The organism is Chelatococcus asaccharovorans, from assembly GCF_003201475.1.
GTDB lineage: Bacteria > Pseudomonadota > Alphaproteobacteria > Rhizobiales > Beijerinckiaceae > Chelatococcus > Chelatococcus asaccharovorans.
Map to the genome: position 1 here is coordinate 57,672 of NZ_QJJK01000018.1, position 45,122 is coordinate 102,793.

The window sequence follows — 45,122 nt, forward strand, 5'->3', positions numbered from 1 at the left end:
CGCTCCGTCGCATTGGCTCCGCAATCCGCAGCATCTCATTCAGGCAGGTCTGCGCCATCGCAACGGACCGGCGCCTCCCGCATGCGGGACCCGCGCACAACCATGAATATCGAACTTTCTCATATTTTCAAGTTAGATTGTTTTTTCGAAAATATTGACAAAAGATCAAGGATGCGATTCACATTGAAGAAAATGGGTCGCGCGGCGCCGACAGCGGCGAGCGCGGCACGCCTCAAAAATATCTCTGCACAGGGGGGAAACGCGCGTGTCGTCAGATTTCGATACCGACGTGATCATCGTGGGCAAAGCTGCGCGACGAGGCCGAAACCTGGGTCCGCAAGGCGCTCGGCACCGACCAGATCCCCTTTGAGATCATTTCCGCGCTTCCTTGGCGGCGCAGCCAACTCACGGCCAACAGCTTCGGCCACGGCAGGGTTTTTCTGGCCGGGGACGCCGCCCACACCATGTCGCCGACCGGTGGCCTTGGCATGAACACCGGCATGGGCGATGTCAACAATCTCGGCTGGAAACTGGCGGCGGTCCTTGCGGGCTGGGGCGGCAACGCGCTTCTTGCATCCTACGAAGTGGAACGTCACCCGGTTGCAAACCGCAACTCGTCGGCCTCGACCCACAATTACATGCAGTTGAAATCGGTAACGAATTGCGAAGGGCTTTTCGACGACACGCCCGAGGGCGCGGCGGTGCGCGCGCGGGTTGGCGCCGAAATCACCGCGGCAACGGAGACCGAATGGGAGACGCTCGGCATTCATCTCGGTTATCGCTACGAGAACTCTCCCATTGTCGCAGTTGAGGCTGGCGAGCCGCCGGAGGATCACTGGCGCTGGTATAGGCCCACGGCCCGGCCCGGCCACCGGGCCCCTCACGCCTGGCTCGCCGGTAGCGGTCCAAGCGGTCTTTCGACATTGGATCTCTTCGGAAACGGCTTCGTCCTGCTGAGACTGGGCACCGCCCCCGTGGACGCCAGCGGTCTCTGCGCTGCGGCACGCGCGCGCAATGTACCTCTGCGGGTCGTGGACATCGACAATCCAGAGATTGCCGAGCTCTACCAAGCCCGCCTGACCCTCGTGCGCCCCGATGGGCATGTTGCCTGGCGCGGGGACGCAGAACCAGACGACGCGGACGGGTTGATCGACCGGATCAGTGGCCATCGCGCGTCCGCGGTCGAGCCAGGCGCCGTGCCATCCAAGACCATGTGCCTAAGCGCCTGAGACAGCGGCGCTTCTGCAGTAGAACGCGATCGATGGCGCTGCCATCGATCGCAACGAGCCCTTCGAGCAAACGAGGGCCCACCGAAATAAAGAGGAGGAAACCATGCACGGACTCGCGCGGTTGAGCCGCTGTCTCGGGGGGGCCTTGGCGTTCGCCCTTGCCGCTATTGGCCCAGGCCATGCGACGGACTTTCCGTCGCGTGCGATAACTATAGTTATTCCATTTCCCCCCGGTGGCGGCACTGATCTGATCATGCGTGCGATTGGACAGAAGGCCTCCGAACTGACCGGGCAGTCCTTCATCATCGACAATCGCGGTGGCGCTGGCGGCGCGATTGCCGCCAAGGCTGTAAAAAACGCGCCTCCCGACGGCTATACATTGCTGTTTGGCAATTCCAGCACGCACGCCATCAACAAGTACATCATGAAGATCGCCTATGATCCCGAGCAGGACTTCGTGCCGGTCAGCGAGATCATGGCCTTTCCGCATGTTCTCGTCGTGTCGGGCAATAGCGGGGTCACCAGCGTTGATGAATTGATAAAACTGGCGGACAGCAAGCCCAACGGACTGACTTTCGCGACCCAAGGGCTTGGCTCGGGCGGACAGTTGCTGGGCGAGCAATTACGGCTTGTCTCCGGCAAACGAATGACCAGCATCCCCTATCAGGGCGGCGCGCCGGCCTTGCTCGATACATCGGCAGGGCGCACCGATTTCATGTTCAGCAGCCTCGCCCCCGCCCTGCCCTTCATCAAGCAAGGCACGCTGCGCGTCCTCGCCAGCTCCGGATCGAAGCGCGCCGAATTCCTGCCGGATGTGCCCGCCCTCAAGGAGCTTGGCTATCCCGGTGTCGATCTGGAGTTCTGGTTCGCCGTCTTTGCTCCAGCCGGGACCCCGCAAGATGTCGTGGCTAAACTTCACACCATCTTCGTCAAAGCAATCCAGTCACCGGAAGTCGCACGGATCATGCAGACCAATTCGGCAGCGCTCACTCTCGGCGACGGCGCCGCACTCGGTGAACGGGTGAAACGTGATCTCAAGGTGATGGACGAGCTCACCAAAAAGGCGGGCATAGCTGTCAAGTGACCCCTGCGGACAAGGAAGAGGCAGCCTCCGGAGCGCCTTCCGGAGGAACCTCGTTTTCGAACTTGTATGATCAAGCCTGCTCGACCCGCCGCGAAGGCTGCCCGTTCTGCATAGCGGACGCTAGAACCGATCGGCCGACGGGGCGGTCATGACTCCGGTCGAGAATCACGACCTCATTCCAGGCGCTGACTTTCGAAAAAACATGCACTATTGAAGAAGCGGACTGCCCGCCCTATACTCCAAATCACGGATCCAGTTAGCTCGTCGCTATGGAGATGACTCTGAACTTGGAAGTGAGAAAACAGCGGCGGGTCTCTGCCCGGCCCGATGAAGGTTCGGGCTCATCGGCTGGGCAGGAATTGCTTACGCAATTGCGGCTTGACATTGTCAACAACCTGTTCGCACCGGAGGCGAAGCTTAAGTTCGCGGACCTGACCAAGCGTTACGGGCTCGGAATCGGCACGCTCCGCGAGGCGCTTTCGCATCTCGTGTCCGAAGGTTTTGTGACATTGGATAGCGGTCGCGGTTTTCGCGTCGCCCCGGTATCTGAAGCCGACCTTATCGAGATTACCGAACATTACGTCGATTTCGAAAAGCGCGCGCTGGCCGATGCCATCCGGCATGGCGATGATGAATGGGAAGCTGGAATCGTTGCGAGCTACCACCGGCTCAACATCATTCACGAGCTTCCCTGGGAAGAGCGGATGCTGCGCCACAGCGAGTGGGTGGAGCGGCATCGGGAATTTCACGAGGCGCTGGTCGCGGCCTGCGAAGCACGCTGGCTGCTGCGACTTCGTTCCCTGATGTACTATCAGTCAGAACGCTATCGTTTCCTCTCAAAGATGAGCCGAAACAAGAACGGCAGTCGGAAGGCCATCGAACATCGCGCCATTGTGGAGGCGACGCTCGCGCGCGATACGGACAAGGCGACGCGGCTTCTGGAACGCCATATTCGTGAAACGGCGGAAACCGTTCTTGCCAATTTCGAAAAGCGGTCCAAAGCAAGCTAGTGGTTCGACTCTGACATTTGCATCCGTGCGATACCACCCTCGGAGCAAATGTCAGAGTCAAGAAAACCACTAGCAAGTTATTGGTTCTAGTGGAGCTTTTGAATTTGACATTTGATCTGGAGCTTGATGTCAGGTGGGACTCAAATGTCAAATTCGCTCCACTAGCAGGCTGTTGAAAAACTGTTTCTCGAACCGCTCACGTGTCATCCCCGGCGCGATTGGCGAAGCCAATAGCGGGAAGGGGATCCAAAATCATCAAGGGCGTCATTGTCCTGGATTCCCTTCCCCTCGGGCCTTGCGACCCTCGGCCGGGAATGACACCGTCGCCAAATGACATCGCTCAGGCAAAGGCTGAGTTTTTCAACAGCCTGCTAGATGTCGTTGTCACGGAGGTTGTCCGCGAGTTTTTTACAGCAAATCTTGAATGTCGATTGGTCCTAGAACGCCTCGCAATCCGCGGCGGCCGCGGCGTTCGCCTTTTTTGATGCCGTGGCTATGCCAAGGTACAGGTCATCCTAGCCTTTATTGTGGGCAGGCGCCGATCTGGCTAGTAGTGGGCCCGCCCTTAACATCGAATACTTCTTCTCGTTTTCCGCGCTGACAGCCTGCTTCGAACTCCTTCTGAAAGCATGGTGGTCAGCTCCCCTTTTGGCGAGAGGTGATTGATGAAAGCTCTTGACGGGTGAGGCAATGCCGCCGCGAGACCGCGCCGCCGCCGCGACCGTCGCTCATCGGAGGACTCGTCAAATAGACATCTGGTGTAGGAGTTCGGCGATTGACGGCCGTATCGGCCCTGTCATTCCGCCACCCTCCGGGGCAATACCGCTCGCGGCGATCGCATATATCCGACAGTTCGGATTTCATGGTATTTGCTTCAGTTCGTACCGTTAAATAACGGATTCTCGATATTTTTGCGCAAAATATCTTACCTGTCATATAGTATAGATTTATTTATACTTTGATCCGGTCGCCACCAGCCGCTCTCAATCTAGCGTCCTCCGAGCCGTGATTTGAACGGTATCAATGAGGAAAGTGCCATGAGCCTTGACGTTACTTCACGCTCCGGACGACCGGGGCCCGAAGAGCTGGTCCCGTCGCGCTACGCGGTACGGGTCGGCGAGATTGATGTTCTGGTGGTCAGCGACGGGGTGCTGCCGCTCCCGACCAAGATGCTGGGGCATAACGTCGCCGAGACCGAGCGGGCCAGTTGGCTGAACGAGATGTTCCTGCCGTCCGACGCTTTCGACTGGGCGCTGAACGTCGTCCTGGTGCGCAGCGGCGAGCAGGTGATCCTGATCGACGCCGGGCTGGGTCTTGATCCGGAACTGAACCTGCCGCGGGCCGGACAAGTGGTCAAGCGCCTGGAGGCGGCCGGCATCGATCTCGGCTCCGTCACCGACGTGGTGCTGACCCACATGCATATGGACCATGTCGGCGGTCTCCTCGTCGAGGGGGTGAAGGACCGATTGCGCCCGGACCTGCGGATCCATGTGGCGGCCGCCGAGGTGAAGTTTTGGGAGGCGCCCGACTTCACGCGCGTCAACATGCCGGCGGGCTTCCCGGATGCGCTTCGGTCGGCCGCCAAACGATTTGCGCAAGAGTATCGCAGTCACCTGCGGCTGTTCGACGAGGAGCACGAGGTCGCGCCGGGTGTCATCGTCCGCCGGACGGGCGGCCACACGCCCGGACACAGCGTGGTCCGTCTGTCCTCCGGCGGCGACCGCCTGACATTCGCCGGCGACGCCGTATTCGCTGTCGGGTTCGAACACCCCGACTGGTATAACGGCTTTGAGCACGACCCTGAGGAAGCGGCCCGCGTTCGCCATCGTCTTCTGACGGAGCTGGCGGGGACCGGCGAACAGCTCGTGGCCACCCACCTCCCCTTCCCGTCGGTCGGTCGGGTCGCGGTCGAGGGCGCTGCCTTCCGCTGGGTTCCCGCCTTCTGGGATTATTGAAGACTCGTCTGGCCCACGGCCGAACCTGGCTGCGCAGGTTTCAAAGCCATGCCGGTTCGGCCGACAACCTGACCTCGACGAGGTCGCCCGTCACATCGATCGAACGACGCGCCGCATGGGCGGCTGCGCAGGAGACATCTCATGAAAATCGTCATTATCGGCGGCACCGGACTGATCGGGTCGAAGACCGCGGAGCGCCTGCGCAAGCAGGGGCATGAGGTCATTGCCGCCGCCCCGAATACCGGCGTCAATACGATCACCGGCGAAGGCCTGGCCGCGGTCCTCGAGAATGCCGCGGTGGTGATCGACCTCGCGAACTCGCCTTCCTTCGAGGACAAGGCCGTGCTCGATTTCTTCCAAACGTCCGGCAAGAACCTGACCGCGGCGGAGAAGGTGGCCGGCGTCAAGCATCACGTCGCGCTCTCGATCGTCGGCACGGACCGTTTGCCTGACAGCGGCTATCTTCGCGCCAAGGTCGCCCAGGAGGAGATCATCCGGAGATCCGGCATTCCCTATACGGTCGTGCGGTCCACGCAGTTCATGGAATTCCTCGGCGGCATTGCCCAGGCCGGCACATCCGGCGACACCGCTCGCCTGTCGACAGGCAATCTTCAGCCGATCGCCTCCGACGATGTCGCCGATTTCGTCGCTGAGGCGGCGCTGGCCGCCCCGGCCAACGGCGTCATCGAAATCTCGGGCCCGGAGCGCGCGCGCCTTTGCGATTTCGTCGCCCGCTACCTCAAGGCGATCGGCGATCCCCGCATCGTCGTCGCCGATCCGGATGCCCGGTATTTCGGCACCAAGCTGGAGGCCGGCTCGCTCGTCTCCGACAACAATCCCCGCATCGGCCGGATCGACTTCGATCACTGGTTCGCGACGGCTCCCCGGAAATAATGGCTCGTGGATGAGCAGAATTCGCAGCGGCTCATCCATCTCCATCGTGAAAGGACGATAGACATGACCAAGTCACTGGCATGCGCCTTTGCGCTGACGGCTCTTCTGCCGATTTCGGCATTCGCCCATGACACGCCCGGAGGTGGCGAAGGTGCAAAGGTTACGCTGGTCTACGACCATGAGCTGCCGAACGTGCCAGGCAAGAGCATGAGGGGCGTTCTCGTCGAATATGCTCCGGGTGGCTTCTCGGAGGGCCACACGCACCCCGTCTCGGCCTTCATCTATGCGACCGTGCTCGAAGGGGCGATCCGCAGCCAGGTCAATGACGGCCCTGCCACGGTCTACAAGGCCGGCGAGAGCTTCTCGGAATTCCCGGGCGACCGTCACGGTATCAGCGAAAACGCGAGCAAGACCTCCCCGGCAAAACTGCTCGCCGTGTTCGTCGTCGATACCGCGCAGCAGGAACTGACGTTCCCGCTCAAGAAGTAGATGATCAAGCCGGGCTTCGGCCCGGCACATCCATCCTCCTGCCTGGGGATCGTGATCGGTGCCTCCCTCCCTATTCGGCGATGACCATACCCTCCCGCTTGTTCTGATCAACCTCCTGGGAATAACCGGCATCGTCGTCTGGCACCTTCAGGGCCGCGACCGCCCGACGGGTCGGCTGATCGTCCAGATCCTGTTCTTCATCGGCATGAGCCTCGTGCTCTACATGGGAGGCATCGCGCCGCATCAGGCCGACGACGTCGATGCGGAAACGCTGACCGGGGCTCTTTCCAAATCCGCCAGAATTCTGTGGTGGACCCATCTCGCCTGGACGATCATCGGCCTCATCCACATCTATGTCAGGCTCAATCGCAAGCCGCGGGAAGCACACCTGATCCTGGATATGGCCGTCGCCGGCATCTATCTCGGTGTGGCGCTGTCGGTCATGGGTTTCGTCTTCGGCCTGCCGATCGCCACCCTGGTCACGACCTCGGGCGTCGTTGCCTTGATCCTGGGCCTCGCATTGCAGAACACGCTTGGTGATGTCTTTTCCGGCATCGCGCTCACCCTCGGCAAGGCCTATGCGATCGGCGACTGGGTCCAGTTGAGCGACGGCACGGCGGGCCGCGTCACGGAAACGAACTGGCGTTCGACCAACCTCCTGACCGGGCTGAACAATATCGTCGTGCTGCCGAACAGCATGCTGGCCAAGCAAAGCCTGACCAGCTTGAGCCGCCCTGACGAGTCGCACCTCATGACATTAGGCGTGCGCTTCGCCGCGGGGCAAAAACCGCGCATCGTAGAGGACGCGATGCGGATCGTGCTGGAAACGAGTACCCGCATCGTGAAGGATCCCGCGCCAGCCGTTGCCCTGAAATCCATCGATGCGGCGGCCATCGAGGTCGAGTTGCAGTTCCGTGTCGCGAGCCTCGCAGCGGGGACATCCGCCAAGAACGAGATCATCGACCTGATCCATGACCAATGCAGCTTAAGCGGTCTTTCGCTGGCCGGGCCTGCCTAGATGTCGAAGCTATGAAGGTTGTTCATCCGGGGCCGGGATGTGAGGCTGGGGTTGCGAAGCACCAACCCTAACCGGAGCACCCGGATGAACGTTCATAAGAATGCGCGCCTGACGGTGCATGGTCGAGTCCTTCTCGTGCGGCGTGTCGTGGAAGAAGATTGGACAGTGGTAGCCGCGTCTGAGGCAGCGGGCGAGCGACGGATGTCCCTGCAAGCCACCTGCAAGTCATGGATTTCCATAAGTGCGGTCGAGGCGCTCTGGTGCTAGTGGTTCTGCTCCGACATTTGCATCCGCCTGATACGAGCCTGGGAGCAAATGTCGGAGTCAGGAGAACCACTAGCAAGTTAATGGTTTTAGTGGAGCTTTTGAATTTGACATTTGATCTGGAGCCTCATGTCAGGCGGGGCTCAAATGTCAAATTCGCTCCACTAGTTTCCACCGCGTTTGCCGGCCAGATGCTCGAAGACTGGTGCGAGATAAGGCTGTGACGGCTTTCAGGTAATCCGTCTCCGGAAGGGCACCCGACCATGATTGCAGCGCTGCATCGAACGCCACCGATCCTGGTGTCCCTCGCTCTGGCTGTCGGCCTCCTGGCATATTGGCTGGCCGGGGCCACCATAGGCATGCTGGCGCCGCTCGGTGCGCTCTTTTTCTATGCGCGCGGATATCTGCTTCAGTCGCTCTGGGCCGGGCTGTTCGTCGCCTTCGCCGGTGCGGCGGTCACCGCCGTTCTATACCCTGACGCTGTACGGGAAGCCGCGCTTTCCTTTGGCGCATCAATCGCGGTGGCCGCGTGCATCGGTGCGCTCATCGTGCGCGACCCATCCAGACGAGGTGCCCGGGACGCGGCCGCGCATCGACAAGCGCCGGGGCATCCCGGCGGCCTCGGCGCCGTTCCCGATGACGTGGCCGAGGGGGCGATCCACCCGGACGACAGGGCTGCGATCGCACAGGCAGCGGCCTATGCGTTCTGGACGGGCGTGCCGCAGGTGACGCACTATCGGTTGCGCCAGCCGGACGGCAGCTATCGCTGCACCGAGCTCCGTGCCGAGCCGGGCTACGGCGTCAGCGTCGATGTCGACGCCATGGTTTCGAGACCGGATGATCACTGGACTGTCGCGGAATCGCTTGGCCGGACCGCGCAGGCGGTGCAGGCCGCCAAGGTGATCGAGAGCTTACATGGCAAGGCCTGGGCTTTCGATGCGGCAGGGAAGTTCACCTATGTGACCCCTGCTGCCCAGATTGCCATCGACATGGCTCTGGAGGATCTCAATTGCCGTCTCGGCGAGCGGGAATTCATCGATGGCGGTGAGGTCGGCTGGATGCGCGGTGTTCATCCGGACGATGTCGACGGCGCCGCCGCGACCCTGCGCCATTGCCTGAAGACGGGCGAGCCGTGGAACATCGAATATCGCATGCTGCGCGCGACGGGCCACTATGTCTGGCACCGCATTTCAGCGCGGCCGACACGGGATGGCGAAGGGCACATCACCGGCTGGTTCGGCACCTCGATCGATATTGACGTCTACAAGAAAACTGAGGCTGCGCTGCGAGAGCGAGAAAAGCATCTCGAACAACTCATCGACACGGTGCCCGCCATGATCTGGAGCATGTCATCGGAGGGGCGCCCCATCTATCTCAACAGGCGGATCATGGAGGTCACCGGCGCCACGCTCGATACCGTCAAGGCGCCGGATGGGGCTCTTTCTTTGAAGAAGATGATTCATCCGAATTTCTGGGAGCTGGCAGAGCAAACCTTCACGAAATCGGTCATGACGGGCGCGCCGTACAACATCAAGTACCTCCAGCATCGGGCTGGCGGCACCTATCGATGGACGCAAACGCGCGCTGAACCCCTGCGCGACGAAGCCGGCAAGATCCTCCGATGGTACGGTGTATCCGTCGATATCCACGATCTGATCACCACCCAGACCGAACTCAATCTCCGAAAGCAGGAATTGACGCGGCTGATCGATCTGGTTCCGAGCTTTCTCTGGCGATTGACCCCGACCGGCGCACCAAACTTCTTCAACCGGCGATTCATCGACTTCCTGGGCATCGACGAAAGCGACCATGAGCAATCCGAGACAGAGCGATACGCGGCCGCCCTGAAGGCCGCAATCCATCCGGACGACGCCAGTCGCGTCTGGGCCGAAATCAAAGACTGTCTCAGCACCGGTCGGCCCTACGCGATGCGCTATCGCTTGCGACGCCACGATGGTGTGTATCGCTGGATGGACGGGCGTGCCGAGCCGCTCCTGGGTGACGATGGCAGCATCATTCAGTGGTATGGCCTATCCCACGACATCGACGACCAGCTTCGCGTGGAAGAGGCGCTGCGGGAGAGCGAGCGTTCGCTGCGACAACTGGTCGAAACGCTGCCTGCTCTCATCTATTGCGCGACGCCGAATGGGGAGCCCATCTATCGAAGCGAGAAGCTACGGGAGTTTCTTGGCTTCGGGCTCACTGACAAGGACGAGGATGGCCAGACACGCCTGACCGGAACCCTCGACGCGATCATCCATCCCGACGACCTTCCCGACGTCAAAGAGAAATATGGGCGTTCCCTGGCAACCGGCGCGCCTTATGCGATGAAGCACCGCCTCCGGCGGGCGGATGGCGAATATCGCTGGGTCGAGACGCGAACCGCGGCGCTGCGAAATGCCGAGGGGGAGATCGTTCAATGGAACGGCATCTGCTTCGAGATCGAAGATCAGGTGCGCGCGCAGGAAGCGCTGACATTGACGCAGGAACGACTGGCACGCGCGGCGCAGGCTGCGAGCCTGGCGGAGCTCTCCGCCTCAATCGCCCATGAGGTCAACCAACCGCTCGCGGCCGTGGTCGCCAACTCGCATGCCTGCCAGCGCTGGCTCGTCTCGGATCCGCCCAATCTGGAGCGAGCGCAGAAAGTCATCGAGCGCATCATCCGCGATGCCAATTCCGCCGCGGATGTCGTCGGCCGTGTCCGTGCCTTGTTCAGGCAGACGGCCCAGGCGCGCATCCCCTATCGGATCGACGCCATTCTTTTTGAGGCGCGGGATCTGATGATGGAAGAAGCGGCCCGGCGCCGCATGCGCATCGAGGTCGAGGTCGAGGCTGATCTTCCGTCCCTGGAGCTGGATCACATCCAGATCCAGCAGGTCCTGGTCAACCTGATCCGTAACGGCCTTGAAGCGATGGAGCCTGCCCGGCGCGGGGTTCTTCGCGCCCGAACATTGCGTGCCGGCGATTGCGTCAGGACCGAAGTCCGGGACACCGGCATGGGTCTTGGCGCGCCCGATAAGGTCTTCGAAGCCTTCTTCTCGACGAAACCCAATGGGATGGGCATGGGGTTGGCGATATCGCGGACCATCATCGAGACCCATGGCGGGCGCCTGTGGGCCGAGAACAATCAGGACGGCGGGGCGGCGTTCATCTTCACCCTGCCTGTCGAAGCGAAAGCCGATCATGACCAGTGACGACACTATCGTGTTCATCGTCGACGACGACGAGGCGCTCCGGGAGGCCCTGGGTGAGTTGCTGGCGGCGAACGGTGTCCGATCCGTCCCGTTCAGCTCCGCCGGCGACTATATCGGCTCGAGCAAGCCCGATCTTCCGGCCTGCCTGATCCTCGATGTCGAGCTTCCCGATATCAACGGACTGGAGCTGCAACGCCAGATCATGCAGGGAGACCATCCGCCGATCGTCTTCATCACGGGACATGGCGACATCCCGTCATCGGTGCGAGCCATCAAACATGGCGCCGTCGATTTCCTGACCAAGCCGTTCAGCGATACGGCGCTGCTCCTGGCCATCCGCTCCGCAATTGCGCAGGATCGGGAAACAAGGGCGAAGCGCGCCGAGCTCACGCTGCTGAAGCAACGCTATCACGAGCTCTCTCCGCGCGAGCGCGACGTGCTTCCGCTGGTCGTGAGCGGGCTCCTCAACAAGCAAGCTGCGGCCGAGCTCGGCATCAGCGAAGTCACCCTTCAAATTCACAGAAGAAACGTGATGCAGAAAATGGCGGCGTCATCGCTCGCCGACCTGGTGCGAATTGCGGAGCGGTTGGAAATCCCAATCCAGCATTCGCGCCGGATGGGAGGAATCTAGGTGTGACCCAGCATAAATATGTCGTTGCCGTCGTCGATGACGATCCGAGGTTGCTCGAATCGCTTGAAGAGTTGCTCGAGTCTGCGAGTTATGCGGTTCGTAGCTTCTCGTCCGCGGCAGCGCTTATCCGGGCGGGCCTTGCCGGACTGGATCTTCTCATCACCGATGTCGGCATGCCGGGGTTGGACGGCTTCGCGCTGCGCGATCTCGTCAACAGGGAACGTCCGGAGCTGCCGGTCTTTCTCATCACCGGGCGCCATGAGATTGCCGAGCAGATCAGGGCGCGAGCCGTGGAGAGCTTCTTCTGCAAGCCGTTCGATGGCCAAGCCTTGCTCGCGGCGATCGCAAGGGCATTAACTCAACAGGGACGTGGAAGGTGAACATGATCATTGACCGCTCACTCTCGCGCAATTCGGTGCTCTCCTCCAGGCGAGGTAGAGCCGAAAATCAGCAGCCTCTCGTCGTCATCGTCGATGACGACGCCTCGGTCCGGGACGCACTGTCCGAACTGATGGAGTCAGCCGGCTTCGCGGCGGTTTCCTTCTCCTCGACACAGGCACTGCTCGAGACCAGCATGCTCGACCAGCCGGGATGTCTCATCCTCGACGTGCGTATGCCCGGCTTCAGCGGGCTCGACCTCCAGCGTCATCTGACGATGAACGGAAATCCCAAGCCGATCATCTTCCTCACCGCGCATGGCGACATCCCCATGACCGTCCAGGCCATGAAAGCAGGCGCGGTGGATTTCCTGACGAAGCCAGTTCGCGACCAGACGCTTCTGGACGCCGTCAATGCGGCAATCGGGCTGGATGCCGCGCGAAGAATGGAAGCCGCGAAGATCAAAGGCTGTATCGAGCGCTTGCGAACTCTCACGCCGCGGGAGCGTGAAGTGATGTCCGAGGTCGCACGAGGGCGCCTCAACAAGCAGATCGCCTTCGACCTCGGCATCAGCGAGGTCACGGTCAAGCTGCACCGGGGCAATTTGATGCGGAAGATGGAAGTTGCCTCACTCGGCGAACTGATCAGGGCGTGGGAGGCTCTACCGGTCGCCATGCGTATGGCGGACGCCGCCTAGAGCAAATCCGGCTTAGATGGAATCGTTTGATGCCATCTAAGCCGGTGAATTTGCTCGTCATTTTTTGAGCGGAGCAAGTCCGCAAAAGACGGACTTGCTCTAGTGGAATGAATTTGACATGCGGGACCCGCTCGATGTCGGCCTCGAGATCAGGTCAGCGTGAGGCCGCCATCGACAGCCAGATTGACGCCGGTGATGAATTCTCCATCGGCGGAGCAGAGAAAGAGAGCCGCCTGCGCGAGTTCGTCCGCCGTGCCCATCCGGCCGAACGGGATCACCCGCGCGGCCTGCTCTTCGACCTGCGCCTGCGCTTCCGGAGCAACGCCGAGCTTTCCAATGATCGGCGTCGCGGTCGGACCGGGGCTGAGCACGTTCACGCGGATGCGCCTGTCCTTAAGTTCCAGCGCCCAGTTGCGCGCGAATGCTTCGATCGCCGCCTTGCTGCCAGCGTAGACCGCGTGACCATCCAGCACCTTGCGGCTCGCGATCGAGCTCGTCAGCAGGATCGCGCCGCCATCGCGCAAGAGCGGAGCGATCTTCTGCACGCCGAAGAACGCGCCGCGCGCATTGGTGAGGAACTGGGTGTCGTAGTCGGCGGCCGTCACCTCGTCGCTCGGCTGGATGCGGATACTGCCCGCATTGGCCACATAGATGTCGGCCTGGTTGAAGCGCTCGGAGACCAGCGCGGCGACACGGTCATGCGTGGCGAGGTCGGCAACATCACCGGCGAGGCCGGCCGCCTGAGGCCCGAGGGCGGCGACGGCTTCGGTTACGGCGTCCTCTCGACGACCGACGATCAGGACTTTCGCACCTGCGGCTATGAACAGGCGCGCTGTCGCGAAGCCGATCCCGCTGTTGCCGCCGGTGATCACCGCGACCTTGTTCGACAATTTTCCCATGTGAATCTCCATTGATGATCCACAATTGGGCCGCGCCTGATCGAAATCAAAATATTCCGAAGTCGATATGAGCTATACATTTGAATAGAATGAATTGTCTTCGAGCGTATTGATCGTCGCTCCAGGACGATGAAAAATCAATACGCCTCGAAGATCTGACGGCCATAGCGATATCGTCGCAGATTCGAGGTCGAAATATCGGGGTTTAAGCGGAAGCGCACGCCCCGAGCATTTCGATCCGCAACCAGTATCTGCGCCTGGAGGCGCCAATGCCTAACAAAGCACTATTCAGTTCCACCGACTTCAGTCGGCGGGACCTCCTTTGCGGCGGCGCCGGCATGGCGGCGATTGGCACGCTTTCGCTCCAGTCCTCCGCGCAGCCCGCCACCGTTTCCCCTCGCAATACCAAAAGGAGCCGACGCATGAATTATGTCACGACGCGGGATGGCGTTGAGATTTTCTACAAGGATTGGGGCCCGAAATCGGCCCAGCCGCTGGTGTTTCACCATGGCTGGCCGCTCAGCTCGGACGACTGGGACGCCCAGATGCTGTTCTTTCTGGCGCAGGGCTTCCGGGTCGTCGCTCACGACCGGCGTGGGCATGGCCGTTCGAGCCAGGTCAGCGAAGGGCATGACATGGACCATTACGCGGCCGACACCGCGGCGGTCGTCGAACATCTCGACCTGCGCAACGCCGTGCATATCGGACACTCCACCGGAGGCGGCGAGGCGACGCGCTATGTCGCGCGCCATGGCAGGAGCCGTACTGCGAAGCTCGTTCTCATCAGCGCAGTCCCGCCGATCATGGTCAAGACCGAGCGGAACCCCGGCGGCCTGCCGATCGAAGTCTTCGATGGTCTTCGGAAGAGTCTCGCTGCCAATCGCAGCAAGTTCTACACCGATCTCGCCGCGGGGCCGTTCTATGGGTTCAATCGCGCCGGGGTCGAGCCGGATGCCAGCATCGTCCAGAACTGGTGGCGCCAGAGCATGATGGGAGCCGCCAACGCTCACTACGAAGGCATCAAGGCTTTCTCCGAGACCGATTTCACCGGGGATCTCAAGGCCATCGAGGCTCCGGCCCTCGTCATGCATGGCGATGACGATCAGATCGTCCCGATCGGCGACAGCGCTCCGCTCTCGGCCAAGCTCCTGAAAAGGGCGACCCTGACGATCTACAACAAGTTCCCGCACGGCATGGCGACCACCCATGCGGATACGATCAACAGGGACATCCTCGCCTTCGTCCGAGGGTGACGCTCGCGGATGAGGCGGCGAATGAGGCCGCCTCGTCACCTTTGCAGTCCACCAATCAGCTTGGGCGGCTCAGACGCCGGTTGGTCAGTCGTCGCATAGGGAAGCGCCGGCCTTCGACCCGACCATTCGCGGACAACGCCTGGAAACTGTCACTTGAGGCCCTTGAAAGACATGTCAGAGATAGAAAAAGGCCGTCAAATTCTGGCGGGCGTTTCCGTGCCGGACACCGAACTTGTGGCCAGCGCTCTCGCTTATGCCCGCCGGGCCTGCGAGCCCTACCTGTACAACCACGTTGTCCGTTCCTGGCTTTTCGCGGCGCGGCTGGGGCAGCTTCGGACTATTCATCACGACGAGGAAGTCGTCGCGGTGGGAACGCTCCTGCACGATGTCACGCTGAATGAGCGCTTCAACGGGCCGCGCCGGTTCGAAGTCGAAGGCGCCGATCTCGCGCGGGGCTTCGCCCGTCAGAGTGGTCTCGACGAGCGTCGCGCCCAGTTGATCTGGGACAGCGTCGCGCTCAACTCGACGCCGTCGATCGGCCTCTACAAGGAAGCTGAGGTTGCGCTCTGCACGACGGGTATCTGCCTCGATGTCGTCGGGCTGCAATACGACGCGCTCCCGCCGGACGAGGTCCAGCAGATCCTCCTGGCCTATCCGCGGCTTGGAATGAAGCGGCTGATGACGCAGTGCTTCTGCCACATCGCCAGAACCCGCCCTGAAACCAGCTACGACAATTTCGTGCGTGATTTCGGCGAGCGGCTCGTCGCGGGCTACCGCGCGCCTTCATCGGTCGATTTTGTCGAGCGTGCGCCGTTCGACGAGTGACATGCATCCGGACAGGGCGCGAGGATATCAAGGAGATGGCGGATGAAGATCGTTGTGGTAGGCGGGACCGGCATGATCGGGTCCAAGCTCGTCGATGCGCTGGCCGGCCGTAGTCTCGAGATCGAAATTGCCTCGCCATCGCGCGGCGTCGATACGGTCACCGGCGAAGGACTGGCCGAGGCGCTGTCCAGCGCGCAGGTCGTCGTGGACGTTTCCAACTCTTCAACCTTCGATCAGGACGTCGCGCTCGCTTTCTTCGAGGCCTCCGGAAGGAACCTGCTCGCTGCCGAGGAGGCCGCCGGCGTCCAGCATCATGTCGTCCTCTCTGCCGTCGGGACCGATCGGCTACCCGATAGCGGGTATTTCCGAGCCAAGATGATGCAGGAGACGATCGTGAGACGCGCAAACCTGCCCTACACGATCGTGAGGTCGACGCCCTTCTTTGAATACATCAACGGAATCGTCGGGGCGGCGGCGCAAGGGGATGCGATTCGCATTTCGCCGGCCCTCATCCAGCCCATCGCAGGTGACGATGTCGCGCTGGCGCTGCGAGATGTCGTTCTCGGGCGCGCGCAGAACTGCGCGCTGGAGATCGTGGGGCCGGATCGCTTCCGTCTCGACGACCTCGCCCGGCAGATACTGGCCGCGAACGAGGACCCGCGCCAAATCATTACCGATAGCCAGGCGCTCTATTTCGGCGCGGTGCTACGCGAGGACACCCTCATTCCAGGTGACCATCCAAGGCTCGCGCCGACGCGCTTCGAGGACTGGCTTCGGCTTTACGTGGCCCAGTCGCTGGCCCCAGCCAATTGAGGCCGCGCACAGCCCCCACCTCGGCCGGTCCGAGCGACAAGAAGCCGAAGATCACGCCATATTTTCTCCCGCTCCGAAGAGAATCGCACATAGCGGGATAGAATTTATCTATAACGTACATTTGAAGATACTGAATTAAATATTTTCTTTTCTGAAAGAAAAATATACTTTTTATCGAATCGATACATTCATAAAATACGATATTAATTTTAGCCCTGATCTGCACGACGCGCCTTTGGTAGGTGATATGTGCCTATGATAGCCGCTTCGCTGTCTCTCCCAAGATCCCGGCCTGAGCGGGCGCCGCTGTGTTGAGAGCGGGCCATCAGGCGACCTGTGGGGCTGCTTTCCGGATCGGCAGGCACTGACCGGATGCGCATCGCGAACAATCGAAAATTCCTATTGGCCGCTTTCGGATTTCCGATGTACGCGCCCGGCCGAAGCTCCGATACGGATGTCGTGGGTGGCCCGGCGATCAGCCTGATCGAACATGTCACGGCGAATGCGTCGGCCTTGGCCCGGATATCGCATAACCTGGAAATCGCTTGGCGGCGGAGAAGAGTGGCAAGGATCGGTCCATTGAGCACTATCATTCTAGACGGTAACAGCCTGACAATCGAAGATGTCGTCCGTATCGCCCGCCAAGGGGTCAAAGTTGCTATCGCGGACGCTGCGCGCGACGAGATCATACGCGTGCGTGCCTATATCGAAGAAAACTGGCTAACCGAGAATGCGCCGCCAACCTATGGTTTCAATACGGGCGTCGGCAAGCTCAAGGACTATGCCATCAGCCAGACTGACAACGACAAGTTCCAGCGCAATATCGTCCTCTCCCACTGCTCCGGCATCGGCGAGCCGGCCTCCGAGGAGATCGTTCGCGCCATGATGGCGGTGCGCATCAATGCGTTCTGCCTCGGTGCCTCGGGCCTCAGGATCGAGGTTGTCGACCGGCTGGTCGAGATGCTCAACCGCGGTGTGCATCCTGTCGTGCCGATCCAGGGCTCGGTCGGCGCGTCCGGCGACCTCGCGCCGTTGGCGCATATGGTGTCCGTGCTCATCGGCTACGAAGAGGCCGAGGCGATCTTCGAGGGCGAACGCATGACAGCCCCTAAGGCGCTGGAGAAGGCCGGCATCACGCCCGTGACCTTCGACCTGCGCGCCAAGGATTGCCTCGCGCTCATCAATGGCAACAGCCTGTGCGCGGGCATGGCCTCGCTCAACCTGTATGATGCCGAGCGCCTCATGAAGCTCGCCGACGCCACCGGCGCCCTGAGCCTGGAGGCCATCCGCGGCGAGCAGGCGGCCTTCGATCCGCGCATCCATGCGGTGCGCAAGCAGCCGGGCCAGATCGCCACGGCCGAGAACATTCGCCGCATCATCGCGGATAGCCGACGCACCACCGAAGCCTGCCGCGCGGTGCATCTCGAAGACGATATCCTTCACCCGAAGCACTCCGCCCGCGTGCAGGACCAGTATTCCTTCCGTTGTCTGCCGCAGGTGCACGGCAGCTGCCGTGACCAGCTCGAACACTGCAAGACCATTGTGACACGCGAGCTGAACGCCGCCACCGACAATCCGCTGGTTTTCTGGAATGACCGCGGCGCGCTCGAGTTCCTCTCGGGCGGCAATTTCCATTGTGAGCCACTCGGCTTCGCCATGGACATCCTGGCGATCGCCTTGATCGAGATCGGCAATATCTCGGAGCGCCGGCTGTTCGCCCTATGCGACACCACCCTGAACTATGGATTGCCGCCAAACTTGGCCGGTAAACCGATCGGCCTCAACTACGGCTACGGCATCATCTCCACGGCGGCGGCGGCTGTTGCTTCGGAGAACAAGACGCTCGCCTTCCCGTCGACGGCCGATACCATTCCCACCAAGAGCAGCCAGGAGGATCACGTCTCCATGGCCACGTGGGCCTGCCGCAAGACGCGTCAGGTGCTGGACAATGTGCCGAAGATCCTCGGCATCGAGGCCATGCTCGCCGCCAAGGCCATCTTCCTCACCCAGGAGGCGCTGGGCGGCTTCCAGCTCGGCGCGGGCAGCCAGGCACTCTATGATCTCATCAAAAGCCGCCTGCCATTCCAGCAGGAGGACGCCTATATGCAGCGCCAATCCGTGCCGGCGATCCAGATGGCCCGCTCGGGCGAGTTGCTCGACGTTGTCGAGGCCAAGATCGGAGCGCTGAACTAAGCGCTTGCCGGATCGTCGGGCGCGCTTGCGCAGCGCCCGCCCACCGACAACGCTCTTCGGGGAAATCACGATGTCCGATTTCGATCTCGTGTTGGCTGGAACGCTTGTCCTGCCCGATCGTCTGGTTCCCGGTGGCTTCGTCGCCGTGCGTGACGGCCGCATCGCCATGGTAGGCCAGGGCGTGCCACCGGCAGCGCGCGAGCGGCATGATCTCGGACAGGCGCTGATACTACCCGGCGCGATCGACGCACAGGTGCATTCGCTTTCGCAGAAGGGCGCGGAGGATTTCATCTGGTCGACGCGCTCGGCGGCGGCCGGTGGTGTGACCACGATCGTCGACATGCCCTATGACGACGGCAATCTCATCTGCTCCGCCGAGGCTTTGCAGAGCAAGGTCGCACACGCCGGCACCCAGGCGCGGGTGGACTTCGCGCTGCATGGCACGGTCAATCCCGAGGAAGGCGCAGCGCGCATACCCGAGATGGTCGCGGCGGGGGCCTGCGCCTTCAAGTTCTCCACCTTCGGCACTCATCCCGTGCGTTTCCCGCGCATCCCGCCCCAACTCCTCCTTGAATGTTTCACGGCAATAGCCCGCGAGGGACTGGCGGCCGGTGTCCACAATGAGAACCATGAGGCCGTCGAGACCTACATGGCGAAGGTCAAGGCCGCCGGCATCACCGATTGGCGCGCCCATGGCCTTTCCCGACCGCCGATCACCGAGCTGCTTGCCATGCACGAGATCTATGAGATCGGGGCGATGGCCGGCTGCGACGCCCATGTCGTCCACTGCTCGCTGTCGCGCGGCTATGACATCGCCGCCGCGTACCGCGCGCAGGGTTTCACCGCCACAGTGGAATGCTGCATCCACTACCTCGTGCTCGACGAGGAGCACGACGTGCGCCGCCTCGGCGGCAAAGCCAAGATCAATCCGCCGGTACGTCCGCGCGCCGAGGTCGAAGGGCTGTGGCGGCAGGTGGCGGCCGGCAATGTGTGGCTCGTCTCGACGGATCACGTGTCATGGACCGCGGATCGCAAGACCGACCCGGACATGCTGGCCAACGCATCCGGCGTGCCTGGGCTTGAGGCCATGGTGCCGCTGTTCGTCAAGGGCGCGCTGGAGCGCGGTGTGCCGCTGACCTCGGCGGCGCGGCTCATGAGCGCCAATCCGGCGCGGCATTTCCGCATCGATGACCGCAAGGGCAATCTTGCCGCAGGGCTGGACGCCGACATCATCGTCATGACGCCTGAGCCTTATGTCTATGAGGCGGCTGCCAGTGGCCACAATGTGGTGGATTGGAGCCCCTATGACGGGATGACGATGCCTTGGCGCGTTGCCGCCACCTATCTGCGTGGCAAGCAGGTTTATGACGGCCGCGCTGTGCTCGCCGAGCCTGGCAACGGCCGGTTCATTCGCCCGCCCCTCACGCGTGCGATCGCGAGCACGGCATGAGCGGACAGAACTGGCCGGTCAAGGCGGACCGGATCGCCGAGGATGTCGAGGCGCTGGCGCGGATCACCGATCCCGACCGGCCCTGGACCCGGCGCGCCTTCACGCCGCGTTTCCTGGAGGGGCGGGCCTATATCGAAGCGCGGATGCGCGCTGCGGGCCTCGAAACGCGGATCGATGCCGCCGGCAACCTCATCGGCCGCCGCGCCGGCAGCAGGCCCGGCACTGGCACTCTCCTGATTGGCTCGCATTCCGACACCGTGCCCGATGGGGGCCGTTTCGACGGGGTGGCGGGTGTGGTCTCGGCCCTCGAAGTCGCTCGTTCCCTGGCGGATGCGGGCATTGTGCTTGAACATGACCTCGAGGTGATCGATTTCCTCGCCGAGGAAGTCAGCATATTCGGCGTGTCCTGCGTCGGCAGCCGGGCCATGGCTGGCCGCCTTGATCCAGCATGGCTGGGGCGTGTCGGCGGCGATCTCACGTTGGCGGAGGGCATCCGGCAGGTGGGTGGGGATCCGGACCGTCTGGCGGACGCGGCTCGCAGCGACATCAAGGCCTTTATCGAACTGCACATCGAACAGGGGCCGGTCCTTGAAGACAGCGGCGATGATATCGGCGTCGTCTCGGCCATCGTCGGAATCACACGGATCGAGTTCATCATCGAAGGGCGGCCTGATCACGCCGGCACTACACCCATGGCGGCCCGCCGCGACGCATTGGTCGCGGCGGCGGATCTCGTGCGCGCCGTCAGAGCACTCGCCATGGCGCACCCTGAAGGCGAGGGACATTTCACGGCGACCGTGGGCGAGTTCCGCGTCCTCCCGAACGCCGCCAATGTCGTTCCCTCCAAGGTGGAGCTGCTGATTGACGCACGCGCCGAATGTCGCCCGGCGATGGAGGCCTTCATCGCGGCGCTGACGGCGGAGGCAGCGACCCTGAAGCAGCAGCACGGTGTCGTCGTGACCGGCCCCCGCGTCATCTCGGATAACGACGCGGTGACCTGTGACATTGCGCTCCAGCAGACATTGGCAAAGGCTGCCGACGCGCTTGGCCTGCCGCGCCGGGAGCTCGCATCCGGCGCCGGGCATGACGCGGCCTGGATCGCGCGCGTCGCGCCGGCAGCGATGGTGTTCATACCGTGCCGGGAGGGCCGCAGCCACACGCCCGAGGAATGGACAGAGAATGACGCAATCGCCAAGGGCGCGGCCGTGATCCATGAGGCTATCCGACGTCTCGATAAGGTCGGGGCCGACACGGCGTCGTGACCCACGACGGCACGGTTCGGCCGCACTTATCGGCAGTTTCGACATCACTATCATTGGCAAGCGCGATCCGGGCCGGTTTCCTTCAGGAAGCACAATTGCTGTTTCGGCGACTCACCCGTCGGGGCGGCCAAATGCAAAATTTCTAAAAATGAGGGGTACATCAATATGTTGGATCGTCGGAGCCTCTTGAAGCTGACTGCCGCAGGCGCAATCGCGGCTGCAGCGCTCGTGCCCGCGACGGCCGGCGCGGCTGAGCCGCCGAAGCCCGCCAAATTGACGATGAATGTCTACGCTGGTCCTTTCGAAGCCAATATGCGCAAGGCGGTCATCGCGCCATTCGAAGCCGATACGGGCATCAAGGTGGAACTCGTCCCGAGCGCTCCGCCGCTCGCGAAGCTGCAGGCGCAGGGCGCCTCGCCGGAACTCGATATCCTCATCGCCGGCATCGTTGAGAATTTGATCGCCGGCCAGCAGGGGCTGATCGTCAAGCTCGATCCGGACAACATCCCGGAGCTCAAGGACATCTACGACATCGCCAAGACCCCGGACGGTGTCGCGGTCAACTTCTCCGCTCTGGGCCTTGCCTATGACAAGAGGCAGTGGCCGACCCCGCCGACCTCCTGGTTCGATCTCGCCTCGGACAAGACGCCGGGCAAGATCGTGGTGCGCCAGCCGGACGCCCAGAACACCGTCGCCTGGATGGCTATCATGGCCAAGGAGATGAATGGCACCTGGCCGGAGAAGCCGGAAGACTACAAGAAGGTTGGCGAACTTCTGACGAAGAATCTCAAGCCGCGTCTCGCTGCCATCACGACCAACACCGCCACCACCCGCGCTGGCTTCACCAATGCCGGCGCCGGGCTTGCAGTTTGGACAGACAGCCAGGTTGCGGCCTTCGCTAACGAGAGCAAACTGCCACTTGAGTTCGTCATCCCGAAGGAAGGCGGCGTCATGATTGCCACCACTGCGATGGTGACCCGCACGCCGAACAAATACTGGGCGGAAAAGCTGATCGGCTACATGCTCCGGCCGGAAGCGCAGAAGATCTTCGCCCTTAACGGCTATTACGCGCCGTCGAACAAGACCGTCGTCGTTCCCGATGACGTCGCGGCCAAGATGGTCTATGGCCAAGCCAAGATCGATACGCTGCTGCGGATGCCGTGGGACAAAATCACCCCCATCAACCAGCAGATCTCGGAAACCTTTTACGAAGCCGTCAACTGAGCGGCAAAGCCTCTCTCGAGGCCTCCCGGCCGGGCCCCTCAAAGCCGGGAGGCGCAACCCGTCTTGCAGCCCAAGCCGTGTATTCGCCATTTGGGTATGATGCGGCCATCCCCATGCCAGGAGTTTGGAACAAACGATGACCGCCGCGAGCCTGACTGCGGAGTCGCTAGCCCATGCCTATGGGGCGGCGCCTCCCACGCTGAAGGGCATCTCCTTCACCATCGAGCCGGGCGAGTTCTTCACGCTGCTTGGACCCTCCGGTTGCGGCAAGACCACGACCCTCAGGCTTGTTGCCGGATTGCTGTCGCCGACTGCCGGGCGGATCCTGATCGGCACGCGCGATATCACGGCCGTTCCGACCCACGAGCGCGATATCAGCGTGGTTTTCCAGAACTACGCGCTATTCCCTCATATGACGGTTGCCGACAATGTGGGCTATGGCCTGAAGATCCGTGGCAGGCCGCGGCGCGAGATCGCCGCTGCCGTCGAGGAAGCGCTCGCCACCGTAGGCTTGCCGGGCATGGACAAGCGTTATCCGACCGAACTCTCCGGCGGCCAGCAGCAGCGCGTGGGGCTCGCACGCGCCATCGCCGTCAAGCCGCGCGTGATGTTGCTCGACGAGCCCCTGTCGAACCTCGACGCGAAGCTGCGCGAGCAGATGTGCCTGGAGATTGCGGCCTTGCAACGCCGGATGGCCATGACGGTGCTCTACGTGACCCACGACCAGGCCGAGGCGCTCGCCATCTCGGACCGTATCGCCGTCATGAGCGATGGCGAGATCCGCGAGATCGGCACACCGACCGAGATCTATCGTCGGCCACGCTCGCTGACGGCCGCCACATTTCTCGGCGATACCAATCTGGTTCGCCTGCGGGCCGGCCGAGACGGCGTGACCCTGCCTTCGGGCAAGGCGTTGGCGATGGCGGCGAACCCGGTCGCGGCCAGCGGCGAGATCATCGTGGCCATCCGCCCCGAGGCCATTGATTTCGTGGGACTTGACCCAGCTGGGGCGCTGCCCTCCAACCATTTTCGTGCGCTGGTCGAGAGCCGCGTCTATCGCGGCGCGACCAGCCAGATCGTGCTCAAAGCCGAGGATTTCCCTCAGCCGGTGCAGGCGCTGGTCCTGGGCGAAGCCGGCGGCCGGCCGGGCGAGACGGTGGCCTTTCGCATCGATCCCAACGAGGTCCATCAGGTCGCGGGAGCGGCCGCATGAGCGCCGTCCCCGCCCGTGGGAGCCGCCGGCCTGATCTGCCCTTCGCAGCCTCGCCGGCCTTTGCGCTCGCAAGCCTCCCGGTGCTGGCTTTCTTCGCGGTTTTCATCGGCTGGCTCGCGGTCATCAGCCTGTTCAAGCCGTCGGTGTTCGCCGTCTACACGGCTGACTTCACGCTGGAAAACTACATCAAGGTTTTCACCTCGCGGATTTATTACACGGCGTTGCTGCGCTCCATCTGGCTGTCCGCGCTCTCCACCGTCTTCACCGTGCTGATCGCCTATCCCATCGCCTACCATATCTGCCGGTGGGCCGGCCGCCTGAAAGGCGCCTATATCGCGATCGTGGCATCGGTGTTCCTGGTGACCTTCGTCATCAAGATCTACGCCTGGCAGATCCTGCTCGAACGCGCAGGCCTCGTCGACCGGCTGCTGCAGCTTCTTGGTCTCACCCAGGGCCCGACGCGTCTCATCGGTACCGAGACGGGCATTCTCATCGGGCTGGTCTATGCCAGCCTGCCCTATATGATTCTCTCGCTCATCACGGCCGTCGAGAAGGTACCACGGGATGTGGAACATGCGGCCGCCGTGTCCGGCGCGCCGCCGCTGACGGTCTTCCGCACCGTGACGCTGCCGCTGACCATGCCGGGTATCGTCACCGGCGCGCTTTTCACCTTCGCACTCAATGTGGCCGCCTTCATCGTGCCGGCATTGCTCGGCGGTGGCACGATCACCATGGCTGGCCTGCTCATCCAGCGGGTGTCGGTGGGCGTGGGCACGGCCGGCGGCAACTGGCCGCTGGCGGCTGCGCTGTCCGTGGTGCTGCTTGTCATCAGCGCCCTGTTCAGCCTGGGGCTGGTGCGCGTGTTCTCGTCGCGGCGATGGAGACTGGCGGCATGATGGTTCTCAGTCGCTCTCCCGCGGCCCGCGCGGCGCGCATCCTGGCCCGCTGTGCGTTCTATGTCGGCATGATCTTCCTCATTCTGCCGATCGTTGTCGTGGTCATATCGTCGTTCACCGCCGGCGACGTCGTGAGCTTCCCGCCCCAGGGCTGGAGCACGCGCTGGTACGGCATTGCCGCCGGCCGCCAGGACTTCCTGTCGTCGTTGTGGCTGACGCTGGTCCTCGCTGTCGTCGTCACATTCATCAGCCTCGTCCTCGGGCTCATCACCGCGCTGACGATCGTGCGCGGCCGCTATCGCGGGCGCGGCGCCCTCAGCGTCGCGGCGCTGGCACCGCTGTTTGTGCCGAATGTGGTGATCGGCTTCGCGGCGTTGCCGGTGATGGCGGCGATCGGGCTGCTCGGCAGTATCTGGGCAGTGCTGATCGCCTATGTGATCATCGTTTTTCCCATGATCGTGCGCGCGCTGATCGGCACGATCGAAAGCCTCAACAGTTCGACGGAGGAAGCTGCCCGGGTCTTCGGCGCGACCCCGCTGCGGGCATTCCTCACCGTCACTCTGCCGCTTGCGGCACGTGGCATCTTCGCGGGCGCCATCTTCTCCTTTGTCGCCGTGCTCGACGAGGCGGTGATCATCGCCTTCATCGGCGGCACCAATACGGTGACCTTCCCGATGCGGCTCTTTTCCTACATCGCCGAGACCTACGATCCGGTCGCCTCGGTCTTCGCCACGCTCATGATCGTCGCCACGACGGCCCTGATGCTGGTGCTCGACAGGTTGATCGGGTTTGAACGTCTCGGCAGCAACCGCTGATCCCCCCAACAGAAGGACGTTGCCTGCATGGCCGTATCAGCCAGTCCCACTCCGCAGCCGCGGCTCGAACTCAACGTGCCCGATCTTGATCTGACGATCGGGATGAAGCTCGATGTCGAAGGCAATCCCGAACTCTGCGCAGCCATCCGCGCGATGCTGCCCCTGAAGAGCCTGTTCGGCCATGTCGTCATCTCCGGCGACGGCATCTGGCTGCCGAGCCGGCTCGTCTACTTCGGCAAGCCCGTGATGGTGACCCGCACGATCGGTTCGGTCTATCTGAACGCCCCCGGCCAATCGATCTGCATGACCTACGGCGCCATCACCGAGACGGCGGTGGTCAACGAATTCGCCCATGTGGAAGACGACAGTCTCGCCGCGCTCAAAAGCGTCGGCGATGCCGTTTGGCGCCGCACGGTCACCGATCCTGTCCGCCGTAGCGTGCTCGGCATCCTGCGTGAAGCGAAGGACTGAAACAAATGAGCAACGCGCTCCCCGCGACCAAAACCTGGCAGGCCGTGCAGGCCGAACTCGAGGCAGAGATCGACCGCATCTGGCTCGATGAGCCCCTTGAGATCCAGAAGATCCGCCTTGGTGTCATCGACACCGGCGCCGGCTCAGGCGGACAGTCTTTCTCGATCATGGTTCATCTGGAAGCATTCCTGATGATCTTCGGCGCCAATGTGTTTTATCGCTTCGTGCGCTTGGCCAAGGATCAGGATGACCTGACGCTTGATCAGCTCCGGGTCATGACACGCGCGTTTCTGCACAAGCCCTTCAATGTCTTCGAGTTCATGGGCGACATGGCGCTGCATGATCTGCACCGGCTCGGCAATGATTATCTCGCCGCGCTCGAAGATTTGAAAACAAAGGATGATTATGTGGCGTTGACAGGCTCCATGATGACTTACGTCATCCGCCTGCATCGCTGGATCCACTTCCACTTTCCTTGGAATCTCGGCGTCGCGTTCCCGCATCGCACAGTCGAGGATCTGAGTGCATTCGCAGCCGCGGCCAAGACGAGCGCCTGATAGCGCCTCCCCCCGCTTCAGTGCTCGTCCCAAGCGGCGAAGCCCGCGTGAGGTCACTCACGCGGGCTTTGTTTTAGAGCATGCTGTATTTGGATGGAATCCCACGGTCATCCCGGGGCGTTGCGCAGCAACGAGCCCGGGATCCATGAACACGCGGCCCGAGAAAAGACGCATCGGACTGTGCCTCTCTGGTAGAACGTGGTGTTCATGGGGTCCGGGCTCGGGCCTTTCGGCCCGCCCCGGAATGACACCACGGTTCCGTATAAAGTCAGCATGCTCTAGGATTTTTGCGGGTCTGGATGCCCGAGTTGCGTGGACAGCTTCCCCACCCCCTTCCCCTCTTCCCGCGGGGCCAGGGGTAACGGGCGGGGGCATATCTCATCGGGTTGCCGCCTCAGAGAATGCCGAGGGCCCTGAGCTTCATGCGCGCCGCGTCCAGAAACTCGGCCGGAGGCAGGGCTTGCGTGATCCCTTCCGGCCGATCACCGTCCTTGGCGGTGGCGTCATAGCCGATCTTGGTGATCAACCCACCGCGTTCCAGTGGCTCGGATCGATCCGCGGAAACGGCCGGCACGATGACGATATCGCGGTCGCCCTTCATCCGCGCGCAGCGCGCGCGGTCGACGGCGGCGAGGTCCCACGGGTCGACATCCTCGTCGACCACGGTCACCGTCTTGACGATATTGACAGCGCCCCAGCACGCGAAAATGGCCCGTTTACCCTGGCCGGGTTTCGGCTTGATCAGCTGCACCACCGCGTCGTTGCGCCCGGCGCCCGAAGCCGTGACGGCGACCTCGCCGACATTCGGAAAGACGCGCGTCAGAGCAATGCGCAAGGATGCAGCGATCGGCAGCGCCCCCAGATAGATGTGCTCGCCGTGGTAGCCGGGCTCGATGACCTGGAACAGGGCGTCGCGGCGATGCGTACGGCAGCGGAACTCCGTCAAGAAGCCGGGTCCGTAGTCTTCGTACATGCCATGGTATTCGGAAATCAGTCCTTCCTCGATGGGGGTGCCGACGTCGATGGTCCCCTCCAGCACCATCTCCGCATGCGCCGGCACCATCAGGTCCACAGTCCGGCAGCGCACGACCTCCACCGCTTCGCCGAGGAGCTTGCCGGCGCAATGCATCTCGTCCTCGCCCAGCCCGAGATAGAGACACCCTGCGAGCTGGATCGCGGGATGCGCGCCGAGCACGACCGCAATCTCCAGCTTCTGGCCAAGGCCGGCGGCCTTCCGGGCGAGGTGCGCGAGATGATGATTGGGCGCGATCCCGATCATGCCGGTCGAAGGCCCCGTCACCAGAATGCGGGCAAAGGAGGCATTGCCGCGGCCGGTTAGCGGGTCCTTTGCGACGATCAATCCCGCCGTGATATAGGGGCCGGCCTCGGCGGCGAAGAAGGTGGGCACCGGCAGGCCGGCCAGGGGATCGGCGGTGGTGATGACCTCCTGAACCGGCGCCTCGGTGATCTCGACAGGCGGGACCGCGCCATCGATCGCCTCGATAAGCCGGCGTTGGATCTGACCCCTGTCGATCTTCAGCGCACGGGCGATCCGGTCGCGGTTCGACAACAGATTACCGACGGCCCGAAAGCTGCTGCCCGCGACCTTGTCGAAAATCAACGCCTTGCCGCCGTCGGCGACGGACAGGCAGGCGGACACTTCGAAATGGGGCGAAACCTCATGGGGAACATGGGCGAGTTCACCGCTCGCATCGAGTTCGGCCAGATAGGCGCGCAGCGATTGGAGTGACGACATAAACGCTTCCTGTGCCGGGCCACGCGTGGCCAGCCCATAACTGATGGGGTGGTCTGGCCCCTGTTCGACGAAGCGGCTGCCATGGCGCCGCCTCGGTGAGGTGAAAGGCGGATGATACCGCCCGGAGGAGAGGCGACCGCATCGGGCCGCCCGCAAAGTATTCACAGCCGTTCGACGGTCAGCCAAATGACGTCTTTGCTGGTGTAGTTGCTCTCCCAGACGGCAGCGCCGAGGCGCTCGATCTGGCCGAGATCTTCCACGGCGATCTGGCCGAGGACAGGAGCAAGAAGATCCTCGGTGGTCGGGCCGTACTGGACGATGATCTTCTGACCGGTGTTCTGTGAGAAACGCACGCGCCCGAAAGGCGCCTCGCGGATCACCTCGCGCCAGGCGACCGGCGCCGTCGAGAGGATCGGCGTCCAGGCATAGATCGACTTGCCGGTGACCATGGCATGCGACTGCGGAACGCGGAATGGCGCCGCTTCCAGAACATCGCGGCAAAGTTCGGGATTGCGGAAGGTCGCGAGCTGTACCTTCACCGAAATGCCGAGCGGTTCCCAGGACATCCTGATCCAGGCATCGCCGATCGCTTCGGATGGGATGCGTGACAGATCGAAATAGGAGCGATCCTCCGGCGGTACGCTGTCGTAGCGGAACTGCTCGCCGAGGTCCCAGGGAAAGTAATGATGGTTCCAGGCGTTGAGGCGGTTGGCGTAGCGGTTGAGCGCCGCTAGGCCCGTGGCGATGTCCTCGATACTGGCGACGGGAAAGGCCTCGCGCAGGCGCTCCGCGAAGTCGCCGAGCTTCCGGAGGCCGCTGTAGCCGAGATAATGCGAATAGGCCGGGTCGAACTCGGTGAACAGCTGCGCCATCTCGGCCGCCGTATACTTGCCGGACCGCGCCATGCGTACCAGCGGGTACAGCGTATAGCCCGTGTAGTCGCGTAGCATCCCGGCCGCGATGTCGTAGGTCCCGAAATATTGGCCATACGAGCCGGCATTGTCGCCATGGCGGCCGGTTCGCACAAGGCGCCACTCCTCCGGCTCGACACTGGTGATGGCGGCGCTCTCGGCGTCCAGCGCGGCGGCGATTGTCTTGACATCGGTCATCGTCAGCTTCCGGTTTCAGAGGCGAGAGACCCTGCGCGTCGTGGACGGCTGGGCGCGATCAGAGAATTTTCGAGAGAAAGGCTTGCGTTCGCGGGTTCTTCGGCCTGTCGAACACCTCCGCCGGCGGGCCTTGTTCGACGATCCGCCCGGCATCGAGCATGATCACCCTATCGGCGACCTCGCGGACGAAGCCCATCTCGTGGCTGACGATCAGCATCGTCATGCCCTGCGCGGCGAGGTCGCGCATGACGGCGAGGACTTCGCCCACCATCTCAGGGTCGAGGGCGCTGGTCGGTTCATCGAACAGGATCAGCTCGGGATCCATCGCGAGCGCGCGCGCGATGGCCACCCGCTGCTGCTGGCCTCCCGAGAGCTGGCGTGGATAGGCGTCGGCCTTGTCGGCAAGCCCGACACGGGCGAGATGTTTCTCGGCTACGGCGCGCGCGTCGGTTTTCGGCCTGCCGAGCACATGCACCGGCGCCTCCATGACATTCTGGAGGGTGGTGAGGTGCGGAAACAGGTTGAAGCGTTGAAACACGAAGCCGATGGAGCGGCGCTGGGCAGCGACCTTGCGCGCCGGCAGCTTGATCAGCCTGCCGTTCGCGCCTACCCGCACACCGAGCGTCTCGCCGGCGATGCGCACTGTGCCGGCCGAGGGCGCAAGCAGGTGATTGAGGCAGCGGATCAGTGTGGTCTTGCCCGATCCCGAGGGCCCGATGATGGCGACGACCTCGCCCCTGGAAACGGAGAAGGAGACCCCCTGGATGACGGGCAGGGCACCGAAGTGCACTTCCACGCTGTCGCATTCCACAAAGGCCGGTTGACGCGCAGCCGATTTCATCACGCTGCCCTCGTTTTGGCCGTGACGGCGCGGCGCGAACCCGACAGGCTCCGCTCGATCAGCATCTGGACGATCGTCCAGGCACCGGTGAGCGCGAGATAGTAGACGGAGACACCGAGATAGACCTCGAAGGACTTGTAGGTCGCCGATTGCACCTCCTCGGCGACCCGGAAGAGCTCCGGCACCGCGATCACGCTGAGCAGGGAGGTCGTTTTCAGCATCTGGTTGAACTGGTTGCCAAGCGGCGGCACGATGACGCGAGCGGCCTGCGGCAGGATGATCCGGCGCATGGCAAGCGCGGGCGTCATGCCAAGAGCTTGCGCTGCCTCGGATTGGCCTTCATCGATCGACTGGATGCCGGCGCGAATGATCTCGCTCATATAGGCTGCTTCATGCAGCCCGAAGGTGACGATGCCCGCGACCAGCGCGCCCTGCACCCACAGCGGGCCGATGAACACGCGCGGCGGGAACAGGTCGGCGCCACCCAGGAGATAGGGCAAGCCATAGTAAATCAGTACGAGCTGCACAAGCACCGGCGTGCCACGAAAGAAGAAGAGGTAACTTTGATTGCAACCGCGCAGTAACCCGAACCGACTGAGGCCGGCGAGCGCCAAGAGACAACCCAGAATGACGCCGAGCACCTGAGAAATGATCGCGGCCGCGACCGTCAACCCTAACCCTTTCAGCAGCGCAGGGCTTGGCGAGAACACGAAGCGAAGAAAAAAGCTCGTGTCGAAGACAAAGCTCACGTCGCCATCGAAATAGGCCAGAATTGAATTCAACATGGTGCGACGCAGCCTGGCTCAAGGTCTTGGCTATTCCAAATGGTCACCAGCAGCGTCATGGAGAACGTCATGGAGAGCGTCATGGTGAGCGTCACGGGCAAGGCTTGGCACTGGTGCACAGGGTCATGCCGGCAGCAACCCCCCATTTGTCGGCCATGGCCTGCAGCTTTCCACTTGTTTGCATGTCGTCGAGCGCCTTGCGGAATGCGGCGGCGACATCCTCGCGCGGCTTCGTCACGATGATGCCGAGCGTCGACGGCGGCACTGGTGCGCCGCCGATTTCGAACTTGCCGTTCGATCGCGTCTGGAAATAGGACAGCACCATGGTATCGCCGACCATGGCGTCGACGCGACCCAGATCAAGTTCCTGGAACGCGATCGTATTGCCGGGGAAAGCGGCGATCTCCATGGGCGGCTTGCCGAGCTTGGCCAATTCCTCGTTCGCGGCCTCCAGGCGGCGCTGGTTGGCGCTGCCAAGGAGCACCGCGACGCGCTTGCCGGACAGGTCGAGATAGGTCTTCAGATTCTGGGGGTTGCCCTTCTTGACGAGCAGGCCCGAGGCCACCGCCCAGTAATCGACGAAATTGTATTTCTGAAGACGCTCTGGGCTCTTGGAGGTGCTGGCCATGATGGCGTCGCACTGGCCGGTATCGAGTGCGGGAAAGATGCCGGAGAACTTCACGTTCATGATCTCGATCGGCAGCTTGAGCTCGTCGCCGATGCCCTTCAGCATGTCGATCGCGACACCGGTCGGGGTCGAGCCATCCTCGGCCATATACTGGTTGGGTGGGCTGTTGAGGTCCGAGCAGAAGACAATCTTGCCCGCCTTGGTGAGGGAATCGGGCGCGGCTTCGGCCATGCCGATACCGGCCACCAGCGAAGCTGCCAGGATGAATGCGCGACCGGCCATGGACATGGAATTCCCCTCATTCAGCGTACCAAGAATTCCCACGGAGTGTCGGGGAGGTTGCCTTCACTTTGGACGTGAGAAATGCCGAAGCTGACGATCATGAAAATCGAACGACCCAAGCTTGGCTCTATCCGCCCCAATCATGTGCACGCCTATGCGCGGATTTGTGGCTTCCATCACGGGCCGGTCTGTGATGGTCTGCAGGGTAAAGACACCGTCAGGCTGAAGGGGCCGCGATGAACGCAGCAGGGATGGAGCTGAGACAGCTCGGCTATTTTGCCGTCGCCTGCCAAAACCCCAACCTGGTGGCGGCTGCGGCGGAATTGGGCATTGCGCAATCGACTTTGAGCGCTGGCTTGCAGGCGTTGGGCGATCAGTTCGGTGTCGCCTTGTTTCAGCACGCGGGCAAGCGGGTTTATCCGCAGCCGGCTGCTCTCTGGTTGTTTCGGAACGCCGTCAAGCTTCTCCATGCGGAGAGCTTCGCGCGGGCCTATATCCAGTCGGGTGCCGAGACCGGCATTCGCCGTATTGCGATTGACCTCAATCTCAGCTTCGCCATCGGGCGCCTTTCAAAAGCCCTCGGGCGTTGTGTCGAGCTGCTCCATCCTCTGAACCCGGACATATTCTTCGACTACCGGTTTCTGTTTGGCTCTGAGGATTCGGCGGAGGAGTCGGGCCGGGTCGGAGCTCTGATCGCTGCCGATCCATGCGGGGTGATCGAGATCGATATGATCGATCCCAATCATCCCGGGAGCAGCGATATGATCCCGCTGATCGACGACCCCTGGGTCGCGGTATCTCTTGCCAAACCTGTAAGTCGGGACGAGGCCGCACCGCTTGTCATGCTCAGGATGTCGCGCGACCTGCAGAACAGCTTGATGCAAGCTGTCGAGGCAAACGGTTTCGCCCATCGGGTGCAGATTGTGGACGAGGATCCGACCAAGTTGCCGCGGCTCATGATCGAGCAGCCCCAGTCCACCTTCGTGATGCCGCGCAGCATGCTGTCGAACCGATTGGGGCTCATCGACGTGCATGTGGAGCCGCTGCGGCTGGGTGCGTCGCGATGGATTGGCGCGCGCATTCGCGTTGATCATCCTACCGCCCGCGTCTTCGTCGATGCGCTCAGAAATATTCTGCAGAGTCGGGAGCAGAACGTCGTTTTTCAACCCAAGTTGACGCTTCGCCAGATGCGATACTTCCAGCTTTTGCATCGCAGTGGCGGCATCGCGGCCGCAGCGCGGGCCGCGAATGTGACGCAACCCGCCGTGACCGCGCAACTGCGCAAGCTGGAGCAGACCCTCGACACCCCCCTCTATCGCATGGCGGGTGGCAGTCTGGCCATCAATGCCGCTGGCGAGAGGCTACGGACGGTGGTCAATGCCATCGAGGCTGGACTGAAGAAGATTGCAACCGGGCGCGACGCCGCTGTTGCCGGTCATAGCCAGCTTGTCCGCATCGGCATGATTCCGGTCGCGGACAGCGGCAGCGCGGTTGCCCAGGCGATGGCATCGGCAATCATGAAGTTGCGCCGCGCATGGCCCGGATACACATTCAGGATCGTCGAAGCGCGGACGAAGGCGCTTCATGACCTCGTCAGCAACGGTTCTGTCGCATTCGCTGTGGTGGAGACCGCAAATGCCCAGGCGACGCGTATATCGCTTGGTCTTTATGAGCCTCTTGCGCTGGTCGCCAACAAGGCACTTGGCCTCGAAGACGGCGGCATTGTTCCTTTCGCGCGCCTGAAGGATCTCCCATTGGTGCTCGGAGGAGCTTCCTTCGGGATCCGCTCCCTGCTTGACCAGGCGGCTAGGGCTGCTGGGATAAGGCTTCGGCCCTCAATAGAAGTTGAATCATTTCCCCTAAGCCTCGCCATGGTGCAAATGGATGAGCTGTGCACCGTACTTCCACCGCAAGCCGTGCGCGATAGCGCGCTCCGCGAACACCTGACCGTGTCCAGGCTGGTCGATCCCGTGGTGCGGCAGCCGCTCAACGTCATTTTTTCCGGACAGCGGGCATTGAGTGAGGTTGAGCGCGATTTTATTGCGCTGCTCAAGCGTCAACTGGCGGTCGTCATGCAGACGAATGCGGACTATGTGAGCGAGGGCGCACGGCCCTGAAAGTTGCGGGTGCCTTTGCTCTGGTCGGCGATTTCGCCTCGGCCTGAGAACAGGTTATCTTCGCTCATTCCACTCCGGCGGTATCCTGACGGCTGGTATATGAGGGGGCTTTGGAGCCGGTTTTGCCAAGTTCGTGTCAGGATTTCGTCTACAGGCGGATTCCGATGTCGATGAGATCCCGAGTTTTTCTCGCGCGCCGGGCTGTCTGTCCCTTGGGACGCAGTGGCTCAACGCTCGCCGTTCGGTCATGCCAGGGGGGAATCAATCCGCTATGCTAAACCTTCGTGCCATCGTTCCCTGTCTGCTCCTCGCTTTCCCGGCGCTCGCGCAGGATACGCGTGCGCCGGAGCCGCAATACGCGGTCGCGTGCGGAGCGCAGTTCGCGCGGTCTGCAAGCCACGCGAGTCTCGTCAAGCTTTACGGCGCGAAGAACGTCACCTTCGAAGGCGTGAACCGCCCAGAAGGCGAGGTCGTCAAAGCCACTGTGCTTTTTGCGAAAGACCCAAGTCGGCGGCTTGAGATTGAATGGTATGACAAGAAGAAGCGCCGCTTTCCAAGCGTGATGACCGTCTTTGGCGAGACAAACAAATGGATCGGCCCGCTCGGTATCAAGAACGGCATGACGATCCAGGAGATCGAGCAACGCGCGGGCAAGCCGTTCAAGATCAACGGTTTCGGCTTTGACGTCGCGGGCGCGGGGCACTTCTCGGAAACGAAGCTTGAAAAGCTGCCGGGCGGCTGCTTCTTCAACGCCCATTTCGACATCGAAGAGGGACTGCCGCCCGAACACCTCGAGCGTTTTGTCGGCGAAGTCGAAATAAGCTCTGACGATCCTGATCTTCTGACACTCAAGCCGAAGTTGTGGATCTACACGCTGACCTATCCTCCTCCCGCGGCAGATTGAAAGCCTTTGGCCGGCCCGTTCAGGCCAGCACCGCGGTTCGCCAGTCGCCGGAGCCGATGGCGTGCGCGGCCTGTTCGCGCAACATCCCCTCGAAGATCTTGATCGCCTGCGTCAGAGGCCGGTCTTTTGACGATGCCAGCATCCATTCGATGTCGAAGCCGGTGATCGGCGCAGCGGAGATTTTTCCGGCCACGAGGTGGTCGTGAAGACCGCAATAGGAATAGACAGTAAAACCCAGTCCCTGCGAAACCAGATCGAGCGCGATCGTCGCGTTGATTTCAGCGCGTTTCGGCATCTCCTTGCCGTTCCAGGCGCCATTTCCATCATATGAATGGGTCCTGACCCTAAGTTGCTGGCCCAATGGGTCCCATCCGGAGGACGCCGAAGCGGCTGCGACCTGCGGCGTCGAGCCGCCCGTCAAGCCGAATGGCGGGCCCGCCTCAACGCCTCCAGAAGAAAATCCTGCAGGAGCGCTTGTAAGGCGTCCGTCGATGTCCGGACTTTCGCCATCGCACGCTTCACCTCGGCCTCGTCGAAGGGGGATTTGCCGGCCGTGGCGGCCAGTTCGCGCCGCGCCGTGCGCAAGTCCTGGATTGCCGCGGCCGTCCTCTGCCGGTTCTCGCCCAGGACACGACGAAACTCCCGGCGGATGTCCTCGGAATAGGACGCGGCGACGCCCTCGACCAGGATATTCGTGCCGCGCGCGCCCCAACGGTCCTTCAGGACAAAGCCCAGAAGAAAAAAGTTCATCACAAGTGAAACCAGAAGCACGCCCGCCAATAACGGGCGCATCCAGGGACGCTGTTTCATAGGGCACCGCGCATGTTCCCGGATATATCCGCGAGAAATTGAGGTATCGGCTCCCCTGCCGCAAAGGACAGAAGCGCGTCATCAAGTGCCTCCGCTCCAGAACCCGCCAGCATATAGCCAAGCACCGCGGCCGCCACGAGAACGACCGAGAAGCTTGTAGCAACCGCCGGCACGCGCCAGGCGCCGGCGATCCCGCCCACGGCGAAAATCGGGCTCCGCTTGGGCTTGATACGCTTCAGAACCTCGCGCGTCAGGGCCCGCTCGTCGCCTGGGGTCGCTGCAGCTTCCCGGACAATCCGGTCGAGATCCTCGTCGTCGTTCACATCGCCGGTCTCGCGTTCTCCTTTCAGAAAGACGTTCGCCTCCTGCCGATAGGGCGCCGGCCACGCCGTGATGTTACTCCCAAAGCGGCGTTGTAATCTCTCGAAAGCATCCCTGTTCATAACGATGTCCTTTCCATCGCTTTTTTATTGTCGTCAGCATCCGCGGCCCGATCTCTCAGCGCCCGCCTCGCGCGGACAAGGAGTTGTTCGACCGAGCCGACCGTCGCGCCCATGACCTCGGCAATCGTCGGCACATCGAGATCGGCCACCGCGCGCAGGAGAAGCGCCATGCGCTGGCGTTCGGGGAGTTGGCGAAGGCCGGCACGGACACGCGCCAGTTCCTGCCGCGCGCCGGTGGCCGCCTCCGCATCAATCTCGTCCGCTGGCAGGAGTTCATGCAGGTCCTCCAACCCGATGAAGGCGCGCAGGCGCCGCCACCGGCGCAGGTCCTTGCAGCGGTTCGCGGCAATCCGGTAGAGCCAGGTCGTCGCGCGGGCCCGGTTCGGATCGAACCGCCCGGCGTGCTTCCAGACCGCGACGAATACGTCCTGGGCCACATCCTCCGCGTCCTCCCGGCTGTCGAGATAGCGCGCGGCAAAGTGCCGAAGGCCTCGCCCATGCCGCTCCATGAACCGAACGAGCGCAGCCTGCTCGCCCGCAGCGATACGGGCAAGCAGCCGATCGTCCTCGTCGCTTCCTCGCGCCCGGTCTTGGCCGGACGCCGGCGCTGCTTCCACGTCCCGTCATCTCCAGCGGCGATGAGCCCCGATAGCGACATTGCCTCTCGGTCCCGAGACGGCGCCGATCGAGCGAGCGCCGTAGGGGCCCCGCGCCGTTGCCCGCTCACCCGTGTAGGTCCTTCCGTTCGGTCCGGTTGCCGCGTAACTCCGGCGGCAGCGATCGACGACACCGTCGAGACATTTGGAACTCGAGGTATAGGTGCCGCCGTTCGGACCGACGCGCGTGGTCTGGCCGGAATAGACCGGCCCCTCGCCGGAGACGCTGCGCGTGAGCTGTCCGCCGCGAACCGTTCCGCGCGTCCCTTCGGCCGCATGGCCCGCTGTCGCCCCGGCAAGCGCGAGGAACCCGATCGCCATGAATGAAAGCCTGACTGACGCAATCATGATTGAACTCCTTGATCCATGAGGTCTGGGAAGATCGCCGCGGTCAACCGCGGAGACCGAGGAACAGACGGCGGATGAAGGCAAATTCCGCCGCGGATATCGTGCCGTCGCCGTCACGGTCGGCGAGATCGAAGAGAATGGACCGGGATCGGAACTCCTCGAGCGAGACCTTGCCGTCGCCGTTTGTATCCATGCGCCGCGCCGCGGTTCCCAGCCGCGCCTGCGCGGCGACCGCGCGATCGATGATCGCGTCACGCAGCACGTCGACTTCCTCGACGGAGATCGCGCCGTCACTGTCGCGGTCGAGCCGGGCGAAGAGACGCTCCCGCGCCGCCGCGATTTCATCGCGAGAGACTGCGCCATCGCCGTTTGTATCGAGCCGCAGGACCGGCGTGTCTGCCGGCTTGGACTGAGCCTGCGCAGCCGAAACGGATATCGTCGTGAGAAGTAAGAGTGCGAGCGCTGCCGAGCGACCTTGCATGGCGAGCTTCCTTTCGTGCGGGGCGCAACGGGATCGCGTTGCTTCGATCCATACGGGGCCGTGGATCGGCTCCTACGCGCGACCAGCGAAAATTCTCGGCCGCGAACACGCCGTGAAGCATGCCGCCTTCCGCGCCGGACAAAAATGCGCAGGGCCGCGTAGGAGCACGCGCCCCCTTCCGTAGAACACGGCATCGGGACGCACGCGCGTCCCATCAAGGGAGACCCGCATGATGAGGAACGTCGTCGCTTTGACTTTATTGCTGCTCGGCGCGGGCAGTGCCTCCGCCGCGGGTGCTGAGAATGCCCGGCAGATGTTCCGGCAGATGGATCAGAACGGCGACCGCTCGTTGCAGTTCGCGGAGATCCAGGCTGCCCGGGCACGGCTCTTCGACAGGCTGGACGCGAACCATAACGGCATCCTCGATACCAAGGAGATCGCGCAGGCCACCCGGCGTCTCGGCGAGGCGCGGAATGTCGAGATTGCCTCCGCGGAAGGCCTCGGCGCGCAGGCAGCGCGCATGGATCGCAACGGTGACGGCCGGATCTCGCGCGACGAATTCGCCCGCTTCATCCCCGATCGCTTGCTGCGCGCCGACACGAACGGCGACCGCTCACTCTCGCTCTGGGAGCTCAGGGCACTCCGGGGGAGCTAGACTAAATCAGGTGGTCGCCGCTTCACCGGATACGCCCCAGGCCGTTGCTCCTAAGCGCTGTCGTCACGCGAACCGGTGTCCACGCCGCGCGACAATGCTCCGACCGGCGCTTGGCACGGCCACACTCACAGGAACAGGATTGCAGCATGAGACGGATAGTGCTGACCGCGATCTGCGCCCTTATGCCCGCGGCTCAATCGATGATGGGGTCGGCCGATGCCATGCCCATCAGGCCTGCGCCGGCATCCGCGACGGATCCGGCCCTCATCGAAACGATCGCGCATCGGCGCGGCTTTTATGTCGTCGGTGGCGTCTATTACTACAACGGCTATCAGGGTGTCGTCGTCGCGCGCCCAGGTTACCGGTACTACCGGGGCTACTGGTTCCCAGCGGCCGCCTTTGCTGCGGGAGCTGCCATCGGCGGCGCGATCGCCCGTCCAGTGCCGCCGCCTCCTGCCGCGCTCACGGCCCATGTCCGTTGGTGCTATGCCCACCATCGCTCATACCGAGCGTATGACAATACCTATCAACCCTACTATGGACCCAGGCAAATGTGCTGGTCCCCGTATAATTGATAGGCGGCGGGCTGACCCGGCGCGGGAGGAAACGCCATCGTCTGCCACGCACGGCCGGGCGAATGCCTCGCCCAGCACCGCGGCGGCGAGGCGGTTGTCAGGTCGGCTGCACAAGGCCGGCCTCCACCAGCGCCTTGACCGAATCGATCTCGCGCTGGATCGAGCCGCGCATCTGCTCGGGCGTATTGGCGACGGGTACAAGCCCGAGCGATGCCAATTTCTTCTGGGCCTCCGGCGTCTCGGTCCACGCCTTGATGCTCGTCTGGATCGCGTTGACGATCTCCACCGGCATGCCCTTCGGCCCGACGGCCCCGAACCACAGCGTGGCCTCGAAGCCGGGAAGCCCCTGTTCGGCCACCGTCGGCACGGTCGGAAGTTCCGGCTGCCGGGCTGCGGACGTCACCGCCAGGGCCTTGATCTTGCCGTCCTTCAGATGCGGAAGGTAGTTTGACGGCGCGTCGAGCGCAAAGTCGATGTGCCCGCCCAGAATGTCGGACATCAGCGGTGGCGAACCCTTGTAAGGGATATGGTTGAGCGTGATCCCGGTCTGCAGGCCGATCATGGCCGCACAGATGTGACCCTTGGTCCCCGCGCCGGGATTTCCGATGTTCACCTTGCCGGGATTGGCCTTGGCATAGGCAATCAAGTCCGGAAACGTCTGCGCGGGGGCTTTGGTGCTCGCCGTGAGAAGCGCGGTGCTCTCCGCGACCACTGTAATCGGCGCGAAATCCGTCTGCGGGTCGTAGGCGAGATTCTTCTGCACCACCTTGTTTGCAGCGATCGGCGCGCTGCCGCTGACAAGGATGGTGTATCCGTCCGGCGCAGAGCGCGCGAGCTTGCCCCCAGCCAGCGCGCCGGCCGCGCCGGCGACATTCTCGACGACGAACTGCTGGCCGAATTGCGCGGTCAGGAGATCGGCCACGATCCGCGTGATGATATCACTGGTGCCGCCCGGAGGATAAGCCGAGATGACGGTGACCGGTTTAGACGGCCAATCGCCGGCCGACGCCCCCCCTGTCACCGTGATCAGGGCAGCCGATCCGCCGAGCGCGATGAGCTCACGTCTGTTCATTGTCGCAATCCTCCCGTTGGTCCCCGGATCATGACGCGGTGTGTCCGATCTCTTGTTTCCCAGCAGTAGCGCACTGCGCCGCGCTCCAAGAAGCGGCGACTGCGCCCATTCCGGCAGACGGAACGATGGTCTCAGCCGTCTCCGGCCAGCCAGCGGTCTTCGCCCCGATGGAATGCCTCGAGCGCCTCGGGCCGGTCGTCGCCCAGCAAGTCCGGATTGACGTTGACGCCCCGCGAATGCTGGATATAGGCGAGGAACCGGTAGGAGGGCCGCATCGTCGCGAGCACCTCCCAGTCGACCGGAAGGGTCTGCGAGGGGTTGACCGGCCGCATCTCGTCCCGCTCGAACAAGACCTCGAAGGTCAGAAGCTTCCATTGGCCGCCATCACGTCCGGCCCGCGAATGAAACCTGCAGAACACATGGAAGTCGATCTCGACGCCGTCGAGCATCGCACGGTTGAATATGGTGGCCGGGCTTTCCACTGTGGCCCTGTCGCCGTTCACCTGCGCGAAGGCCGGGAATACCCAGTGCTTGCTGTTGCCCGCCGACGCCATCCATTTGCGTGTCGCCTCGACATAGGCGTCACCACCGCGGCCGTCGTACCAGCTCGTCCGGATATAGGCATCCCGATGAAAGCATGCGCGCATCACATCGAAGCGCCGCTGGTCACGCGCAAAGCGCTCGCGGCGCACCAGATCGAAGAGCTCTTCCCGGTCGATAAGGCTTTGTAAGCGCTGGGCTTGATCCTGGGACATCGTTTCCTCCTGATGGCTTATCGCCTGTCATTCGCCGCGCGGCATCGACAGCAACCGGCATGGGACATTCCGCGCCCTGGGCCCTGGATGGCGCGCGTGCGCCCCCCCTCAATCGGCTTCCTGCAAGCCCTCATCCCGCACCGCGCGCAGGCGCGGCGACAGGATCGACACGACCAGCAGTGCCGCGATCACCAGCGTCCCGAGGCTCAGCGGGCTCGTGAGAAAGACGCTCGCATCGCCATGGGACAGGAGCAGGGTGCGGCGCAAATATTCTTCGGCCATTGGGCCGAGGATCAGTGCCAGGATAAGAGGTGCGGGTTCCGCCCCCACCTTCCGGAAGAAATATCCAAGCACGCCGAACATCGTCATCAAAAAGATGTCGAAAACACTGTTGTTGATACTATAGGCGCCGATCGCCGTAAAAACACAGATCAGCGGGAAGAGAAAGTGATAGGGCACCGAGATCAGTTTGGCCCATAAGCCGACAAGCGGCAGGTTAAGGAACAGAAGCAGCAGGTTTCCGATCCACATCGACACGATCAGCCCCCAGAACAAAGCCGGCTGCTGCGAGAGAATTTCCGGACCCGGCTGAACGCCCTGAACGATCAGCCCGCCGATCATCAGCGCCATCGTCGCGGTTCCCGGCAGGCCGAGCGTCAACATCGGGATAAAGCAGGTCTGTGCGGCAGCATTGTTCGCGGCCTCGGGACCGGCCACCCCTTCGATGGCGCCCTTGCCGAAGGCCTCGGGATGCCGCGAGAGCTTCTTTTCAAGCGCATATGCCGAGAACGATGACAGAAGAACGCCGGCCCCGGGCAGGACACCCAGCACCACCCCGACGCCCGTGCCACGGACGATCGGACCAATCATCCTCTTCCAGTCCTCGCGCGTCGGGAACAGGGTGCTGACCGGCGCGACGCTCGCGGCCCGCACGCGCTCGTTGTCGAGGTTGGCGAGAACATCACCGAGGCCGAAGATGCCCGTGGCGATAACCACGAAATCGAGCCCATCCATCAGATGCGGCATGCCGAACGTATAGCGCGCGACACCCGAGTTGACGTCGGTTCCGACCATGCCGAGCACCACGCCGAGCAGTGCCATACCGAAGGCGGTCAACAGCGAACCGCTGGTCAGCACCATCGACGTGATGAGACCGAGCACGATGAGCGAGAAATACTCTGCCGGGCCAAAGGTGAGCGCAAGGCCCGCCAGGATAGGCGCGGACACTGCGATGAACAGGGTTCCCACCGTGCCGGCGAAGAAGCTGCCGATGGCAGCCGCCGCCAGCGCCCGCCCCGCCTTGCCCTGCCTGGCCATCTGATGTCCGTCGAGCGTCGTCACGACCGACGACGCCTCGCCCGGCAGGTTCATCAGGATCGCCGTCGTCGATCCGCCGTACTGGGATCCGTAGAAGATGCCCGCCAGCATGATCAGCGCCGTATCGGCCGGCAGGCCGAAGGTGAACGGCAGCAGCATCGAGATGGTGGCAACCGGCCCCAAGCCCGGCAGCACGCCCACGGCCGTTCCCAGGAATACCCCGATGAAGCAATAGGCGAAGTTGGTGAAAGTCGTAGCGGTCGACAAGCCGAGCAGAATGCCGTCGAAGGTACCCATCGCGACCTCATTCCCTGTCCGTTAGAAGCCGCCGAGCGCCTTGAGCCAGGCTCCGGCCATCGGAATAGGCAAGCCAAGGAACCGGACGAACACCAGGCCGCAAACGCCGGCGAACACGGCCGCCCCAAGCGTCGCCTTACCGCTCCAGCCGAAGCGGTCGCTGGCCAGGGCGGCTCCCAGGATCAGGACGAAGACTGCCAAGGGCAGGCCCAGCCCCTCGATGAGGAGCCCGAAGGCCACAAGCGCCGCCGATACCATCGCTAGAGGCTTCCAGCGGATGGCCTCAATCAACTTCGCGTCGCCAAGGCGGCCGCGGAGAATGATAGCGGCGCCGATCAGGCTGAGCAGCGCCGAGACGATGAGCGGGAAGTACCCCGGCCCCATCCTGTTCGCGGTTCCCATCGGATATTGCAGCGCCATCAGAAGAGCGGCGACGCCGATGGCGACAAACAGGGTTCCAAGTGCGGTATCCTGACTTATCTTCACTTGGTCCCCCAGTTCTCGTCTTTTTGGTCTGCGCTTTGATCGGCCGGGCAGCGCCCGGGGGCCAACGCGTCATGAGACGCTGAGATTAGGTCGCGGTGCCCGGCAAAAGCAGCCGCCCGCTTGCAGCATTCCGTCACGCGGAATGAGCCGTCACGCCGATGCGGAAAAGCCGCGCATCTGCGCAACTAGCCTGATGCGGTGGCGACGCGGGTTGCGGCAACCCGATGCTTGCCTGATGGGCACCGGTCGCTAGCTGAGGTAGCCGACGAGCGCCTTCACTTCGAGATATTCCCTGAACCCGAAGATGCCGAATTCGCGCCCGTTTCCTGACTGTTTGTAACCTCCGAAGGGGAGGCTCCTGTCGAATCCCGCATTGTTGAGGTAGACGCGGCCCGCCCGGATCCGGTTGGCGACCTTGCGCGCGCGGGCGGCATCGGAGGATTGCACGAAACCTGCGAGCCCGAACGGGGTGTCGTTGGCGATCGCGATCGCCTCGTCCTCGGTGTCATAGGACAGGATGGACAGGACGGGACCGAATATCTCCTCGCGCGCGATCCTCATCGCCGGGGTCACGTCGCCGAACACGGTCGGACGCACGTAATAGCCGCGATTGAGGTCCGCCGGCCTGCCGGGCCCGCCGGCGACCAGGGTCGCCCCTTCGTCCAGGCCGGACTGGATCAGGCTCTGCACCCTGTCGAACTGACGCTGATTGACGAGCGGCCCCATCGTCGTTGCGGGATCGAGCGGGTCGCCGAGACGGATGCTGGCGATGGCGGCGCGGGCTGCATCGAAGGCTTCATCCTTCCGCGAGCGATGGACGAGCATCCGGGTCGGCGACTGGCAGTTCTGCCCCCCATTGGTATTGCAGGCATGGACGCCCGTCATCACCGCCGTCCTGAGATCGGCATCGTCGAGGATGATATTCGCGGACTTTCCACCCAGTTCCTGGGCCACGCGCTTGACGGTTTGCGCCGCCAATTGGGCGACCCTGATCCCCGCGCCCGTCGATCCGGTGAAGGACACCATGTCGATCTCGGGATGAGCTGCAATAGCCTCTCCGACCGTCGGGCCGTCGCCGTTGACGAGGTTGAACACGCCGGCAGGCAATCCGGCCTCGTGGATGATCTCGGCGAGCAGCATCACGCTGAGCGGCGCGATCTCGCTCGGCTTCAGGACCACGGTGCATCCGGTCGCAAGCGCCGGCGCGACCTTGGAGGCCACCTGATTGAGCGGCCAGTTCCAGGGCGTGATAAGGCCGCAAACACCGATCGGCTCGTGGCGGACGATGCCCGCGCCCATCCGTTCCTCGAAGGCGAAGCCCGCGAGAACGCGCGCCGCTTCCTCAAAGTGGAACAACGCAACCGTCGCCTGCCGTTCGGTGGCGAAGGTGATCGGTGCCCCCATCTCGAGCGTCATCGCGCGCGCCAGTTCCGGCAAGCGGGCGCGAAACCCCGCGACGATCTTTTCCAGCCAGGACAGACGCGCCGCGACACTGGTCTGCGCATAGCCGGCGAATGCCCGCCACGCCGCGCGGGCGGCCTTGTCCACGTCCTGCGCCGACCCCAGGCTGATCTGCGCAAACGGCTCTTCCGTCGCCGGATTGACCACGGCGATCGCGTGCGGTGACGCGGGATCGACCCACCTGCCGTCGATATAGAATTTCAGACTGTCCATCGGTTCCTCCCCTGTCGTCCGACGGTTCATCACGCTGCTCGTGGCTCCGCGGCTCGTATCAGGCGGCTGCAAACGTCTGAGCCACCCCCCCCTAGATGTCGAAGCTATGAAGGTTGTTCATCCGGGGCCGGGATGTGAGGTTGGGGTTGCGAAGCCAACCAACCCTGACCGGAGCGCCCGGATGAACATGCATGAGAATGCGCGGATGACCGTTCACGGTCGAGTCCTTCTGGTGAATCGGATCGTGGCAGGGGGCTGGCGCGTCGCGGATGCTGCGCGAGCGGCCGGGATTTCCGAGCGCACGGCCTACAAGTGGCTGGCCCGGTTCCGGGCGGGCGGCGAGCGGATGCTGCACGACAGGAGCTCGGCGCCCGGCCGGATGCCGCATGCGACACCGGTCGCGACGATCGAGGCCGT

At 63.0% G+C, this 45,122-nt stretch carries 47 protein-coding genes; 30 read left to right on the forward strand and 17 right to left on the reverse strand.

Going from position 1 to position 45,122, the window contains the following annotated elements; translation table 11 throughout:
- Positions 1-371 precede the first annotated feature (371 nt).
- From C7450_RS30150 to C7450_RS30205, 12 genes are all read left to right on the forward strand, one after another.
- On the forward strand, positions 372-1,229 hold the full coding sequence (locus C7450_RS30150; protein ID WP_342588566.1) for an FAD-dependent monooxygenase: 858 nt from the start codon (positions 372-374) through the stop codon (positions 1,227-1,229).
- A gap of 103 nt (positions 1,230-1,332) precedes the next feature.
- Positions 1,333-2,313: a Bug family tripartite tricarboxylate transporter substrate binding protein gene (locus tag C7450_RS30155; protein ID WP_110378207.1), complete on the forward strand. Its 981-nt coding sequence runs from the start codon at positions 1,333-1,335 to the stop codon at positions 2,311-2,313.
- 293 nt (positions 2,314-2,606) lie between these two features.
- Complete coding sequence (locus tag C7450_RS30160) at positions 2,607-3,323, forward strand: FCD domain-containing protein (RefSeq protein ID WP_245450243.1); 717 nt, start codon at positions 2,607-2,609, stop codon at positions 3,321-3,323.
- Positions 3,324-4,342: 1,019 nt separating this feature from the next.
- On the forward strand, positions 4,343-5,278 hold the full coding sequence (locus C7450_RS30165) for an MBL fold metallo-hydrolase (protein WP_170147529.1): 936 nt from the start codon (positions 4,343-4,345) through the stop codon (positions 5,276-5,278).
- 141 nt (positions 5,279-5,419) lie between these two features.
- The gene (locus C7450_RS30170) at positions 5,420-6,172 is read left to right on the forward strand and encodes an SDR family oxidoreductase (protein ID WP_110378210.1); all 753 of its coding nucleotides are present in this window, start codon (positions 5,420-5,422) and stop codon (positions 6,170-6,172) included.
- 63 nt (positions 6,173-6,235) lie between these two features.
- Positions 6,236-6,661, forward strand: coding sequence for a cupin domain-containing protein (locus C7450_RS30175; RefSeq protein WP_110378246.1), 426 nt, complete (start codon positions 6,236-6,238; stop codon positions 6,659-6,661).
- Between the two features lie 58 nt (positions 6,662-6,719).
- Complete coding sequence (locus tag C7450_RS30180) at positions 6,720-7,679, forward strand: mechanosensitive ion channel family protein (RefSeq protein ID WP_110378211.1); 960 nt, start codon at positions 6,720-6,722, stop codon at positions 7,677-7,679.
- An 84-nt stretch (positions 7,680-7,763) separates the two neighbouring features.
- Positions 7,764-7,946, forward strand: a complete 183-nt coding sequence (locus C7450_RS35240) for a leucine zipper domain-containing protein (protein WP_146227592.1) — start codon at positions 7,764-7,766, stop codon at positions 7,944-7,946.
- Positions 7,947-8,206: 260 nt separating this feature from the next.
- On the forward strand, positions 8,207-11,137 hold the full coding sequence (locus C7450_RS30190) for a PAS domain-containing protein (RefSeq protein ID WP_110378212.1): 2,931 nt from the start codon (positions 8,207-8,209) through the stop codon (positions 11,135-11,137).
- Positions 11,127-11,768, forward strand: coding sequence for a response regulator transcription factor (locus tag C7450_RS30195; RefSeq protein ID WP_110378213.1), 642 nt, complete (start codon positions 11,127-11,129; stop codon positions 11,766-11,768). Before C7450_RS30190 ends, C7450_RS30195 begins: the two co-directional genes overlap by 11 nt.
- Before the next feature lie 2 nt (positions 11,769-11,770).
- Positions 11,771-12,148, forward strand: coding sequence for a response regulator (locus C7450_RS30200; RefSeq protein WP_110378214.1), 378 nt, complete (start codon positions 11,771-11,773; stop codon positions 12,146-12,148).
- Positions 12,149-12,150: 2 nt separating this feature from the next.
- Positions 12,151-12,843 carry a response regulator transcription factor gene (locus C7450_RS30205; protein ID WP_110378215.1) on the forward strand — a complete coding sequence of 231 codons (693 nt, stop codon included), beginning with the start codon at positions 12,151-12,153 and terminating at the stop codon, positions 12,841-12,843.
- Between the two features lie 149 nt (positions 12,844-12,992).
- Here the strand turns inward: C7450_RS30205 and C7450_RS30210 are convergent, their stop codons facing one another.
- On the reverse strand, positions 12,993-13,742 hold the full coding sequence (locus tag C7450_RS30210) for an SDR family NAD(P)-dependent oxidoreductase (protein WP_110378216.1): 750 nt from the start codon (positions 13,740-13,742) through the stop codon (positions 12,993-12,995).
- A gap of 422 nt (positions 13,743-14,164) precedes the next feature.
- Between C7450_RS30210 and C7450_RS30215 the strand changes: the two genes are divergently transcribed.
- From C7450_RS30215 to C7450_RS30270, 12 genes are all read left to right on the forward strand, one after another.
- Positions 14,165-14,995: an alpha/beta fold hydrolase gene (locus tag C7450_RS30215; RefSeq protein ID WP_110378217.1), complete on the forward strand. Its 831-nt coding sequence runs from the start codon at positions 14,165-14,167 to the stop codon at positions 14,993-14,995.
- 171 nt (positions 14,996-15,166) lie between these two features.
- Positions 15,167-15,820 carry an HD domain-containing protein gene (locus C7450_RS30220; RefSeq protein ID WP_110378218.1) on the forward strand — a complete coding sequence of 218 codons (654 nt, stop codon included), beginning with the start codon at positions 15,167-15,169 and terminating at the stop codon, positions 15,818-15,820.
- Between the two features lie 42 nt (positions 15,821-15,862).
- Positions 15,863-16,633, forward strand: a complete 771-nt coding sequence (locus C7450_RS30225; RefSeq protein ID WP_110378219.1) for an SDR family oxidoreductase — start codon at positions 15,863-15,865, stop codon at positions 16,631-16,633.
- 579 nt (positions 16,634-17,212) lie between these two features.
- Positions 17,213-18,826 (forward strand): HAL/PAL/TAL family ammonia-lyase, encoded by a 1,614-nt coding sequence (locus C7450_RS30230; RefSeq protein WP_110378247.1) that lies wholly within the window; start codon positions 17,213-17,215, stop codon positions 18,824-18,826.
- A 70-nt stretch (positions 18,827-18,896) separates the two neighbouring features.
- On the forward strand, positions 18,897-20,276 hold the full coding sequence (locus C7450_RS30235) for a dihydroorotase (RefSeq protein ID WP_110378220.1): 1,380 nt from the start codon (positions 18,897-18,899) through the stop codon (positions 20,274-20,276).
- Positions 20,273-21,538, forward strand: a complete 1,266-nt coding sequence (locus C7450_RS30240) for a Zn-dependent hydrolase (RefSeq protein WP_110378221.1) — start codon at positions 20,273-20,275, stop codon at positions 21,536-21,538. The genes C7450_RS30235 and C7450_RS30240 overlap by 4 nt, the downstream gene beginning before the upstream one ends.
- Before the next feature lie 165 nt (positions 21,539-21,703).
- A complete protein-coding gene (locus C7450_RS30245) occupies positions 21,704-22,762 on the forward strand; it encodes an extracellular solute-binding protein (RefSeq protein ID WP_110378222.1) in 1,059 nt (352 codons plus the stop codon).
- Between the two features lie 136 nt (positions 22,763-22,898).
- Positions 22,899-23,975, forward strand: coding sequence for an ABC transporter ATP-binding protein (locus C7450_RS30250; RefSeq protein WP_170147525.1), 1,077 nt, complete (start codon positions 22,899-22,901; stop codon positions 23,973-23,975).
- A complete protein-coding gene (locus C7450_RS30255; protein WP_110378223.1) occupies positions 23,972-24,871 on the forward strand; it encodes an ABC transporter permease in 900 nt (299 codons plus the stop codon). The genes C7450_RS30250 and C7450_RS30255 overlap by 4 nt, the downstream gene beginning before the upstream one ends.
- Positions 24,868-25,686 carry an ABC transporter permease gene (locus tag C7450_RS30260; RefSeq protein ID WP_170147526.1) on the forward strand — a complete coding sequence of 273 codons (819 nt, stop codon included), beginning with the start codon at positions 24,868-24,870 and terminating at the stop codon, positions 25,684-25,686. The genes C7450_RS30255 and C7450_RS30260 overlap by 4 nt, the downstream gene beginning before the upstream one ends.
- A 27-nt stretch (positions 25,687-25,713) precedes the next feature.
- Positions 25,714-26,157, forward strand: a complete 444-nt coding sequence (locus C7450_RS30265) for a hypothetical protein (protein ID WP_210206582.1) — start codon at positions 25,714-25,716, stop codon at positions 26,155-26,157.
- A gap of 5 nt (positions 26,158-26,162) precedes the next feature.
- Positions 26,163-26,714, forward strand: coding sequence for a cucumopine synthase-related protein (locus C7450_RS30270; RefSeq protein WP_110378225.1), 552 nt, complete (start codon positions 26,163-26,165; stop codon positions 26,712-26,714).
- Positions 26,715-27,108: 394 nt separating this feature from the next.
- On the opposite strand, the gene C7450_RS30275 is transcribed toward C7450_RS30270, so the two are convergent.
- The 5 genes from C7450_RS30275 to C7450_RS30295 form a co-directional block, all read right to left on the reverse strand.
- On the reverse strand, positions 27,109-28,470 hold the full coding sequence (locus C7450_RS30275; protein ID WP_110378226.1) for a UbiD family decarboxylase: 1,362 nt from the start codon (positions 28,468-28,470) through the stop codon (positions 27,109-27,111).
- 161 nt (positions 28,471-28,631) lie between these two features.
- A complete protein-coding gene (locus tag C7450_RS30280) occupies positions 28,632-29,579 on the reverse strand; it encodes a cucumopine synthase-related protein (protein WP_110378227.1) in 948 nt (315 codons plus the stop codon).
- 58 nt (positions 29,580-29,637) lie between these two features.
- On the reverse strand, positions 29,638-30,420 hold the full coding sequence (locus C7450_RS30285) for an amino acid ABC transporter ATP-binding protein (RefSeq protein WP_110378228.1): 783 nt from the start codon (positions 30,418-30,420) through the stop codon (positions 29,638-29,640).
- Complete coding sequence (locus C7450_RS30290) at positions 30,420-31,205, reverse strand: amino acid ABC transporter permease (protein WP_110378229.1); 786 nt, start codon at positions 31,203-31,205, stop codon at positions 30,420-30,422. The genes C7450_RS30285 and C7450_RS30290 overlap by 1 nt, the downstream gene beginning before the upstream one ends.
- Positions 31,206-31,296: 91 nt before the next feature.
- Positions 31,297-32,121, reverse strand: a complete 825-nt coding sequence (locus C7450_RS30295) for an ABC transporter substrate-binding protein (RefSeq protein WP_110378230.1) — start codon at positions 32,119-32,121, stop codon at positions 31,297-31,299.
- A 75-nt stretch (positions 32,122-32,196) separates the two neighbouring features.
- Between C7450_RS30295 and C7450_RS34190 the strand changes: the two genes are divergently transcribed.
- The 3 genes from C7450_RS34190 (at position 32,197) to C7450_RS30305 (ending at position 35,136) form a co-directional block, all read left to right on the forward strand.
- Positions 32,197-32,355 carry a hypothetical protein gene (locus C7450_RS34190; protein WP_170147527.1) on the forward strand — a complete coding sequence of 53 codons (159 nt, stop codon included), beginning with the start codon at positions 32,197-32,199 and terminating at the stop codon, positions 32,353-32,355.
- An 11-nt stretch (positions 32,356-32,366) separates the two neighbouring features.
- Positions 32,367-34,232, forward strand: coding sequence for a LysR family transcriptional regulator (locus tag C7450_RS30300; RefSeq protein WP_246573963.1), 1,866 nt, complete (start codon positions 32,367-32,369; stop codon positions 34,230-34,232).
- A gap of 133 nt (positions 34,233-34,365) precedes the next feature.
- A complete protein-coding gene (locus C7450_RS30305; protein WP_146227593.1) occupies positions 34,366-35,136 on the forward strand; it encodes a hypothetical protein in 771 nt (256 codons plus the stop codon).
- 19 nt (positions 35,137-35,155) lie between these two features.
- Here C7450_RS30305 and C7450_RS30310 read toward each other — a convergent pair whose 3' ends face one another.
- Genes C7450_RS30310 through C7450_RS30335 form a run of 6 tightly spaced genes read right to left on the reverse strand, consistent with a single transcriptional unit; the run spans position 35,156 to position 37,874 of the window.
- Positions 35,156-35,557: a type 2 periplasmic-binding domain-containing protein gene (locus C7450_RS30310; protein ID WP_146227594.1), complete on the reverse strand. Its 402-nt coding sequence runs from the start codon at positions 35,555-35,557 to the stop codon at positions 35,156-35,158.
- Positions 35,554-35,886, reverse strand: coding sequence for a periplasmic heavy metal sensor (locus C7450_RS30315; protein ID WP_245450235.1), 333 nt, complete (start codon positions 35,884-35,886; stop codon positions 35,554-35,556). Before C7450_RS30315 ends, C7450_RS30310 begins: the two co-directional genes overlap by 4 nt.
- A 56-nt stretch (positions 35,887-35,942) precedes the next feature.
- A complete protein-coding gene (locus tag C7450_RS30320) occupies positions 35,943-36,389 on the reverse strand; it encodes a hypothetical protein (protein ID WP_110378235.1) in 447 nt (148 codons plus the stop codon).
- Positions 36,386-37,006 (reverse strand): RNA polymerase sigma factor, encoded by a 621-nt coding sequence (locus C7450_RS30325; protein WP_245450237.1) that lies wholly within the window; start codon positions 37,004-37,006, stop codon positions 36,386-36,388. The genes C7450_RS30320 and C7450_RS30325 overlap by 4 nt, the downstream gene beginning before the upstream one ends.
- Positions 37,007-37,012: 6 nt before the next feature.
- Positions 37,013-37,393 (reverse strand): hypothetical protein, encoded by a 381-nt coding sequence (locus tag C7450_RS30330; RefSeq protein WP_110378236.1) that lies wholly within the window; start codon positions 37,391-37,393, stop codon positions 37,013-37,015.
- A 43-nt stretch (positions 37,394-37,436) separates the two neighbouring features.
- Complete coding sequence (locus C7450_RS30335; RefSeq protein WP_110378237.1) at positions 37,437-37,874, reverse strand: EF-hand domain-containing protein; 438 nt, start codon at positions 37,872-37,874, stop codon at positions 37,437-37,439.
- A 229-nt stretch (positions 37,875-38,103) separates the two neighbouring features.
- Between C7450_RS30335 and C7450_RS30340 the strand changes: the two genes are divergently transcribed.
- Both C7450_RS30340 and C7450_RS30345 read left to right on the forward strand, forming a co-directional pair.
- Positions 38,104-38,529 (forward strand): EF-hand domain-containing protein, encoded by a 426-nt coding sequence (locus tag C7450_RS30340; protein WP_110378238.1) that lies wholly within the window; start codon positions 38,104-38,106, stop codon positions 38,527-38,529.
- A 146-nt stretch (positions 38,530-38,675) separates the two neighbouring features.
- Positions 38,676-39,104: a BA14K family protein gene (locus C7450_RS30345; RefSeq protein ID WP_110378239.1), complete on the forward strand. Its 429-nt coding sequence runs from the start codon at positions 38,676-38,678 to the stop codon at positions 39,102-39,104.
- Positions 39,105-39,201: 97 nt separating this feature from the next.
- On the opposite strand, the gene C7450_RS30350 is transcribed toward C7450_RS30345, so the two are convergent.
- The 5 genes from C7450_RS30350 to C7450_RS30370 form a co-directional block, all read right to left on the reverse strand.
- The gene (locus C7450_RS30350) at positions 39,202-40,176 is read right to left on the reverse strand and encodes a Bug family tripartite tricarboxylate transporter substrate binding protein (protein WP_110378240.1); all 975 of its coding nucleotides are present in this window, start codon (positions 40,174-40,176) and stop codon (positions 39,202-39,204) included.
- A 131-nt stretch (positions 40,177-40,307) separates the two neighbouring features.
- Positions 40,308-40,931 (reverse strand): nuclear transport factor 2 family protein, encoded by a 624-nt coding sequence (locus C7450_RS30355; protein WP_110378241.1) that lies wholly within the window; start codon positions 40,929-40,931, stop codon positions 40,308-40,310.
- 108 nt (positions 40,932-41,039) lie between these two features.
- Positions 41,040-42,545, reverse strand: a complete 1,506-nt coding sequence (locus tag C7450_RS30360; protein WP_110378242.1) for a tripartite tricarboxylate transporter permease — start codon at positions 42,543-42,545, stop codon at positions 41,040-41,042.
- Positions 42,546-42,566: 21 nt separating this feature from the next.
- Positions 42,567-43,031: a tripartite tricarboxylate transporter TctB family protein gene (locus C7450_RS30365; protein WP_110378243.1), complete on the reverse strand. Its 465-nt coding sequence runs from the start codon at positions 43,029-43,031 to the stop codon at positions 42,567-42,569.
- Between the two features lie 249 nt (positions 43,032-43,280).
- Positions 43,281-44,705 carry an aldehyde dehydrogenase family protein gene (locus C7450_RS30370; RefSeq protein ID WP_110378244.1) on the reverse strand — a complete coding sequence of 475 codons (1,425 nt, stop codon included), beginning with the start codon at positions 44,703-44,705 and terminating at the stop codon, positions 43,281-43,283.
- Positions 44,706-44,886: 181 nt separating this feature from the next.
- Here C7450_RS30370 and C7450_RS30375 point away from each other — a divergent pair.
- Positions 44,887-45,122: leucine zipper domain-containing protein (locus tag C7450_RS30375; RefSeq protein ID WP_170147493.1), on the forward strand; the 236-nt coding region annotated here is incomplete at its 3' end.

Excerpts from the sequence above, each read along its gene's own strand:
- C7450_RS30320 (WP_110378235.1), bottom strand. The coding sequence starts at position 36,389 with ATGAACAGGGATGCTTTCGAGAGATTACAACGCCGCTTTGGGAGTAAC.
- C7450_RS30170 (WP_110378210.1), top strand. The coding sequence starts at position 5,420 with ATGAAAATCGTCATTATCGGCGGCACCGGACTGATCGGGTCGAAGACC.
- C7450_RS30190 (WP_110378212.1), top strand. The coding sequence starts at position 8,207 with ATGATTGCAGCGCTGCATCGAACGCCACCGATCCTGGTGTCCCTCGCT.
- C7450_RS30350 (WP_110378240.1), bottom strand. The coding sequence starts at position 40,176 with ATGAACAGACGTGAGCTCATCGCGCTCGGCGGATCGGCTGCCCTGATC.
- C7450_RS30210 (WP_110378216.1), bottom strand. The coding sequence starts at position 13,742 with ATGGGAAAATTGTCGAACAAGGTCGCGGTGATCACCGGCGGCAACAGC.
- C7450_RS30360 (WP_110378242.1), bottom strand. The coding sequence starts at position 42,545 with ATGGGTACCTTCGACGGCATTCTGCTCGGCTTGTCGACCGCTACGACT.
- C7450_RS30215 (WP_110378217.1), top strand. The coding sequence starts at position 14,165 with ATGAATTATGTCACGACGCGGGATGGCGTTGAGATTTTCTACAAGGAT.
- C7450_RS30285 (WP_110378228.1), bottom strand. The coding sequence starts at position 30,420 with ATGAAATCGGCTGCGCGTCAACCGGCCTTTGTGGAATGCGACAGCGTG.
- C7450_RS35240 (WP_146227592.1), top strand. The coding sequence starts at position 7,764 with ATGAACGTTCATAAGAATGCGCGCCTGACGGTGCATGGTCGAGTCCTT.
- C7450_RS30270 (WP_110378225.1), top strand. The coding sequence starts at position 26,163 with ATGAGCAACGCGCTCCCCGCGACCAAAACCTGGCAGGCCGTGCAGGCC.
- C7450_RS30280 (WP_110378227.1), bottom strand. The coding sequence starts at position 29,579 with ATGACCGATGTCAAGACAATCGCCGCCGCGCTGGACGCCGAGAGCGCC.
- C7450_RS30290 (WP_110378229.1), bottom strand. The coding sequence starts at position 31,205 with ATGTTGAATTCAATTCTGGCCTATTTCGATGGCGACGTGAGCTTTGTC.
- C7450_RS30195 (WP_110378213.1), top strand. The coding sequence starts at position 11,127 with ATGACCAGTGACGACACTATCGTGTTCATCGTCGACGACGACGAGGCG.
- C7450_RS30355 (WP_110378241.1), bottom strand. The coding sequence starts at position 40,931 with ATGTCCCAGGATCAAGCCCAGCGCTTACAAAGCCTTATCGACCGGGAA.
- C7450_RS34190 (WP_170147527.1), top strand. The coding sequence starts at position 32,197 with ATGCCGAAGCTGACGATCATGAAAATCGAACGACCCAAGCTTGGCTCT.
- C7450_RS30265 (WP_210206582.1), top strand. The coding sequence starts at position 25,714 with ATGGCCGTATCAGCCAGTCCCACTCCGCAGCCGCGGCTCGAACTCAAC.
- C7450_RS30205 (WP_110378215.1), top strand. The coding sequence starts at position 12,151 with ATGATCATTGACCGCTCACTCTCGCGCAATTCGGTGCTCTCCTCCAGG.
- C7450_RS30220 (WP_110378218.1), top strand. The coding sequence starts at position 15,167 with ATGTCAGAGATAGAAAAAGGCCGTCAAATTCTGGCGGGCGTTTCCGTG.
- C7450_RS30250 (WP_170147525.1), top strand. The coding sequence starts at position 22,899 with ATGACCGCCGCGAGCCTGACTGCGGAGTCGCTAGCCCATGCCTATGGG.
- C7450_RS30245 (WP_110378222.1), top strand. The coding sequence starts at position 21,704 with ATGTTGGATCGTCGGAGCCTCTTGAAGCTGACTGCCGCAGGCGCAATC.
- C7450_RS30275 (WP_110378226.1), bottom strand. The coding sequence starts at position 28,470 with ATGTCGTCACTCCAATCGCTGCGCGCCTATCTGGCCGAACTCGATGCG.
- C7450_RS30155 (WP_110378207.1), top strand. The coding sequence starts at position 1,333 with ATGCACGGACTCGCGCGGTTGAGCCGCTGTCTCGGGGGGGCCTTGGCG.
- C7450_RS30335 (WP_110378237.1), bottom strand. The coding sequence starts at position 37,874 with ATGCAAGGTCGCTCGGCAGCGCTCGCACTCTTACTTCTCACGACGATA.
- C7450_RS30235 (WP_110378220.1), top strand. The coding sequence starts at position 18,897 with ATGTCCGATTTCGATCTCGTGTTGGCTGGAACGCTTGTCCTGCCCGAT.
- C7450_RS30315 (WP_245450235.1), bottom strand. The coding sequence starts at position 35,886 with ATGAACTTTTTTCTTCTGGGCTTTGTCCTGAAGGACCGTTGGGGCGCG.
- C7450_RS30260 (WP_170147526.1), top strand. The coding sequence starts at position 24,868 with ATGATGGTTCTCAGTCGCTCTCCCGCGGCCCGCGCGGCGCGCATCCTG.
- C7450_RS30255 (WP_110378223.1), top strand. The coding sequence starts at position 23,972 with ATGAGCGCCGTCCCCGCCCGTGGGAGCCGCCGGCCTGATCTGCCCTTC.
- C7450_RS30300 (WP_246573963.1), top strand. The coding sequence starts at position 32,367 with ATGGAGCTGAGACAGCTCGGCTATTTTGCCGTCGCCTGCCAAAACCCC.
- C7450_RS30370 (WP_110378244.1), bottom strand. The coding sequence starts at position 44,705 with ATGGACAGTCTGAAATTCTATATCGACGGCAGGTGGGTCGATCCCGCG.
- C7450_RS30240 (WP_110378221.1), top strand. The coding sequence starts at position 20,273 with ATGAGCGGACAGAACTGGCCGGTCAAGGCGGACCGGATCGCCGAGGAT.
- C7450_RS30345 (WP_110378239.1), top strand. The coding sequence starts at position 38,676 with ATGAGACGGATAGTGCTGACCGCGATCTGCGCCCTTATGCCCGCGGCT.
- C7450_RS30225 (WP_110378219.1), top strand. The coding sequence starts at position 15,863 with ATGAAGATCGTTGTGGTAGGCGGGACCGGCATGATCGGGTCCAAGCTC.
- C7450_RS30175 (WP_110378246.1), top strand. The coding sequence starts at position 6,236 with ATGACCAAGTCACTGGCATGCGCCTTTGCGCTGACGGCTCTTCTGCCG.
- C7450_RS30295 (WP_110378230.1), bottom strand. The coding sequence starts at position 32,121 with ATGTCCATGGCCGGTCGCGCATTCATCCTGGCAGCTTCGCTGGTGGCC.
- C7450_RS30330 (WP_110378236.1), bottom strand. The coding sequence starts at position 37,393 with ATGATTGCGTCAGTCAGGCTTTCATTCATGGCGATCGGGTTCCTCGCG.
- C7450_RS30340 (WP_110378238.1), top strand. The coding sequence starts at position 38,104 with ATGATGAGGAACGTCGTCGCTTTGACTTTATTGCTGCTCGGCGCGGGC.